Consider the following 51,822-nt stretch of genomic DNA (forward strand, 5'->3'; position numbering starts at 1 on the left):
CCGCCTCTCGGCGGGTTTTTCACAGGGCAGACTGAAGGTCGATTACTCGGCCTGAGCTGCCTGGATACCGGTCAGGGCGATGGTGTAGACGATGTCGTCAACCAGGGCACCACGGGACAGGTCGTTGACCGGCTTGCGCATGCCTTGCAGCATGGGGCCGATGGAGACCAGATCAGCGGAGCGCTGTACCGCCTTGTAGGTGGTATTGCCGGTGTTCAGGTCCGGGAAGACGAACACTGTGGCTTTACCGGCAACCGGTGAGTTCGGTGCCTTGGACTTGGCCACATTCTCCATGATGGCCGCGTCGTACTGCAGCGGGCCGTCGATGATGAGGTCGGGGCGCTTGGCCTTGGCCAGCTCGGTCGCTTCACGCACTTTCTCTACATCGGCACCGGCGCCAGAGGTACCGGTAGAGTAGGAGATCATGGCGACGCGCGGCTCGATGCCGAAGGCGGCAGCGGAGTCGGCGGACTGGATGGCGATCTCGGCCAGCTGCTCGGCAGTGGGATCCGGGTTGATCGCACAGTCGCCGTACACCAGCACCTGATCAGGCAGCAGCATGAAGAAGATGGAGGAGATCAGGGAAGAGCCCGGGGCCGTTTTGATGATCTGCATCGGCGGACGGATGGTGTTGGCGGTGGTGTGTACCGCGCCGGATACCAGGCCGTCTACTTCGCCACGTTCCAGCATCATGGTGCCCAGCACCACGTTGTCTTCCAGCTGTTCGCGGGCAACCACTTCGGTCATGCCCTTGTTCTTGCGCAGTTCGACCAGACGCGGCACATAGCGCTCACGCACTTCCAGCGGGTCGATGATCTCGACACGGTCGGTCAGCACCACGCCCTGCTGCTCGGCAACGCGACGGATCTCTTCCGGGTTGCCCAGCAGCACCGGACGGGCGATGCCACGCTCGGCACAGATGGCGGCAGCCTTGATGGTACGCGGCTCTTCGCCTTCCGGCAGCACGACGCGCTTGTTGGCCTGACGGGCCAGCTCGGTCAGCTGATAACGGAATGCCGGCGGGCTCAGACGACGGGAACGGGTGGACTTGGCGGAGAGAGACTCGATCCAGTGCTTGTCGATGTGACCAGCCACATAGTCCTGCACCAGTTCGATACGCTCGCGGTCATCTTCCGGAATGTCGACGTTGAAGTTCTGCAGGCTGACAGCGGTCTGCCAGGTGTTGGTGCCGGTGATCATGATCGGCAGGCCGGTGGCCATGGCCTGTTGGCACAGGGCCAGCACTTGCGGTTCAGGATGATAGTTGCCGGTCAGCAGCAGGGCGCCCAGCTTGACGCCGTTCATGGCGGAGAGGCAGGCGGAGACGATGACGTCGGAACGATCGCCGGAGGTCACCAGCAGGCTGCCCGGACGGAAGTGCTCAACCATGTTGTGAATGGAACGGGCACAGAAGGTCACGGTTTGCAGGCGACGGCTGTCCAGTTCACCCTTGTGCAGGATCTTGGCGGCCAGGTGCTTGGCGAGATCCTTGGCACGCGGGGCGATCAGCTGGGTATTCCAGGGGATGCAACCCAGGATGCGCAGCGGGCTCTTGCCGAACACCTGCAGCACTTCCAGATTGTGAGCCGCTTCAGACGTATGGTGGTGCGCCTCGAACATCTCGGTCAGGTCGGGGCGGGTCACACCGTGCTCGTCAACCGGGGCACCAACCTTGTTGATCACGCAACCCACGATACGGGGGTTGGTGACGCCACCGAAGTTGGAGCAGGCCAGCTCGATGCGCTCTTTCAGCTTCTGGCTGGAGTCGTTGCCCGGATGGGTCACGAACACCATATCTGCATCCAGCGCCTTGGCGACGTCGTAGTTCAGCTTGTTGGCAAACGGCTGCTTGTCGGTCGGAACCATGCCTTCGATGACCAGCACCTCGGCACCGCTCGCTTTCACGTGCTCTTCAAAGCGGGCCACAATCTCTTCCAGCAGGATATCTGTGTTGCTGGAGGTGATCATGTTCTCGGCGTAGGAGAGGGCGAACGGCTCGGGCGGGTTGATGTTGGCAGCGGCGCGGATCACGGCGGTGGAGCGCTCGGTACCGGTTTCACCCGGACGCGGCTGGGCGACCGGTTTGAAGAAGCTGACATTGACACCGTGACGTTCCATGGCGCGGACAACGCCAAGACTCACGGAAGTTACGCCGACACCAGTGCCGACCGGGATAAGCATAATAGTGCGTGCCACTTAATACCCCTTGTTCATTTTTTGGGATCAGGAAAAGGCCGCCCTGGGGCGGCCTTGCTCTACAGCGAAATTATGCGCCGACCAGTTCCAGCGCGTCGTGGGCAATGACCCACTCCTCGTTGGTCGGGATAACCAGGGCCTTGGTGGAACCAGCCTTGGTGATCTCGCCACCCTTGCCGAAGCGAGCCTTCAGGTTGGCGTCGTGATCGACGTCAAAGCCCAGCAGACCCAGCTTGTTCAGGGTGATTTCACGGATCGGGGCGGAGTTTTCACCGATACCACCGGTGAAGACCACGGCATCCAGACGACCGTCCATGGCGGCGGCGTAGGCGCCGATATACTTGGCCAGGCGATAGCAGTAAACGTCCATGGCACGCTTGGCTTCTTCTTTGCTGTCGTAGTTGTCTTCAACGAAACGGCAGTCGGAAGTGACTTCGGTCAGACCCTGCAGGCCGGACTCTTTGGTCAGCATGGTGTTGATATCCGCCACGCTCATACCCAGTTTGTCGTGCAGGAAGAAGATGATGGCCGGGTCCAGATCGCCGGAGCGGGTACCCATGACCAGGCCTTCCAGCGGGGTCAGACCCATGGAGGTATCAACGGATTTGCCGTTCTTGATGGCACAGACGGAACCGCCGTTGCCTAGGTGGCAGTTGATGATGTTCAGCTCTTCCACCGGCTTGTTCAGCTGCTTGGCAGCTTCCAGGCTGATGTAGTAGTGGCTGGTACCGTGGGCGCCGTAACGACGGATGCCGTTCTCTTTGTAGAGCTTGTACGGCAGGGCGTACAGGAATGCTTCTTCCGGCATGGTCTGGTGGAAGGCGGTGTCGAACACGGCCACGTTCTTGTCGGCCAGGGCCGGGAAGATACGACGGGCTTCACGGATACCGATCAGGTGAGCCGGGTTGTGCAGCGGTGCGTACGGTACGGCGGCTTCGATGCCGGCGATCACGTCATCACAGATCACGACGGAGGAGGTGAAGCGCTCACCACCGTGAACAACACGGTGACCGATGGCGATCAGATTCTGGGACAGTTCCGGATTGAGCGGCAGGATCTTGTTGACGATGTAGTCCAGCGCTTCCTGGTGAGCGGCACCTGCGCCCAGATCGGCACTGCCTTTCTCGCCATTCAGTTTCCACTTGATGCGGGCGTCGTCGAGGTTGAAACACTCGGCCAGGCCGGACAACAGATCATCACCGGTGGTTGCGTCAATGACAGCAAACTTCAGGGACGAGCTGCCACAGTTAAGTACAAGAACCAGCTTACTCATGAATAAATCCTATCGCAGATTGGGTTGTGTAGGAGGATGCGTTGGACGCGTTGCGTCCAAAAACTTTCAACTTATCCTTATGAGGGTTGGCAATCTGTTGCTTGCCCCTTGTATAGTGATACAAGACCCGAAATCCAGACGTCCCTGACAGCGCAACGGCAGGCCGTTGGCGCAAAAATTGGGCGTACAAAGGATAACCCGATTGTTGAAAAATAACAAAGTCATCCTCAACCTTTGTTATTGCACATCAAATATAGTCGAGGTTTTGCCGTTAATACGTTCAAAAAAAGCTCGGAGGTAGCATGAGCATGAACATTTTTGGAACTAAATTACAGCAAGGCCGTCATTATATGACCCTTTGGCCCCGCCGTCCCGAGCTTAATTCCATGTTTCCCGAGAACCGGGTGATCAAGGCCACCGAATTCGCCCTCAAGATCATTCCGGCGCTGGCGGTGCTCAGCGTCATGCTGCAGTTCCAGCTTGGTGAACTGCACTACTGGCCTTCGGTCATGGCTTCTGTGCTGTTTCTGCTCAGCCTGCCGCTGCAAGGCTACTACTGGCTCGGCCAGCGCGCCGATACCCGGCTGCCTCCTTCCCTTGCCAGCTGGTATCGCGAGATCAACGGCAAGATGAACGAGCAGGGCGGACATCGCCAACTGGTGGCCCAGCCCCGTTACGAAGAGCTGGCCGATACCCTCAATGCTGCCTTCAAGCAGCTGGACAAATCCTTTCTCTACGAATAGGCGAACAAGGTTTTCCAATCAGACAAAGGCGCCCACAGGCGCCTTTTCCATCCATGGCGATCAGGCCGCCAATACTTTGCGGATCTCCTGGATGGAGAGCTTGTATTGACGGGGACACTGGCGCCATACGGTCAGCATGCGCTGGTACTTGTCACGCATGGCGATGTCGCTGGATAGCTCGTCGCACGGGCACTTGAGTTCGGGGAAGCGCTTGTCCACTTCCAGCAGGAAGCAGACGTAGTCGGCCAGCTCCCGCTCCTGACTGCGGCTGTAGCCGTTGAACTCCAGCCGGCTGGCGTTGATCTCGCCCTGATCGGCTGTATCCAGATTGCCCCAGGAGATGGCCAGTGCATGGTGCAGCTCCAGGGTGTCGATCACCTCCTGACAGGTGGCCAGATCCAGATGACCGAAGCTCTTCTCCAGTTCGAGGATCTGCAGACAGTAGCCGCGCGCTATGATGGTGCTGGCCCGCTGGTAGGACGCCGCCTTTTCCGGATTGAGTTTGGCCAGGATCTCGTACTGGTTGCTCAGGATCAGGCGTTCGGTGTGGCTCATGTTCATGGGCTTTTCTCACTGGAAAATGAAACTGGGGTTACGTTAACCCATATCTCAGATGAATTTTTTGATCTGGCAGGGGAGGTTGGCGAGAAAGCCGGGTCGGGAAATCAAAACGGGTCTGCGACTGGTTAATTAAATGTGACGGCTGCGCACCTGTATTTCGGCCTGCGCTGGCAACAATAATGTAGGTGTCATTTGGCTTGTGCCAACTGACCCACCAAGGCACCCGATACTGGTGCATGGACGACCATCACAACTATGACTTCGTCGCTGTGACCGCTGGTTCTGGCCGACGGGGCAAGGGAAGGGGGGGGCAGAGATGGCGCCCCCGCCGGGATGCACTGGTTGATGCCATCATCACACAGTGAGACTGGCGAGCAAGACAAGCGAAGGGCCTGCAGTTGCAGGCCCTTTTGTATTGGGTGTTTTTCATGCCGGGCGGGCTCAACCCTTGATGAGGTCGAGTACCACTTGATGGTGGTCGCTGGTCTTGAACTTGTCGAAGCGGTGGACGACCTTGCCCTCTTCATCGATGAGGAAGCTCAGACGGTGAATGCCGTCATATTCCTTGCCCATGAACTTCTTCGGGCCCCAGACGCCAAAGGCATCGGCCACTGCGTGATCTTCATCGGCCAGCAGGCGGAAGTTGAGGCTGTCGCGCTCCTCGAACTTCTTCAGGCGCTTGGCCGGATCCGGGCTGATGCCGAGCACCACCACGTTGAGGGCCGTCAGCTCGCTATTGACGTCACGCAGACCGCAGGCCTGGGTGGTGCAGCCCGGGGTCATCGCCTTGGGATAGAAATAGATGAGCACCTTCTTGCCGCGCAGGTCGGCAAGACGAACCGGGTTGCCGTCCTGATCGGGCAGGGAAAAGTCGGGGGCCTGGGTACCAGCCTGTAGTGGTTGCATGTGGTCTCCGAACGCCGTCAGGCGTGTTTGTTGTTGACGATGAATTCGAACGATTCTGCGCCCAGTTCGCGACAGAATCCGGCGAAGGCCGTTTCCGAGCCGGCAGTCTCTCCCTGCTTGGCTAGATTGAGCTGAAAGCTCGCCTTGAGCAGATTGAAGGGTTGCTGTTCAAGGGTAATGGTCTGCATGGCCTGGATGTCCCAGCCGTGGTCGCTGAAGAACTGGGTGCACTGGCTTACGATGCCGGGCTGGTCACGGATCAGGATCTCGGCGTTGGCGCTGATGTCGTACTGCAGCGAGTGGTGGCGCTCGGTACGTTTCATCATGGTGATGAGATCCCATTCCTGACTGCGCAGGGGCAGGCTTATCTCGAGTTGCATCAGGCTGTTCCAGTCCCCGGACAGCAGCATGATGAAGGTGAATTCATTACCGAAGATACCAAGACGGCTGTCGACAATGTTGCAACCGCAGCCACTGACGTGGCGGGTGACCTCATTGACTATGCCAGGCCTGTCCGTGCCTATGGCCGTTACGACCAGGTAGTGAGTCATAAATCTTCTCTCGTCCATTAGCTTGTTGCGAATGTGAGCGCAGTGGGCGCCGCCCTGACTGGGCGGCCGGCCTTGGGCCATTCCCTGCGCTTGTACATGGCAACCTTGTAAGAATGCCGTGGCCGCGAGCCTTGTCTCGAGTCGAGAAGACCCGAGATTGGCGCAGGCCGTCGCGCTCGCGCACCGCTTTTTGTGCAGAATGGTATCACGGCTTGCCCCCTGCCTCCCTTGTTTTTCCAAGGGGGCAGCTTTACCATAACGCCCCTGAAAATCGGGAGAAATATCCATGTTACGCGGTAGTATCGTTGCCCTCGTTACCCCCATGCTGGCTTCAGGCGAAGTCGACTGGACCAGTCTGGCCGCCTTGGTCGATTATCATGTCAGCGCAGGCACCACCGCCATAGTCGCGGTTGGCACCACGGGGGAATCGGTGACCCTGAGCGAGCAGGAGCACATTGCCGTCGTGGAAAAAACCGTGGAACTGGCCGCCGGACGCATTCCCGTCATCGCCGGTTGCGGTTCCAACAATACCGCCCATGCCATCGCCCTGGCCAAACGATTCGCCGAAACGGGCGTGGTGGCGGGTCTCTCGGTTACCCCTTATTACAACAAACCCACCCAAGAAGGCCTCTATCGTCACTATTGTGCGATCGCCGAGGCTAGTGGTCTGCCCCAAATTCTTTATAATGTGCCCGGTCGCACCTGTTGCGACCTCAAACCGGAGACGGTAGCCCGACTGGCCAGGGTGCCCGGCATCATAGGTCTGAAAGAGGCCACCGGGGATCTGAGCCGTACTCCGCTGCTGCGTGAGCTGTGCGGAGCGGAATTCGCGCTTTATAGTGGCGATGATGCCAGTGGATGTGATTTTATGCTGCAAGGTGGCGACGGAGTCATTTCGGTCACCACCAATATTGCAGCGGCCCAGATGGCCGACATGTGTCGTGCAGCGCTGGCCGGTGATGCCGGTCTGGCCCATGACATCAACAATCGATTGATGCCGTTGCATCAGACTCTGTTCTGCGAACCGAGTCCCATCCCGGTGAAGTGGGCCTGTGCCCGACTGGGATTGATGGCGACGGCGACCTTGCGTCTGCCGCTCACCGACCTCACCCCCGAGGGCGAACAAGCGATGACGCGAGCACTGACCACTGCGGAGTTGATGGCGAGTGTTTAAAGCAAATGGAAAGGGAAATGCAGTGCGCCTGGTGCTGAGTGTGGCGACCGTTGCCGTGCTGGCAGCCTGTAGCTCACCCCAGGATCGCAAGATGGCCAACCGTGGTTTCGAGTACGAGGATGCCCGCCTTGAAGGCCGCGCGTTCCTGGTGCCGGCCGGGTTGAGTACCCCCGCCTTTAACAGCAGCTTCGACATCCCGGCGCTGCCCGAGAGCAGCCGCGAAGGTGCCCTCGGCGCCAAGATTGACGTGCGCCCGCCTGCCCAGCTGCTGACCGTGGTACCGGGCAGCCAGGTGGTGCCCAATGCCAGCGAGCCCACCGTGGCCTTCTATGCCCTGAGCACCTCCCAGAGCGTGGAGCGCGATACCTGGGCCTTCCTGATGAACTTCCTGGCCCAGTACAAGGTGACCACCGAGAAGCTGGATCAGCAGGCAGGCGTGTTGCAGACCGGCTGGTTTGACAACACCAAGGCCCTCGATGGCTGGAGCGAAGAGGATGACGACTTCAACATCCGTCAGCGTTACCAGTTCACCCTGCGCAACGATGTCCAGCGTCACGCCGTCAACATGTCGGTGCGGGTGCTGGATCACGAAGAGACCATAGACGGCGAGACCAGCACTGTGCTGACGCCGGCCGATGCCCAGCGCTACGCCACCCGTGCCCTGAACCAGTTCTCCCTCTATTACGACAAGCAGCTCAAGTCCCGCGAACAGCACAAGGCCAACGATGGCATGGGGCTGGAGCTGGGGCTGGACAACAACGAGCTGAGTGCCTGGATTGCCGACGGTTCCTTTGATCAGGTGTGGCGTCGCCTCAACCAGGTGCTGCCTGGCTATGGCTTCACCATCAAGGATACCCAGCAGTCTCTGGGCTGGATCGACGTCGAGTACGACGAGCCGGGCAGCGAGTTCTGGAAGGCCAAGGGCAGCGAGCCGTTCAAACTGGAAGAGGACAAGTATCGCTTCCAGCTTGGCGAGATGGCAGGGGGCAAGACCTCCATCACCCTGTTCGACAAGGACAAGAAGCCAGTGTCGTCCGGTGTCATCTCCCAGATGTACATCAGCCTGTCCGAGGCATTCGCCAAGGGCTTGGCTGACCAGGCAGCAAAAACAGAATAGAAACAGGGGCCTAGTGCCCCTGTTTTGTTAGGTTAATCCCCCTGTAAATACAGGGTCTGATGCGCTTGATATGTTAACCCCCAGAAACAGGGGCCCTGTGCTCCTGTTTTATTCCTCCCACAAACAGGAAGTGTTATTAGCCATGAGTCTTGCAGATCAAGTATTGGCGGTGAATGACGATTTGCCGATCCGTACCGATAAACCTGTCCATTCCGGCAAAGTGCGCAGCGTCTACTGGTTGACCCCCGCAGACAGTGCCCGGCTCATCAAGGAGAAAGGCTATGATGTGCCAGCCGATGCACCGCTTGCCCTCATGGTGATCAGTGACCGCATCTCGGCCTTCGACTGTATCTGGCAAGGTGTGGACGGGCTGAACGGCGTACCTGGCAAGGGGGCGGCACTCAACGCCATCTCCAGCCACTGGTTCAAGCTGTTCAAGGAGAAGGGACTGGCCGACAGCCACATCCTGGATATTCCGCACCCCTTCGTCTGGATAGTGCAAAAAGCCCGTCCGGTGATGATCGAGGCCATTGCCCGCCAGTACATCACCGGCTCCATGTGGCGTGCCTACAAGGATGGCGAGCGGGAGTTCTGCGGCATCACCCTGCCAGAAGGGCTCAAAAAAGATCAGAAGCTGCCGGAAATCCTCATCACCCCCTCCACCAAGGGTGTGCTGACAGGGCTGGATGGTGTGCCTGAGGCCGATGACGTCAACGTCTCCCGCGCCGATATCGAGCGCCACTACCAGGGCTTCAACTTCAGCAAGCTGGCCGACATCGACCGCTACGAAGTGCTGCTCAAAGAGGGCTTCAACGTCATCAGCGACGCGCTGGCCGCGCTGGATCAGATCTTCGTCGATACCAAGTTCGAGTTTGGCTATGTCCATGATGCGGCGGGCAATGAGAAGCTGATCTATATGGATGAAGTGGGCACCCCCGACAGCTCCCGCATCTGGGATGGCGCCGCCCTGCGCGACGGCCAGATCGTCGAGAAGTCCAAAGAGGGTTTCCGTCAGTGGCTGCTCAACCACTTCCCGGATCCGGATATCCTGCTCAACAAGCACCGCATGCCGGAACGCTTCGCCCTGGCCCGTGACAACAAGTTGCCGACCGAGGTGATGATGGATATCTCCAACACCTATGTGGGGATCGCCGAGAAGATCATCGGCCACAAGTTGGTGCGCTCCGCCAATCCCAAGCAGGAGATCATCGAGGTGCTGCGGGATCAGTACGGTCTGATCGACTAAGGGTTGCCGCCTTTTTTTGTCATCGAAAAACAAACGTTTGCTGGTTGCAAAAGGCACAAGCCGACAAACAGACGGGCCCCAGTGCGGGGCCCGTTTTTATTGCTGGTCTGGCGGCAAGAGGGCGGCGGCTATCAGCCATTGACCCTGAACACCTGCCCGGTCTGCACGCCGAGCACGGATTTCTGGTAGGCCTGGGCCACCCGGGCGGCCGGCACCGGCACGAAGCCCGGGAAGAAGGCGGCGTATTTGTCCATCGACTCGGTCAGCACGGTCGGGCTCACCACGTTGATGCGCAACCCCTTGGGCAGTTCGCAGGCTGCCGCCTTGACGAAGTGCTCTATGGCGCCGTTGATGGTGGTCGCACTGGCCCCCCAGTTGATGGGCTCCTCGCTCAAAATACCGCTGATCAGGGTGATGGAGCCCTTGTCATTCAGATGGGGGATGGCGGCACGGGTCAGATTGATCTGGCCCATCAGCTTGCTCTCGATCCCCACTTGCCACTGCTCGTCGGTCATCTCGGTCAGGCCGTTGAAGGCCACGCTGCCGCTGGCGACTACCAGTGCATCGAACGCACCCAGCTTGGCAAACAGCGCTTTGATGGAGGCGGGGTCACGCATATCAACAGTGGCATCGCCGCGACTGTGACCGACCCGGATCACCTGGTGGTCTTTGGCAAGCAACTCACTGACGGCCGAGCCGACGGTGCCGGAGGCACCCACAATCACAATTTTCATCTGCATCACTCCTGGTTGGGATGTGTTGATTCTAGCGCAACAGAAAATGCGAAAAAGCGCGTAAAATAAACCAATTGTTTCCATATTGGAGCTAATGATGGATATCGCCCATCTGGCCAGCTTTTACGAGGTGGTGCTGCGAGGCAGCTTTTCTGCCGCCGCCGATGCCCTGGGAGTCAGCAAGGGGATGCTGAGCCGCCATGTCAGTGCGCTGGAGTCCTCCCTCAATGCCCAGTTGCTGCAGCGCACCACCCGCCGCCTCAGCCTGACCGAGGCAGGCAAAACCCTCTATCAGCAGGCGGGGGAGATCTTCGTGCTGGCACGACAGGCGGAGCAGGATATTCAGGCACTGACCGAAGAGGATAGCGGCCGCCTGCGCTTCACCTGCCCGGTCAGCACCGGCGATCGCATGGTGAGCGAGCTGCTGGCCAGCTTTGCCGTGCTCTGCCCCGGGGTTGAGGTGGAACTCAACTTCACCAACCAGATGGTCGACATGAGTCAGGGGGAGAACGACATCGCCCTGCGCGCCATGAACGAGGTGCCGGACAATCTGGTGGCCCTGCCGCTCGGTCGGCTCAAGGATGTGGTGGTGGCCAGTCCCGCCCTGCTGGCGCGGGAAGGGCGTCCGGCCACGCCTTACGAACTGAGCGGGCGCAGCTGCCTGTTGCAGGGGCACAATCCGGCTTGGGAGCAGTGGCACTTCATCCGTGAGGGGGAGGAGGCCCACATTCTGGTGCAGGGCAAGGTGCGGGCCAATCACTACAGTACCGTACTGCAACTGGCCCGCGCGGGCATGGGATACGCCAAATGCCCGCTGATGCTGGTGGAGCCCTGGCTGGCGAGTGGCGAGCTGGTGGCCGTGCTGGATCAGTGGCAGACAGGTCTGCACCCGCTGCACGTGCTGCATGCCCAGCAGCGGCGGGTACCGCGCAAGATCCGGCTGTTCAAGCAGGTGCTAGCCCAGTGGTTTGCCGAGCGGCCCCACTACCTGTTATGAGGGCTCTGCGCCGTTATTTTTCTGTCATCTTCGGCTGTTACCCTGCGCCCATCACACCGATCAGGAAGATGAGCGAGCATGAAGGGTTATCAGAGTTGGGTTGGATTGACGCTGCTGTGCGCGGCGACGGGTATGAGTACGGCGCAGGCCGAGGTCGAGGTGGCGGTGCCAACGGATTTCCAGATCCTGGCGGTGAGCAGTGGCAAGTTGCAGGATGAGCAGCACGCCGCCCTGGCGGACGGGGAGCAGCAGTTGCTGGTGCGCTATGAGGGGGTGATCCCGAGCCGCAATAGCAGTGAGAACGATCGGCTGGTGCGATCCGAGCCGCAGGTGCTGCGCTATCAGGCCAGCCAACAGCGCCTGCAACTGGTGGCCAGCGTACCGGCCACTGAAAAGGGGATGCAGCTTTATGCCAAGGCCCCCGTGGTGGCGTTGCAGGCGGATGGCCGGGCGCTCTCCATCCAGCAGGATGCACTGGTGACCAGCGGCATGCTGCTCGGTATGGACTGGCGTGCCCGGCTCGATGAGTACAATCGCGGTGCTGGCAAGGCGGCGCTGACGACAGCCGCCGTTGCCACCACTGCAACCGCAGGCGCCACGGCTCCCACCCTGGCTACCCGCGAGCTGGAAGGGCAGTTGCAGCAGCTGTTCCTCAAAGCGGATCCCGAGCTTCGCAAGCGTTTCATCGGCTGGGCCGTGCCGCGACTTTAAGTTTGCAGCCCGTTGCAGTAACGTGGGGGCTCTCTTCGTGCATTGCGCCCACCTTATCCAACGAGGTCTTCATGTTTGAATTGCACACTCGCCTGCAGGCGGATACCCAGCTGCTCGGGGATCTGCCGCTTTGTCGTGTCCTGCTTGCCAAAGACTGCCAGTATCCCTGGCTCATCCTGGTGCCACGGGTCGCCAACTTGCGGGAGATTCACCATCTGGCGCCCGCGCAGCAGCAACAGCTGATGCAGGAGTCCTGCGCCCTAGCCACCCTGATGGAGCAGGCGCTGCGGCCGGACAAGATCAACGTGGCGGCGCTCGGCAATCTGGTGCCGCAGCTGCATTTGCATCATGTCGCCCGTTTTACCACGGATCGGGCATGGCCAGGTCCCATCTGGGGAGCGCATCCCTCCTTGCCTCATGACGAGGCCAGCTTGCAGCAGGAGGCCGCCAGCTGGCGCCTCAAGCTCACCCATCTGGCCGGTTTCATTCCGCTTGCCGCTGATAATTGAGTCAAGTGAGAGGCGGCTCGCTATTTCGAAGCCCAAGCCGCGCTATCTGTTAGAGTTATGGTATAGATAAGCCCATTTTCGATGTTCAGGAAGGTCCCATGATAGTGACAAGAGCCGACAACGATGCCGTATTGACCACAGAGGATGTGCTGCTGAGTCTGTGTCATTCGGTTACGGATGTATTGAGTGCGGCGACCCAGAGTCAGGTGCGTTTCTCCGGTATGGTGCAGCGCATCAGCAAGACCTGCCTCAAGCCGGATATCGGCTGTTTCGTGCTGTTTGATGGCGGCTTCTCCGGTCTGGTGGTGATCAACTTCTCCGCCTCTGCGGCCATGGAGCTCTATGAGAGCTACATGCTCAGCATGGGTCTATCCAAGGAAGATCTCGCTATCTCCCACACCTCGGACGAGGTGAGCAACGTCATGGGCGAGCTGATGAACCAGATAGTCGGCAGCTTCACCGTCAAGGTGGGCCGGGATCTGCAGACTCACATCACCCAGAACCAGCCCAAGATGCTGGCCCTGAACAAGCAGGTGATGTTGAGTGTCGACACCAACCTCGACAACCCGGAAGCACGCCGGGTTACCTTCTTCACCGCCCGCAACAACATCTTCTATCTGGAGCTGGCGATGGACAGGACAGAGTTCATCCGCATTCACAACGATGGCATGGATGAGGAGGAGCTGGATCCGGATGCCCTGATCGCCCAGACCAAGCTGGCGGCCGCCAAGCCGGCTCCGGTGGCCGCACCGGTCGCCAACGAGCATGACGACTTGCTCGACTCGCTCGGTATCTGACGTCAGCCAACGCTACATATGCCAAGGCCACCCATGGGGTGGCCTTGTTGTTTGTTGCTGGGCGAGGGCTTAGAAGTTGTAGAGCAGGCCGGTGCTGACGCGGCTGGACTGGGTGTCGTAGAAGCTGATGTCGGAGTTGGCCTTGGAGTAGGCCGCAGTGAAGGTGGCTGCGAGGGCATCGATGCCGAACAGCTTGTGCCAGAAGAAGGTGCCGTTGATGGCAAACTCGTCCGCATCGGCACGCTGGCCGAAGATGGGGTTCGCCTCGTCATACTTGCGCTTGCCGGCATAGAGGTTGCTGACGATGGACCACTGGGGGCCGCGTTGGGCGTAAGTCAGCTGCAAGCCCGTGTTCTTGAAGCTCTCGGCGCTGCCATCGAGTTTGGCCTGCTTGTAGAGGATCGCGGGTTCCAGCAGCTGGTTGCCGCCAAAATGCCACTGGTAGGAGAGCGCCATGTCGTGCACCTTGCCATTGCGATCCAGCATGGAGGCGTAGTGGGTGCCGTGGGTCAGGTCATACTGCTGGCCGCTGCGCTCCTCATCCAGATCCACTTCCCGGCTGGTGAGGCTGCCGTAGACGTTGCTGCCCCAGATCTTGTCCCAGGCGAAGCGAACCCCTTTTGACTTCACGTCGGTGGAGCTGCGATCCACCCCGTTGGCGAAGGGATCGCTCCACAGCTCGACCGGCATGGCGTTGAACACCAGGGAGGTGGCGACTATCCCCTTGTCACCCATCTCCTGGCGCAGACCCAGCTGCTGGGTGAAGTCGAAGCGGATCGCATCCTGGATCAGGTTGCCAAGGAACACCTGGGTGCGGGTATCGGCGAAGGTGTAGCGGATGTCGGCGTTGAGCAGCGGCGTCAGGCCGCTCTCGCTGTCGGCGGTGCCGAGATCATTGATGCGACTATTGTTGTCCTCTCCTGCATAGAAGTTGGACTTGTAGCTGACGGCGTTGACCCCGCCCAGCAGGAAACCGGACCAGCCGGACTGCTTGGGGATTTCGCCAAGATCGGCGTGGGCGGCATTGGCTGCCAGCAGGCCAAGACTCAGCAGGGTGAGAGTGCGCATCGATAAGACTCCTGAAAGATCAAACTGTTGAATTAAACGGCTGGCATGATGGCGCCACGGGCTGGACCCTGGCCGACCGAGTTTATCCCGGCATGCTACTCCAGCCGGGGGGCATAGGTTAATCGATAATTAATCGTGCAACGGCACAAGAGTTCGGCGCGCCGTGCTGGTATTCTGTTCGGCGAATATGGGGGAGAAAACAATAAGATGAAACAAATAAAATCCTGGGCGCAATATTACGTCGACCTGATGACCAAGTTGGGACTGGTGCGCTTCAGCATGTTCCTGGCGACGGGCATCATAGTGCTGGCCGTCTCCATCCAGATGGGGGTGACCCTGTTTCTGCGCGGCACGGTGGACATAGTCGACCTGGTGCGCTCTGTCTTCTTCGGCCTGCTGGTGACCCCCTGGGCCGTCTATTTTCTCTCCATCGTGGTGGATCAGCTGGAAGATTCCCGCCAGCGACTGACCCGCATGGTGCGCAAGCTGCAAGACATGCGCGAACGGGATCTGGAACTCAACAGCCAGCTGCAGGAGAACATCAGCCGCCTCAACGCCCAGATTGCCGAAACCAACCGGGCCGAGACCCTGCGCCAGCAGGCGATCGAGGATCTGGAGAACGAGGTGTTCCAGCGCGAGAAGGCCCAGCTGCATCTGGGTGAGCGCACCGCCCTGCTGCGCTCCTTCATCGACTGTTCCCCCGATCTGGTCTACTACCGCAACGAAGACGAGCAGTTCTCCGGCTGCAACCGCGCCATGGAGGAACTCACCGGCAAGGTGGAGGCCGAGCTCATCGGGCTGACCCCGTTCGACGTCTACAAGCAGGAGATAGCCAACAAGGTGGTGGAGACCGACAAGCAGGTCTTCGCCAGCAACGAGCCGCTCACCTATGAGCAATGGCTGGAGTATCCGGATGGTCGCAAGGCCTACTTCGAGCTGCGCAAGGTGCCCTTCTTCGATCGCTTCGGCAAGCGGCTCGGCCTGCTCGGCTTTGGCCGCGACATCACCGAGCGCAAGCAGTATCAGGACAAGCTGGAGAAGGCGAGCCGCGACAAGACCACCTTCATCTCCACCATCAGCCACGAGCTGCGCACCCCGCTCAACGGCATAGTGGGGCTGAGCCGCATGCTGATGGATACTCCCCTCGATCCCAAGCAGCATCAGCAGCTCAAGACCATCCACCTGAGTGCGGTGACGCTCGGCAACATCTTCAACGACATTATCGACTTGGACAAACTCGACCGGCGCCGGCTGGAAATTGCACCGACCCCCATCGACCTGCCCGCCTTCCTCGACGAGCTGGAGACGCTGTCGCGCATCCAGGCGGAGCAGAAGGGGCTCTATCTGCATTTCGACCGGGACGGCGACATGCCGCAATTCGTGATGGCCGATGGCACCCGGCTGCGTCAGGTGTTGTGGAACCTGGTGGGCAATGCGGTCAAGTTTACCGATGAGGGCGGGGTGACGGTACGCTGCCTTTTCCACGCGGCCGATGAGCTGGGCAAGCTGGCCCTGCACTTCGAGGTGGAGGACACCGGTGTCGGCATTCCTCGCGCCCAGCAGGAGAAGATCTTCGCCATGTACTATCAGGTGCAGGGCAAGAAACACGCCACCGGCACGGGCATAGGGCTGGCGGTCTCCCGTCAGCTGGTGCAGGCCATGGGCGGCCAGCTCTACGTGGACAGCGATCCGGGTGAGGGCTCCTGCTTCACCGCCGAGCTGGAGGTGGACTGCGTCGAGCCTCAAGCCGCCGAAGCCGAGCCCGAGATGCCCTCCCTGGATATTCTGCTGGTGGAAGACGTGGAGCTGAACGTGACGGTCGCTTGCGCTCTGCTCAACAAGCTTGGTCATCAAGTGCAGGTGGCGCGGGACGGTGCCCAGGCGCTGGCCATGGCCAATCCCGATGACTTTGATCTGATCCTGCTGGATATCCAGCTGCCGGATATGACCGGCTTCGACGTGGCAGCCCAGCTGCTTGAGCGCTACGGCGACAGTTTGCCGCCCATGGTGGCGCTCACCGCCAACGCCACCGGCGATCGCCAGTATTATCGGGATCACGGCATGCAGGATGTGATCAACAAGCCGCTGGGCTCCAGGGCGGTGCGGGAGGTGATTGGTCACCTGTTTGCCGACCTGGCCGACGATGAGGCGGACGAGCAGGCCGATGCGGGCAGCCAGGATGAGCTGCTGGACTTGCCCTTCCTCACCGACTACGCCGATACGGTGGGCAAGCCGGTACTGCTCTCCAGCGTCGATCTGTTCGAGAAGATGATGCCGGACTACATGGCGGTGCTCGACTCCAACATGATTGCCCGCGATCAGGCTGGCGTGGTGGAGGAGGCGCACAAGATCAAGGGGGCGGCCGGTTCCATCGGTCTGCGCCGGCTGCAGCAGCTGGCCCAGCTGATCCAGAGCCCGGATCACCCCGCCTGGTGGGAGAACGTGGAGGACTGGATAGAGTCGCTGCGCCGCGAGTGTCCGGGCGATATCGCCAGGTTGAAGCGCTGGCTGCTCTCCTGAGGCGCGTTGCCGCCTCTTTACGCACCAAAGGAGATGAACAATATGTATCAGCGTCTGATCCCGTCACTGCGCAGCCACCCCTGGGGTGAGGAAGATCTGCTGGAGGCGACCGAGCTGGATCGCGCCCGCATAGTGCAGGCCGCGCCGGTGCGCCGGCTGCAGCAGAAGACCCAGGTCTTCCCGCTGGATGTGAAGGCCTCGGTGCGCAGCCGTCTCACCCATTCGCTGGAGGTGCAGGAGACGGGTCGCCAGATCAGCCGCCGCATTCTGGCGGCGCTGCCGGCGGGCTCGGTGTGCGAGGGGGCCTTTATCAATCTGGTGGAGATGTCCTGTCTGCTGCACGATGTCGGCAACCCGCCGTTCGGCCACTTTGGCGAGCAGGTGATGAGCCAGTGGCTGGCACAGGAGCTGGATACGCTGTTCGCTGCTGCCCTTGGCCAGGTACCCAGCCCGCAGTGGGCAGAACTGCGTCGGGATCTGCTGGTGTTCGATGGTAACGCCCAGAGTCTGAGGCTGGTGCACAGCCTGCACGAGCTGAACCTGACCCTGGGGCAGCTGGCCGCCCTGTGCAAGTATCCGCAGCAGCCCCTGCACGACGGTCAGCATCATGGCTGGGCCAGCAAGCGCGGCATTTTCTTCAGTGAACAACCCCTCTACCGTTCCCTGAGCCAGAGCCTGGGACTGGCGCCCGGTTGCCGTCACCCGCTGGTCTACATCATGGAGGCGGCAGACGACATCTCCTACTGCATCGCCGATCTCGAAGATGCGGTGGACAGGAGCATTCTCAGCCTGAGCGAGCTGCAACAGGCGCTGCGTCTGGCCGATGAGGGCGCCTACATGGCGGGCTTGCTGGCGGATGCCACCGCCTCTGACAGAGGCTTCTTCCCCCATTTTCGCCAGCATCTGACTCACGACTTGATCGCGCTGGCCGCCCACACCTATGCGAGCGAGCACGAGATCATACTGAGCGGTGCCTATCCCCAGGCGCTGCTGCACGGTCAGGCGCCGGCGGCGCAGGTGCTCGATACCCTCAAGCAGGTGGCTCGCGAGCAGGTGTTCATGCGGCCCGAGGTCGAGGCGTTGGAGCTGGAAGGCTATGCCGCCCTGCGTGGTGTGCTCTCCACCTATGCCTGTCTGCTGACATTGCCCGCCAGCCAGTTCGAACGCCTGCTGGCCGGGCAGGGGGGCAGCGAGCTGTTCTTCGCCCGCCGCCTGTTTCACCGCCTGTCGGCCCGCCATCTCAAGGCATACCGGCTGGCGGTGGCCAGCCGGGATCCTCGTTTCGACAAGGGTGCCGAACAGGAGTGGTACTACCGGGTGCGGCTGCTGCTCGACTATGTGAGCGGCATGACGGATACCTATGCGCTGGAAGAGTTCCGCCTCTTGTCCGGGATCTGACACGCGCCAGGCAAATCCTGTGCGTGCCGTCCGGGAACGGATGTATGCGGCTGACGGGCGATAGAACTGTGTCTCGTCTGGATATTGATAGATGGCTCACTCCCCATATGGGGGGTGAGGTTATTGTATAAAATTCGGTCTTTTTTTAGACTGTGGCAACTTGTTCAACTTTCACTCGGTAAGGAGACGGATATGCAACATTCAATGCTAAACGTTGCGTTCGACCGCTGCATCAGCAGCGCGAAGACTCGTGCTCTTTTTCTGCCGCGTGGAGGAAACAGGTAACACCTGCTTTTTCATCACCCGCGGTTGTCCCGCAGGGTGATGTCCCCTCTCCGGGAGAACCGCACGTTCAACTGGAGAATATTATGTCTATCGAGCTGACCCTGCTGCGCACCGTCGAATCCCTGGTTCAGAAACGGATCACCCGGCTGGAACGCCGCATCAGTTACCTGCACCTCTCGCCCGCCTTGCTGAAAGACATAGGGCTGGAAGGGCAGAATGTGCAGATCGCCCATGTCCGTGAGCAGGAGTATCAAACCGGCTTCCGGCTTGGGAATCGAATAACCTGACAGTAAGGGGCCTGGCCCCCTTTTTGCAGGAAAATGGCAGGCTTAGGCCTGCCATTTTTCGTATCCGGTTGAGTTTGATTACGAATTTTCATTCGCACATTTTGCCAAAATCTCTATCATCGCTCTCCGATCTGTTCAGGAGTTGTCCATGTTGCGTCTTTGCTATCGCGCCTTCCTGTTGTGCTGGCTTGCCTGCTGGAGCCTTGCTACCGCGGCGGAAACCAGTCTGGACAAGGATCGACTGGGGCTGTCCGAGCGCCTGTGGCTCGCCTCGCGCAGCGACCTGATAGTCGGCATGCCCTCGGTGGCCTGGCCCCCCTATGTCTATGCCAATAGCCGGGGTGGATTCAGCGGCCCGCTGGATGATTTTGCCACCCTGATTGCCGGTCGGCTGGGACTGACGCTGCGCTACAAGACCTATCCCTACTATGCCGGTGCCCAGCAGGCCTTGCTCGACGGCGAGGTGGACATGTTGATCGGCGTGACCCCCAGCCACTCCCGGCAGCAACAGATGCGTTTTACCTCGGATCTCATGGGATTGCCCCGTGGCATTCTGCTGGCGAAGGGGGATGACCAGTTGACCCTGCCGGCGGCCCGTCAACTGCGCTGGGTGTGTGAACATGGCTTCAGCTCCTGTGAGGAACTGGTGCAGCTTGGCATGGCGCATCTGGTAGAGGCCGACAGCAGCGACGAGGCCGTCTTCATGGTGAAGAAGGGCCTGGCGGATGCCTATCTGGCGGATTTGCCCGCCCTGGTTCGCTTGCAGCGCCTGCAACAGCAGGCGAGTCTGAAGGTGAGCACCCCGGACTGGGTGACGGATACCTCGCTGGCCATGGCAGTGGGCCCCAACAATCAGGGCCTGTTGGGACTGCTGGAGCTGGCACTCAACGACATTCCCCTCGATGAACGACGCCGCATTCTGGAGACTGGCGGCATAGTCGACTACGAACTGGCCAATGGCCCCCGTCAGATAGTGTTCAACCAGAACGAGCTGGAGTGGCTGGCGCAGCACCCGACCCTGAGGTTCGGCGTCGCCCCTGACTGGCCGGCGGTGAGCGAGATCGACGGCAGCGGCCAGCTCAAGGGATTCCTCGCCGATCTGCTCAAGCTGTTCAGCATGCGTTCCGGTCTCAAGTTCACCCTGGTGCCGACCAGCAGCTGGGCCGAGACTCAGGCGCTGTTCAAGGTGCGCAAGCTGGATCTCATTCCGGCCATTACCCCCACAGCCGAGCGGCGCCAGTACAGCCTGTTTACCCCGGAATATGCCTTTATCCACAGGGTGATCGCCGCCAGGCAGGGGGGCAAGGAGCTGGAAAACCTCAACGCACTCAAGGGCCACAAGGTAGGCATAGTCGGTGGATCGGTCGAGGAGCTGATACTTGAGGAGGTGGGTGCCTATCCGGTAACGGTCAGCAGCGACACCAAGCTGTTGCCCCTGCTCGATCAGCATGAGGTCGACTATGTGCTGATGAGCATGACGACCCTGGAGCAGGCGTTGCAGAAAGGATTCAACAATCGCTATCAGGTGGTCTTCTCAGGCAACGAGCTGCGGGTGCCGATCGCCATGGCGGTGAGCCAGCAAGATCCCATGTTGCAACAGATCCTGACCAAGGTGCTGATCTCCATTCGGCCTGAAGAATTGGCCAAGCTTGAACGCAAGTGGCTCTCCTTGAGCATACAGACCGGCATCAACCCGACCACGGTGGCGCTTTGGTCCTCTTTCGGGATCGGCGCCTTCCTGCTCAGCGTCTTGCTGTTCATCGGCTGGAACCGCACGCTGCGCCGCCAGATCGTCCAGCGCCAGCTGGCCGAGCACAAGTTGAACGAGCAGCTGACCTTCGTGCAGACCCTGCTCAACTCCCTGCCCAACATGGTGGCGCTGCGGGATCGCGAGCAGCGTATCACCCTCTGCAACCAGGCCTACCGGGATGCCTTCATCGGGGCCAAGGTTGGCGATGATTGCGACGATCTCGACGGCATGCCGCCCCAGGAGCGGGAGCGGGTGCTCAGGGAGGAGCTGGAGGTGTGGCAGCGCGGTGAGCAGCTGGAAGGGGCGGGTTACAGCCGCCGCCAGGATGGTGCCATGTTCCACGTCATCTATGCCAAACGCCCCTATCGTTCCCCGAACGGCGACATGCTGGGCGTACTGACTGTACTCACCGACGTGACCCGCATCAAGGAGGCCGAGGCGCGGGCCCGCCAGGCGGAGACCCGGCTCACCCAGATCACCGACAGCATGCCGGGCATCGTCTATCAATACCTGTGGCAAGGGCCAGGTAAGGGCCGCTTCCTCTATGCTTCCCAGGGGGCGAGCGAGATCCTGGGCGCCAGTCAGCAGGAGATGCTGTCGGCCGAGTCGGGCGGCGAGGTGTTCGGCTTTACCGAAGAGGCATTGCAGGACTTTGTCAGCAAGGTGGCCAATCATGCCGAGACCCTGGCGCCGCTCGATCTGGAGGTCAGGGTCGAGCGCCCCGAAGGGGATCGCTATTTGCAGGTACGCGGCAGTTTCGTGCCGCAGGAAGAGGGGAATCTGATCCTCAACGGGGTGATCCAGGACATCACGGCACTCAAGCGCCAGGAGAACGAGCTGCGAGAGGCGCGCGCCTATGCGGAACAGGCGATGCAGGTGCGCAGCCGCTTCCTTGCCACCATGAGCCACGAGCTCAGGACCCCCATCTCCGGCATGCACGGCATGCTGGAATTGCTGCAGATGAGCGAGCTGAATGAAGATCAGCGCTACATGCTGCGCAACGTCATCACCTCCACCAACAACCTGCTCTATCTGGTCAACGATGTGCTCGACTTCTCCAAGATAGAGGCGGGCCAGCTGCAACTGCACTATCAGGATGGCCGTCTCGCCTCCGTGATCTGCGACGTGATCCGTGGTCATGCCACCCTGGCCCATGGCAAGGGGTTGAAGGTGACGCTGGAGTGGGCGCCCGAGGTGCCGGATCAGGCCCGCATCGACGTCGTGCGGGTGGGGCAGGTGCTCTCCAATCTGCTCAACAATGCGGTCAAGTTCACCGAGCGGGGAGAGATCCGCATCCAGGTCAGCTATCGCGCCGAGCAACTGTTCATCGCCGTCAGTGATACCGGCATCGGCATCGCCGAAGAGAAGCAAGATCGCCTGTTTACCCCGTTCGAGCAGGTGGAGTCCGACATAACCCGACGCTTCGGCGGTACCGGGCTGGGGCTGGCCATCTGTCATCAGCTGGCTCAGAAAATGGGGGGCAGCCTGGCTCTTGAGAGCAAACCGGGTCAGGGAACCCGGCTGACGTTCGGTTTCCCGCTGACGGAGTGCCAATGGGATGCGCCGCCGCTGGCAGGCCAGCAATGGTGGCTGTTTGGCGAGGATGCGGCCCTGCAGTCTGCCATGCTGCGGCTGGGGGCTAGATTGAATCGTCTGGACCCGCAGCAGTGGTTGCAGCCGGTGAGTGGTTTGTTATTAGCGGAAGAGGGCTGGCTCGAGCAGGCGCTGGGCAGCGAGTGGTCGACGCGTTTGCAGCAATCCGACCTCAAGGGCATAGTGCTCTCCCCGCTGGAAGCGCTGCGCGGCCGCATGGGTTCGGATGCCTGGTGGCGCCTGGGTCAATCCCCGCTTTACCCCGATCTGTTGCTGGAGACCTGTCACCAGTTGCTGGGGGAAAAAGCGATCCATCCGGTGCAGGCCTATGCCGCTCAGTTGCAGGGGCGCGTGCTGGTGGCCGACGATCATCCCATCAATCGCGCCCTGCTGGCGCGCCAGCTTGCCATTCTCGGGGTGGATGCCGAGGTGGTGGACGATGGCGAGAAGGCGCTGCGTACCTGGCAGGGGCAGGATTTTTCCCTGCTGCTGACCGACTGTCACATGCCGGTGATGGATGGCTACACCTTGACCCGGACCCTGCGGGCGCAGGGGGAGCAGGCTCCCATCATAGGGGTTACGGCCGATACGTCGGAAGGGGCTGGCCTGCAGATGCAGCAGGCCGGCATGAATGACATGCTGTTCAAGCCCTACACCCTGGATACCCTGCGCCAGATGCTGGCCCGCTGGCTGCCGGTGGTCGTGCTGGTGGACGAGGCGGCACGACCACCGGCTGAACCGCCCAGAAAGCAGGGGGAGTGCTGGATCTCGCTGTTCGGGGATGAGGAGGTGGCCCGCAGCATGGCGCAGGAGTACCTGGATTCCAACCGTCAGGATGGCGATGACATGATGCAGGCGGTGGCCCGCCAGGATACCCATGCCCTGGTGGAGACGGCGCACCGCATCAAGGGAGCTGCCCGCATGGTGGGGCAGTTGGCATTGGCAGAGGAAGCGGCTCGACTCGAAGCGGCTGCCCGTCTGAAGCAGCTGGAAGAACTCACCGAGTTGAGCCAGACAGTACAGGTGCTGATGAACTCTATTACACGCGAAATTGGACTATGGCTCGATGAACAAGACACAGCATGAGTTGGTGATCATGGTGGTGGAAGACCACGCGTTCCAGCGCAAGGCACTGATGCACCAGATCCGTGGGCTCGGTTATCCCTCCCTGCTGGAGGCTCAGGACGGGCTGGAGGCGCTGGCCATGTGTCAGCGTCATCAGGTCGACATCCTGTTTTGCGATCTGCGCATGCCCGGCATGGATGGCATGGCATTGCTGCGCCGCCTCTCCCTCGGCGGCTTTCGTGGCGGCATCATCCTTTCCAGCGCGCTGGAAGATGACGTGGTCGAAGCCGTGCTACGGATGAGTGCCGCCTATGGCCTGCAGGTGCTGGGGCGCATCGAGAAGCCCTCCAGCCAGCAGCAGATCAGCCAGCTGATCGGCGCCTGGCGGCCACAACAGGAGCTGGCCCAGGAGGAGGATGGCCACAGCCTGACCCTGGATGAACTGAGTCAGGCGCTGGAGCAGGATCAGCTGCTGCCCTGGTATCAGCCCAAGGTGAGCTTTGGCTCGGGGCAGTGGGTCGGCATGGAGGCGCTGGCCCGCTGGCAGCACCCGGACTACGGCCTCATCTCGCCGGCTCGCTTCATTCCGCTGGCGGAGCACAATGGTCTCATCGACCAGCTGACCGAGGTGATCATCAGCAAGTCTCTGCGCGATGGCCACCTGTGGGAGCAGACCGGGCTATCCCTCAACCTGTCGATGAACCTCTCCACCACCTCCCTCATCGAGGGGGATCTCTGCAACACCCTGATCAACCAGTGCCAGCGCTGGAGCATCAACCCCGAGCTGATTACCCTGGAGGTGACGGAGAGCTCGTTCGTGAAGGATCTGGGCAAGTCGCTGGAGGTGCTGACTCGTTTGCGCATGCACGGCTTCGGGCTATCCATCGATGACTTCGGGACCGGCTACTCCTCCATGCAGCAGCTGGCCCTGCTGCCCTTCACCGAGCTCAAGCTGGACAGATCCTTCGTCGATCGCTGCTATGAGGATCCCTCACGTTTGGCCATAATAGAGTCAAGTATCGAGCTGGCCCGCAAACTGGGGCTCAAGTCGGTCGCCGAGGGGGTTGAGGATGAACTGACCTGGCGACTGCTGGCCAGATTGGGGTGTGACGTGTGTCAGGGCTTCTTCTCCGCCCGGCCCATGCCGCGTGATGAATTGATGGGATGGCATGACTCCTGGCGCGAACGGTTACCGGGTCTGATCGGAGACTGAGTGCCGGGTTGTATGCCCGCAGTTGAACAAGGACGTTCATGAAAATTTCAAGCAAGTTGTTGCTCAGCTTCTGTTTTATCAACCTGTTGGTGATCCTCTCCTCCGCCCTGGTCTATCACCAGCTCGGCCGGATCGGGCAGGCCGAAACCAATCTGCTGGAGCAGGCGCTGCCCGCCCTGCAGCGGGATGAGGCGAGCCAGAAGGCGCTGGTGGCGACTGTCTCCTCTCTGCGCGGTTACCTCATCCTCGGCAAGGATCCGGCCCAGGCCGCCCGCCTCAAGCAGGAATGGGAAGGGGCCTGGCAGGCCATCGAAGGGCAGCCGTTCACACCGGCCCTCGCCCAGTCTCTCAAGGCGTTCAAGGGAAATCAGGAGAAGGTGTGGGCCATCGCCCATACCGAGGAGAACCTGCCCGCCCACACACTCATGCTGCTGGAAGCTGGCCCGCTGGCGGAATCCGCCCTCGATCAGCTGCAATCCTTTGCCAATGAAGAGGTGGCCACTCCGCAGGATCAGCTGCCGGGGGATCGCCGACTGCTGCTCAAGCAGGTGGGGGATGCCTACAACGGCCTCTCCAATGCGCTCTCCGCCCTGCGCGACTTCCTCATCTCGGGTGATCCCGAATATCGCACCAAGTATCAGGACTACTACCAGTTCCACCAGCAGCGTGTCGCCGAGGTGAAACAGCAGCAGGCCAACTTTACCGAGGCCGAGAAGGGCCTCTGGTCGCTGTTTGAAGAGATGTCAGCCCCCTTCGCCGAGCTGGTCGGTCAGGTGATCAGCAAACGTCAGGCTCTAGACTGGGATCAGGCCAACTACCTGATGGCAACCGATATCGAGCCTGCGCTGACCCAGCTGGCTGGCCAGCTGGCGGCCCAGGTCACCCAGACCCGCGCCGATGTGGACAGCATGGGCCACAAGATGGCCAGTGCTGGACAAACCATCAACCGTACCTTGCTGCTGGCCACTCTGACCGTCATAGTGCTGGGCACTCTGGTGGCCCTGTTGTTCAGCCGCCGGTTGACCCGGGACATCGCCAGCCTGGTGGTGCGGGCCGATCTGGTGGCCAACGGCCGTCTGCCGTCCCGCCCTCTGCCGGTGCAGAGCCAGGATGAACTGGGCGGGCTGACGGGTTCCATCAACCAGATGTCCCAGCAGCTGCGCCAGCTGGTCGGCGAGATCCAGGGGGCCGTGGGGCAGGTGGAGGGGGCATGCGTCGAGGTCGGCGACACCACCCGGGCCATAGTCACCGATCTGGCGAGCCAGAATCAGAGGGTCGACACGGTAGCGGCGGCGATCGAACAGATGTCGGTCAGCACCCGGGATGTGGCGGGCAACATAGCCGATGCGGCCCGTGCCGCCCAGCAGGCCGAGGTGCAGACGCGGCAAGGGGGCAATGCCCTCGGCCGCATGACCGCCACCATGCAGGAGATAGCGACCATGATTGCCCAGGCCAATCAGGCCATGGGTCTGCTCAGCACCCAGAGCGAGCAGGTGGGACGCGTTACCGAGGTGATCGCCACCATAGCCGAGCAGACCAATCTGCTGGCGCTCAACGCCGCCATCGAGGCGGCGCGGGCCGGGGAGCAGGGGCGCGGTTTTGCCGTGGTGGCCGATGAGGTGCGTCTGCTCGCCAGCCGTACCAGCCAGTCGACGGCCGAAATCAGTCAGACCATCGCCAGTATTCAACAACAGACTCGCCAGACGGTGAGCACGGTCGGCAGCGGGACCCAGCTGGTGGAACAGGGCCGGGATGCGGTCGCGTCGGTGACAGCTACGCTCAGTGCCATGCTGCAACTGGTGCAGGATCTGTCCGGCCAGCTGGGGGCGATCGCCACCGCCACCGAGCAGCAGTCCCGGGTTGCCCAGGAGGTGGCGGGCACGGTGGAGGAGATCGCCGGGCTGAGCCGGCAGTCGAGTCAGCGCAGCCGGCAGGGGGAGGAAATAGTGGCCAGACTGGCGCAGGATACGGGGCGGCTGACGTCCGTCATCAGCCGCTTCGAGCTGGATGCCTGATGACCGGATAGTTCGGAGGAAACAGATAAAGTGAGGCGGGCCTGTTGGCCCGCCTTCGTATCAGTCCAGACGGTGGAAGGCTTGGTTGTCGACACTGCTGGAGGTCTCCTGATTGAGCAGACTGACCAGCAGGAGTGAGGCGTTGCCCGCCATGGACGCCAGATTAGGGTTAGTCCAGACGGCGGAAGGCCTGGTTGTCGAAACTGCTGCTGGTTTCCTGGTTCAGCAGACTGACCAGCAGGATGGCTCGTTTCTCCCCATCCGGTTCCAGATAGATGGCCTCGAATCCGGCCAACGGGCCCGATTCGATCAACACCTTGTCACCCTGGGTAGGCAGGTTGGCGTAGCTGGCTCTCGCCTCGTCGCTATCATCGCGGCTCATCAACTGATAGACCAGCTGGCTGCTGATGGCGGTCCACTCCTGGCCGAAGTGGATGATGCGGCTGATGCCACGGGTCGACTTCAGGGTGACAGGGGTGACCTCTTCCAGATCCACATAGATGAACAGATAGTTGGGAAACATGGGTTCCCGTACCGGGACACGCTTGCCTCGCCGCAGTTTCTCGATTTCGACCATGGGGTAATAGGATTCAATCCCCTGGGCTTCGAGATGGGCGCGGGCGCGGGCCTCTTCCTTTGGCTTGCAGTAGGCCAGATACCATTTTTTCATGTTCTGTTATGTTCGTGTTGCCGTGCTCCCGGTTATGATAACCGCGGCAATAAAAAAGGCCACGCTTGGCGTGGCCTTTTTTGCAGAGTGAGTGATTACCAACCTTTGACGATGCCGCCTTTGAACAGTTCGTCAGCAGTTTTGTACACTTCGTCGCTCTGGAAGGCCTGGACGAACTCCTTCACCTTGGCGTCATCCTTGTTGTTGCCACGGGAGACGATCAGGTTGACGTAGGGGGAGTCCTTGTCTTCCACGAACAGGCCGTCACGGCTTGGCAGCAGGTCGATCTGGGAGGCGTAGACAGTGTTGATGATGGCCAGATCCACGTCTTCCAGGGAACGGGGCAGCTGGGCTGCTTCCAGTTCAACAATCTTCAGCTTCTTCGGGTTGTTGGCGATGTCGAGCACGGTCGCTTCCAGGCCGGTACCCTCTTTCAGGGTCAGCAGGCCCTGTTTTTGCAACAGGATCAGGGAACGACCCAGGTTGGTCGGATCGTTCGGCACTGCGATCTGCGCGCCCTCTTTCAGATCTGCCAAAGCCTTGATCTTCTTGGAGTAGCCAGCGATGGGGTAGACGAAGGTGTTGCCGACCGGCACCAAATCGAAGCCGCGATCCTTGACCTGGCTATCCAGATACGGTTTGTGCTGGAAGGCGTTCAGATCGATGCTGCCATCGTTCAGAGCCACGTTCGGGGTGGCGAAGTCGGAGAAGGTAACAACTTCGACGTTCAGACCGTACTTGTCCTTGGCAACCTTGGCTGCGGCTTCCACCAGCTGGGATTCCGCCCCGGCGATGGCACCCACTTTCAGGGGCTTGTTCTCTTCTTTCTGACCACAACCGGCCAGAACCAGGCCAGCCAGCAGGGCAGCCGCAACGGATTTAATGCCAAATTTCATAAAAACCTCCTGTCAGAAATCGACGATTAACGATGATCACATGTGTTGACCAGGCGCTCACCTGCGCTCTGGATGAGTTGAACCAGTAAAACCAGAATGACGACGGTTGCCAGCATGACGGTGGGGTCAAAGCGCTGATAGCCGTAGCGAATACCCACATCACCCAGACCACCGCCTCCGATGGCACCGGCCATGGCGGAGTAGTTCACCAGCGTGACCAGGGTAATGGTGACGCTGTTGACGATGCCGGGCAGGGCCTCGGGCAGCAGCACCTTGGTAATGATTTGCAAGGGTTTGGCACCCATGGCTTTGGCCGCTTCCAGCAAGCCGTCCGGCACCTCCATCAGGGCTCCTTCCACCAGACGGGCGATGAAGGGCACCGCACCTATGGTCAGCGGCACTATGGCGGCTATGGTGCCTATGCTGGTGCCGACGATAAGCCGGGTCAGCGGAATGATGGCAACCAGCAGAATGATGAAGGGCACTGAGCGGCCAATGTTGACCAGAATGCCGAGCAACTTGTTCAGGGCCGGGTTGGCCAGGATCTGGCCCGCCTTGGTCACGTGCAGCGCCACACCCAGCGGCAGGCCGAGCAGGCAGCCAAACAGGGCGGAGGCAAACACCATCAGCAGGGTATCGCCGAGCGCTGTGACCAGCAGATTAATCATTGCTTCGGACATAGCCCATCACCTCTAGCTGAATATGGTTGTCGCTCAGGAACTGCTGGGTGGCCTCGCACTGGGCCTCATCCCCGAACAGTTCTGCCAGCAGGAAGCCGAACTTGACGCCCCCTGCGTACTCGATATCGGCGCTCAGAATGCTGATGTCGATGTTGAAGCGACGGCTCGCCTCGGAAATCAGTGGCGTATCGACTGTGCTGCCGGTAAAGCCGAGCTTCACCAGCGGATAACTGTTGGCCACCCGCTCTGCACTCATCCTGTCCTGATACTCCTGCGGCACTTCCAGATGTATGGTGGAGTGGATGAAGTCCCGTGCCAACTGGGTCTTGGCGTTGCTGAAGAACCAGGCGACCTCGCCCTGCTCGATCAGACTGCCGTCGCTGATGATGGCAACGTCATCACAGATCCCCTTCACCACGTCCATCTCGTGGGTGATGAGCAAGATGGTGAGCCCCAGTTTGACGTTGATCTCCTTGAGCAGGCTCAGGATCGAACGGGTGGTCTGCGGATCCAGGGCCGAAGTGGCTTCGTCACACAGCAGTACCTTGGGGGCCGGCGCCAGGGCGCGGGCGATGGCGACGCGCTGCTTCTGACCGCCAGACAGTTCGGACGGATAGGCGTGGGCGCGGGCTTCCAGCCCGACCAGGGCCAGCAATTCATCGACCCGGGCCTGGATTTGGGTCTTGCTCCAGCCTGCCAGTTCCAGCGGGAACGCGATATTGGCGAACACGGTACGGGAGGACAGCAGGTTGAAGTGCTGAAAAATCATGCCGATCTGGCGGCGGGCCTGGGTCAGCTCTCGTTCCGGCAGGGCGACCAGATCCTGGCCATCGACGATGACCTGGCCCTCTGTCGGGCGCTCCAGCAGGTTGACACAACGAATAAGGGTACTCTTGCCGGCCCCCGAGGCGCCGATCACCCCGAAAATCTTGCCTTGTGGCACATGCAGGCTCACGTCACGCAGGGCGTGCACGGCATCACTGCCTTTACCGTAGACTTTGTTGAGACCGTTCAACTTAATCATGGATTCTTCCGTGCTAACAGCCTTAAAGCACAGGGCGCTACAGGCGGGTGAATTGGGCAGAGGTTCCACTGGGTTGCTCTGTCATCATGGAGGATGATGCTAAGATGTCTGGATGGCTGTGTCAACGCGCGTTTATACTTCTAGACGTCTAAAAAAGTGATAAGGATTCCCGTTTGCCGACTAACGCGGACGGTGATCTGGCTCACATCAATATTGTATTTGGCAGTGTAGCCATATTGCCGAATATCACATGGTAAATGTGGTCTTATCTCCTTCTTTATTAGTCGCTATTCGGGTTTGCCTGGTCATGCTGCTATCGCGACCGGATCGGCACAAATCATTCCACTTTGTTCTGATCGCTGCTTTCTTGGCCTGCGTCTTGATGCAGCGCAACAAGCGCCACGCTTGAGCTTGGATTGCAATTGCCTGTTTTTTATACTGAAAGAGCATGATATGCAGGAGGGCAGAGCGATGCGATTTCAACAGATCAAGGACTTGCTGCTGTATCTGGAACTGGTTCATCACCAGCTCGGGCTCTGTTATGGGCGACTGATGGCCGAGGTGGATGGCGAACGCAGCCGTATGCTGCTGGCCTATCTGCAAGAGCGGGAAGAGGCGGCCAGGACCCATCTGCACGACTACCTGGGCCTGCTGGGGGGCGGGATCAGGGAGACCTGGCTTGAGCGAGGGTTCAGCGAGGATCTGCTGCCTGACATCCAGCGGCTGTCACTGCCTGCCATGGCCCAGACCCAGGACATAGTGCAACAGGTGTGCCGTCAGGAGGAGAAACTCATCGGCGAGCTGGGCCATCTGGCCCGCGAGTGCCCGACGGAAGAGACTGCCGCATTGTTGAGTGCGCTGTCATCGCTGGAGCAGACCCGCCTGACCCGGCTGGTGCACGGGGTACATAGGCTCGACGATATCTAGCACAGGGGGCAATGAGAGAGGCCCGGCAGATGTCGGGCCTCTCTTCATCATCTGCCAGGCGTCCAGTTCAGCGGGGGGCCTGTTCCAGGCTGAGCTCGGCGGCATGGAGGGCGGCACCTATGATACCGGCCTGATTGAGGTTGGCTGCCGCCACCAGGGGGGCCCGGGTCTCAATCTTGTCGATGAACTTGTCGAGCTTGGAGGAGCTGCCACCCCCCAGGATGAAAAGGTCAGGGGAGAACAGAAATTCCAGCCTGGCCAGATATTTGTTGAAGCGTTTGCCCCAACGGCCCCAGGAGAGATCCTCGCGCTTGCGCACCGCATCCGAGCAGTAGTGCTCGGCAACCATGCCTTCCAGCATCAGGTGGCCCAGCTCGGTGTTGGGCAGCAGCTGGCCATTGACGAACACGGCTGTGCCTATTCCGGTGCCGACCGTGACGAGTATGATGACACCCTTGCTGCGATCCTTGCCGGTCCCGAAGCGCATCTCGGCCAGGCCAGCCGCATCGGCATCGTTGAGCACATGGCAGGGCAGGCCGGTCACATCGGCAAACAGGTGGGCGGCATCGGTCTCAATCCAGCTCTTGTCGATGTTGGCCGCGCTCTTGGCGATACCGTTGTGGATGGTGGCAGGAAAGCCGCAGCCCACCGGGCCCTTCCATTGGAAATGTTCCACCAGTGCCTTGAGGGTATGTGCAACGGCGGCCGGGGTGGCCGGTTGCGGCGTCACCAGACGATGGCGCTCGCCAATCAGCTCGCCCGTTTCGGTATCGACCAGGCATCCCTTGATCCCTGAGCCACCGATATCCACTCCCAACATCTGCATCAGATTGTTCCTTTTATAGTGCCGACGGTTAACCGTCGGCAGAGCATGAAAAAATGACGTGTATCCGGCAAGGGGCAGATCGCTTATGCGTGATCCGGCAGACCTTTTTCGATGCAACGGATCAACAAGCGGGTTTTTTTGCTGTCATCCTGCTGGCGCCGGGCCAGGGTCGCCAGCGCCCACGCTATGTGCTCGGCCACCATAGGCTCTGCCTCGTCCTGCGCCAGCTGCAACGCGGCTATGACGTCCGGGGTGGCAGGGCCGTTGCCGAGTGCCACCGCCAGGTTGCGGCGCCAGCGCTGATAGCCGATACGCCGGATCGGGCTCCCCTCAGTGTGCTTGAGAAACTCGCTCTCGCTCCAGCGCCACAACGCGAGCAGCGGCGGGCGGTGCAGGTTGGGGCGGGGGCTGAAGTCGGGCTCAGGGCTCACATCCGCATAGCGATTCCAGGGGCAGATGAGCTGGCAGTCGTCACAACCATAGATGCGATTGCCCATCAGCGGCCTGAACTCTTCCGGGATGGGGCCGTCATTCTCTATGGTGAGGTAGGAGATGCAGCGGCGCCCATCCACCACATAGGGCGCGACTATGGCGCCGGTCGGGCAGATATTGATGCAGGCCACGCACTTGCCGCACTGCTCTTTTTCCACCGGGGCATCCAGTGGCAGCGGCAGGCTGATCAGCAACTCTCCCAGAAAGAAGAAGGAACCCGCCGATTCGTTGAGTAGCAGCGAGTGTTTGCCGATCCAGCCCAGCCCCGCCTTGGCGGCCAGTGGCCGCTCCAGTATGGGGGCCGAGTCGACGAAGGGGCGCCACTCTCCCGTGACCTGACAGAGTTCCCGGCAGCGTTGTTCTATGCGATCGCCCAACTGCTTGAGGCGGTTGCGCAGCACCTTGTGGTAGTCGCGGCCGAGGGCATAGCGGCTGATGTAGCCGAGGGTCGGGTCGCGCAGGGTGGCGGCGAAACCGGCCTCGAAGGGGAGGTAGTTCATCCGCACCGACAACACCCGCAGAGTGCCCGGCAGCAGCTCGTGAGGCCTGGCCCGCATCATGCCGTGGCGGGCCATATAGTCCATGCTGCCGTGATGGCCGGCATCCAGCCATGCCTGCAACCTGGGCTCTTCGAGGCTGAGATCCGTGTCGGTGATGCCGACCTGGTCAAATCCTAGCTCGCTCGCCCATAGCTTGATATCGTGGGCCAACTGCTGCAAATCAGGCGTGCTCATGCTGCATCCGGTCCCACAGGCTGGATGTCCTGGGTCAACCTGCGGTGAAAATCAGGTATGGTCATGCTGCATCTGGTCCGAAAGGCTTGATGTCCTGGGTCAACCGGCAGTGAAAATCGGCTGTGGTCATGTCGCATCGGGTGCCCGGCGCGAGTCAGCCAGGGCCAATGGATGCAAGTCAGGAGCCGTCATGGTACAGGTCATCGGGGATGCTATCAGCGGGAAAGAGGTGCGCAGTTTACCACAATCACTGTGGCGGACTGAACAGATCCGCGCGCTGGAGCAGCGCTGGGCCGAGCGCGAAGGGCAGGAACTCTACGCCCTGATGGAGCGGGCCGGTGCGGCGCTGCGCACCTATGCCACCCACCATTGGCCGCAGAGCCGCAACTGGTGGATCTTCGTCGGCCCAGGCAACAACGGTGGGGACGGCTATGTGCTGGCTCGCCTCGCCAGTCAGATCGGTCTCGAGCCCCAGGTGATCGCCGCGAGGGACCCCGCCGAGCTGAAGGGGGATGCCAGGCGGGCCGCCGATGAGTGGCTGGCGCTGGGGGGGACTGTGCTGATGGCCGGCGCGAGCGAGCTTGATTCTCTGCCGCCGCCGGATCTGGTGATAGACGCCCTGCTCGGCACGGGTGTCCATACCCCCCTATCGCCGCCTCTGACAAAGATCGTCGCAACAATCAATAGCTTGGGAGCGCCGGTGTTGGCAGTGGATCTGCCCTCCGGCCTCAATGCCGATACCGGCTGCGCCATGGGGGCGCTGGTGCGTGCCAGCCGCACCCTCACCTTCATCGGCATCAAGCAGGGCATGCTTACCGGCGAAGGGGTGGATGGTGTCGGCCGGCTCGATTGCGATCCCCTCGGTGTCACGCCGGAGGCTGGCCTGCAAGCGGCGGCGGAGCGGATCGATTACCCCGGCCTCAAACACCTGCTGACGCCGCGCCAGCGCTCGGCCCACAAGGGTTCCCACGGCAAGGTGCTGCTGGTGGGGGGCAATGTGGGCATGCAGGGCGCCATAGTGCTGGCGGGTCTTGCCTGCCTGCGGGCAGGGGCCGGGCTGGTACGGGTATGTCAGCACCCGAGTCATGGTTCCGTCAGCCTTTATCAAGCCGAGTTGATGAATACGCAGGTCGATGCGGATGAGTGCTGGGCCTCGGTGCGACTGGTGGGGCCGGGACTCGGTCAGGACGAATGGGGTCGCCGCCATTTTGAGTCCTTGGTCAATGAGGGAACACAGCTGGTATTGGACGCCGATGGATTGAATTGGCTGGCGCAATGTCACCGTCATCAGGATAATTGGGTGCTTACGCCTCACCCGGGTGAGGCGGCCCGCCTGCTGGGCTGCTCCATTGCCGAGATTGCAGCAGATCGTTTTGCCGCCGTGCGGCGCTTGCAGCACGTTTTTGGCGGTGTCGTGCTGCTCAAGGGGGCGGGAACGCTCATCTGTGACGGCAAGGGGATAGCGCTCTGTGACGAGGGCAATCCCGGCATGGCAAGTGGCGGCATGGGCGATCTGTTATCTGGTATAATCGCCGCCCTTTTGGCCCAGGGCTGGTCTGCCGTCGAGGCAACCCGGCTGGGTACAGTGATCCACGGGGAAGCGGCCGATCTGGCCGCCGCAGACGGAGAGCGGGGCATGCTGGCATCAGACCTGCTGCCTTTTATCCGTCGACTGGTTAATCCCGACACCATAACAAGTTAAAGAAGAACATGGCAAAACAGTTGATGATGACACTGCCGGACGAGGCAGCAACAGTGGCACTGGGTGGCCGTCTGGCACACGCCTGCCAGCAGGCGACCACGGTGTTCTTGCACGGTTCCCTCGGAGCCGGAAAAACCACCCTGACCCGTGGTTGGGTGCAGGGGCTGGGCCATCAGGGCAAGGTCAAGAGCCCGACCTACACCCTGGTCGAGCCCTATGAACTGGCCGAGTGGCAGGTTTACCACTTCGATCTCTACCGCCTGGCCGATCCGGAAGAGCTGGAGTTCATGGGCATTCGGGACTACTTTGCCGCCAATACCCTCTGTCTGGTGGAGTGGCCTGAAAAGGGTGAAGGCTGGCTGCCGGCGCCCGATCTGGACATCACCCTGACTTATGTAAACGAGCAGCGTGAGGCTCTGATAGAGGCTCGCACTGCGATTGGCGAAGCCATTCTGGAACGGTTGTCATCTACGTGCGCTTGATCCTTGTTATTGCCCTCTCTCTGATGGCCTTACCCTCCTGGGCGAATCAGCTCAAGAGTGTGCGGGTGTGGCCATCGCCGGATAACACCCGGGTGGTGCTCGACATGAGCAGCGCCCCCAATTACAACTACTTTACCCTGACCGGCCCGGATCGGCTGGTGATCGACCTCAAAGGGGCGAACAACGTCACCAATCTGGCCCGCATCGAGAACAACAGCGAGCTGGTGCGCAAGATCCGCGAGAGCTCGCCGTTGGAAAAGGGCGGCCTGCGGCTGGTGATGGACTTGAGCTCCACCATCAAGCCTGTGGTCTTCCCGCTGGCCCCGGCTGGCCCCTATGGTCACCGGCTGGTGATCGACCTGCCTTATGAAGAGAAAGCCTCCGCCGCCGTGCAGGCTGCTCCTGTGGGCGGCAAAGGTAGAGGGGTGGTGATCGCCATAGACCCGGGCCATGGCGGGGAAGATCCGGGCTCCATAGGTCCGCGCCGTACTTATGAGAAGCGGGTCACCCTGGCTGTCTCCCAGAAGCTGGCGGCACTCATCGACAGGGAACCCGGGATGCGCGCTGTGCTGACCCGTCGTGGCGACTATTTCGTCGATTTGAACAAGCGCTCCGAGATAGCCCGCAAGGCCAAGGCCGACCTGCTGGTGTCGGTACACGCGGACAGTTTCCATAATTCCACCCCGCGCGGTGCCTCTGTCTGGGTGCTGTCGACCAACCGTGCCAATCGCGAGATGGGCAGCTGGCTGGAGAAGCAGGAGAAACAGGGCGAACTGCTGGGTGGGGTGGGCAAGGTATTGGCTGAGTCCGATCCCAATCCCTATCTGGCGCAGACCTTCCTCGATCTCTCCATGGACAAGTCCCGCGCCGAGGGATACGACGTCAGCCGCCAGATCCTGCGCTCCATGGGCAAGGTGGCCAGGTTGCACAAGAAGGCGCCGGAGCATGCCAGTCTGGCGGTGCTGAAAGCGCCTGATATTCCCTCCGTGCTGGTGGAGACAGGCTTCATCTCCAACCATGCGGAGGAGAAGCTGCTGGCTACCCCTGCCTATCAGGATAAGCTGGCTCGCGCCATCTTCGAAGGCATCCGTAACTACTACCGTGCCCACCCGACCAAGGGCGCCATGCTGACCGGCAAGGGGCAGACCAGCAAGCCAGCTGCGGTCAGCAGACCCGTAGCGGTGAGCAAGCCTGCCGCCGTCAGCAAACCGGCGCAGGTGCAGTCGCAGCCCGTGGTGACCAACCGGATGTCGGCCACGGAGCCAAACCGCAGCAGCGATGGCGGCGCCCCTGTCAGCAGCGTCAGCAGCTCGTCCGGCGCCGGTGTGATCAAACCCTATGTGGTGGCTGCCAAGGAGCCGAGCGTGCCTGTCTCCAGCGTGCAAAGCAACGACAAGGCCAGGATGATCCGCCACGTGGTCACCCGCGGGCAGAGTCTATCTCGCCTCGCCGAGAAGTTCGGGGTGAGTCAGGCGCGGTTGGTGGAGATCAACAAACTCAAATCACGGGATATCCAGATAGGGCAGGTGCTCTATATCCCCCAGGAATAGCGACCGTGAGCGGCCGTTCCGCTCCCTGTTTTATCGCCTTTCCTGGCCAACCAGATTGTCGTAGGAGAGGGGAGGGCGCGGCCCTGCTGTCTGGATTCCGCAAGACTAAAGATCAGGAGCAAGCCATGCCGATCCGTATTTTACCGCCCATTCTGGCCAACCAGATTGCCGCAGGAGAGGTGGTGGAGCGGCCCTCTTCGGTCGTCAAGGAGCTGGTGGAAAACAGTCTGGACGCGGGGGCCGACCGGGTCGAGATCGACATCGACAAGGGGGGGGCGAAGCTGATCCGCATCCGTGACAACGGCTGCGGCGTCGCCAAAGACGAGCTGGTGCTGGCGTTGTCGCGCCACGCCACCTCCAAGGTGGCGACCCTGGATGATCTGGAAGGGATTTGCAGCCTGGGGTTTCGCGGCGAGGCGCTCGCCTCCATCAGCTCTGTCTCCCGTCTCACTTTTACCTCCCGCACCCTGGAGCAGTCCGAGGCCTGGCAAGCCCAGGCGGAAGGGCGCGAGATGCAGGTCACCGTCAAACCGGCGGCCCACCCGGTGGGCACCACAGTGGAAGTGGTGGATCTCTTCTTCAATACGCCCGCGCGGCGCAAGTTCATGCGCAGTGAAAAGACCGAATTTGCCCACATCGACGAGCTGGTGCGCCGCATCGCGCTCTCCCGTTTCGATGTCACCCTGATCCTGCGCCACAACGGCAAGGTGATGCGCCAGTACAAGGCCGCCAATACGGTGCCTGAGCAGGAGCGCCGCCTGGCCGCCGTCTGTGGCACCCCCTTCATGCACCATGCGCTGGCGGTGGAAAGCGAGCACAGCGACGTGCGGCTGTGGGGCTGGCTGGCGACCCCGGAGGGGGCCAGACCGCAGAACGATCTGCAATACACCTATGTGAACGGTCGCATGATGCGCGACAAGCTCATCAATCACGCCATTCGCCAGGCCTATGACGAGCTGCTGCCCGCCGACCGCTTCGCCGCCTATGTGCTCTATATCGAGCTGGATCCCCACCAGGTGGATGTGAATGTCCATCCGGCCAAGCATGAGGTGCGCTTCCATCAGGCGCGGCTGATCCACGACTTTATCTTTCAGGCACTCTTTACCGCCCTGCACCGGGAGGCTGCCGCCAGAGCCGAACAGGGCGAGCCGCTGGCCGAGACCCTGGTCGAGCTGCCGGTCAGCGGGCAGATTGAATACCCGGGACAGGCGCCCCGTCCCGAGTGGTATGGCGCCGAGCACAACTATCGGGCGCCGGCCTCACCGGGTGAAGTGCGAGAAGGGGGGGCGGTTCGCGCCGGCAACTATCAGCCGCCCGAGCCCCCCAGCCGGGATGCGATGCGTGGCATGGGCGCGCTGCTCACCACCTTGCCCGGTGCTGTGCCCGCGTCTGGCGTACCCGCTACCTCGGCGGTGACCGCCAACGCAGCCGTTCAGGCTGCGCCCGGCGTCTGGCGGGCGCTCACCCTGGTGGAGCAGGCCTACCTGCTGCTGGCGCGAGACGGCCAGCTGGCACTGCTCTCGCTGGTGCGGGCCGAGCGCCTGCTGCTGCGCAACTGGCTGCTGGAGGCCTGGGGGCAGGGACTGGCGGCGCAACCCTTGCTGCTGCCGGTCTCCTTCAAGTTGCCCAAGAACCTGATAGCGCTGGTTGAAGAGCAGGAACGTTTGCTCAAACGCATGGGGCTGGAGTTGAAAAACGGGGGGCGCGACACCATGATCCTGACTCGGGTGCCAGCCTTGCTGCGCCAGACCGATCTGGTGCGGTTATTACCCGAATTGTTGCAAATTATCGAGAGCGGATCTGACAGTGATGCGAGCCAGCTGGCTGAAGTATTATGCCAATGGCTGGTGGAGCAGGGGATAAGCCGCGAAAAAGTATATGATTTTTCAACTGCCAGTCGTTTGCTGACGGAACTTGTGACCGATTTCAGTGACCAACTGGCAGACACGCGCATGGTGCGCCCTGTGTCGTTGACGAGCGTGCTGGCCGAGTTTGCCGATGGCAACTGAGGGGCGGGATGACCGCCTCTTCGACCAATAGACAAGTTTTTGCAGGTGCGCCCGCTCTGGTGGCGACCATGCAAGGGGAGTTTTTCACGTGGCTGACTTGCCGACTGCAATTTTTCTGATGGGGCCGACGGCCTCCGGCAAGACGGATCTCGCCATCAATCTGTGTCAGGCCCTGCCCTGCGACATCATCAGCGTGGACTCTGCGCTCATCTATCGCGGCATGGACATAGGCACCGCCAAGCCGACTGCCGACGAGCTGGCCCTGGCTCCCCACAAGCTGATCGACATGCTCGATCCTGCCTTGAGCTATTCGGCGGCGGATTTTTGCCGCGATGCCTTGCGGGAGATGGACGACATAGTCGCCCGTGGCCGCATTCCACTGCTGGTGGGCGGCACCATGCTCTATTTCAAGGCGCTGCTGGAGGGGCTCTCGCCGCTGCCCTCCGCCGACCCCGCCATTCGGGCCGGCATTGAGGAAGAGGCGGCCCGCCTCGGCTGGCAGGCGCTGCACGAAGAGCTGGTGCGCATCGACCCGGTGGCCGGTGCGCGCATCCATCCCAATGACCCGCAGCGCCTGAGTCGGGCACTCGAGGTCTATCGCATCAGTGGCAAGACGCTCACCGAGCTGACCCAGGTGCAGGGGGCGGGACTGCCGTATCGGGTGCATCAATTTGCCATAGCCCCAAGCGATCGCGCCCTGTTGCACCAGCGTATCGAACAGCGCTTTGACAAGATGTTGCAAAGCGGGTTCGAACAAGAGGTCAGGGCGCTCTATGAGCGGGGCGATCTCACCCCCGACCTGCCCGCTATTCGCTGCGTTGGCTACCGCCAAATGTGGGACTACCTGGCAGGGGAAGTGGAGTATGATGAGATGCGCTATCGTGGAATTGTTGCCACCCGCCAGTTGGCCAAGCGTCAAATGACCTGGTTGCGCGGTTGGCCTGAAGTCACCTGGTTGGAATCTGGTGAGTCTGGCAATCTGGCAAGGGTCGTTGCCCGCGCCGGAGTGGCTTGACACTCCTGTATAATCAGGTTGTTATATTGATATCCGGTGTTTAAAAACAACAAACTATAAGGAAAAGAAGATGGCTAAGGGGCAATCTCTCCAAGACCCGTTTTTGAATGCGCTGCGCCGTGAGCGGATTCCTGTTTCTATCTATTTGGTGAACGGCATCAAACTGCAGGGTCAGATCGAATCGTTTGACCAGTTTGTCATTTTGCTGAAGAACACCGTGAGCCAGATGGTCTACAAGCACGCCATTTCCACCGTGGTGCCGGCCCGTGCCGTCAACCATCACCAGCACGTCCCTGGCGCAGCTGGCGAAGAACAGGGTGAAGCCGAGGCGTGATATCCCGAGGCGAGACGACTCGCCAACCCAGATTCATCATGATTCCTGTCAAGGAGCAAGCGCTTGTTTGACCGTTATGAAGCCGGCGAACAGGCCGTTCTGGTACATGTCAACTTCAGCGATGAGGGGGAGCGGGAGGATCTGGAAGAGCTCAAGATGTTGGTGAGCTCGGCCGGGGTCAATGCGTTGGGGGTGGTTACCACCAACCGCAGCGCACCCAGCGCCAAGTTTTTTGTCGGCAGCGGCAAGGCTGAAGAGATTGCGTCCCAGGTGCAGATGCTGGGCGCAGACGTGGTGATCTTCAACCATGCCCTGACTCCTGCCCAGGAGCGTAACCTGGAACGCCTGTTCCAGTGTCGGGTCGTGGACAGAACCGGCCTGATCCTGGATATCTTTGCCCAGCGCGCCCGTACCCACGAAGGCAAGTTGCAGGTCGAACTGGCCCAGTTACGCCATCTTTCTACTCGCCTGGTGCGAGGCTGGACCCACCTTGAGCGTCAGAAGGGCGGGATCGGTCTGCGCGGCCCGGGCGAAACCCAGCTGGAAACCGACCGCCGCCTGTTGCGTGAACGCATCAAGGCGATTTTGCGTCGGCTCGACAAAGTGGCCAAACAGCGGGAGCAGGGCCGTCGCGCCCGCAACCGCAATGAGGTGCCGACCGTTTCACTGGTGGGTTACACCAACGCCGGAAAGTCCACTTTGTTCAACCAACTTACAGCTGCCAGCGTGTATGCTGCCGACCAATTGTTCGCAACACTGGATCCCACCCTGCGTAAATTGGTGATCCGGGATGTGGGTGATGTGATCTTGGCGGATACAGTTGGATTTATTCGACACTTGCCCCATGATCTGGTCGCGGCCTTCAAGGCGACGTTGCAAGAGACCCGTGAAGCGGACTTGCTGCTGCACCTGGTGGACTGTGCCGATGAGCAGATGCAGGAAAATATCGATTCGGTGCAGCAGGTATTGGCCGAGATTGAGGCCGACGACCGACCCCAGCTGATGATCTGCAACAAGATAGACAAGCTGGCCGATCGTCCGGCGGGTCTGGAGCGGGATGATGAGGGGCGCCCGGTGCGGCTCTGGTTGTCTGCCCAGACAGGTGAAGGCTGTGAATACCTGTTTACGGCCCTGACCGAGTTGCTGGCCGGCTCCATGGTGCATCACACCCTGCAGTTGCCCCCTTCGGCCGCCAGATTGCGCAGTGCACTCTATCGTCTGAAAGGCATTGAGCAGGAAGGTTTCAGCGAGGAGGGGGATTTTGTGCTGCAAGTTCGCCTGCAACTGGCCGATTGGAACCGCCTCGTGAAACAGGAAGGCGAGAATTTACAACGCTTTATCAGGCATTGATTCGTCGATGAAGATGAATGCTTACAGGCTTCATCAATGATTGATGGCCAGATAGAGTTGATATCCATCCGCTTGTATTAATGGAGATGCTGATGGCTTGGAATGAGCCTGGAAACAACGGCAAAGACCGTGACCCTTGGGGGAACAACGGCAAGAATCAGGGACCCCCTGATCTGGACGAGATGTTGCGCAAGGTAAGCCGCCGTTTTGGTGGTTTGCTGGGTGGTGGCAAGTCAGGTGGCGAGATAGGCCGTTTTGGTCTCTCTATCGCACTGGTCGTGGCCGTGGTGGTGTGGGTCGTCAGCGGCTTCTACACCATTCGCGAAGCCGAACGGGGCGTGGTGCTGCGTTTTGGGGAGTATTCCCATAACGTGGATCCGGGCCTGCGCTGGAAACCGACCTTCATCGACCGGGTGATCCCGGTGGACGTCGAGTCTGTACGCTCCCTGCCGGCCTCCGGCTTCATGTTGACCCAGGACGAGAACGTGGTGCGGGTCGAGATGGACGTGCAGTATCGCGTGGTCGATCCCGAGCAGTACCTGTTCAGCGTCACCAATGCTGACGAGAGTCTGGGTCAGGCCACCGACAGCGCCCTGCGCTATGTGGTGGGTCACACCCGGATGGACGATGTGCTGACCACGGGTCGGGAAAAGGTCCGTCAGGAAACCTGGCAGGTGATCGACAGTATCGTGGAGCCGTATCACATGGGTCTGCAGATCGTCGACGTCAACTTCCTGCCGGCACGTCCGCCGGAAGAGGTGAAAGACGCCTTCGATGATGCCATCTCCGCCCAGGAAGATGAGCAGCGCTTCATTCGTGAAGCGGAAGCCTATGCCCGTGAAGTGGAGCCAAAGGCTCGCGGTTCGGTCAAGCGTCTGGAACAGGAAGCTGAAGGTTACAAGTCCCAGATAGTGCTGAAGGCCAAAGGTGAAGTGGCTCGCTTCAACGAGTTGCTGCCCCAGTATCAGGCCGCGCCCGAGTTGACTCGCGAGCGTATCTACCTGGAAACCATGGAAGAGCTTTATCAACAGGCCAACAAGGTGTTGGTGGACATGCCTGCTGGCAACAACAGCATGATCTATCTGCCGCTCGACAAGCTGTCTGGCAAGGCGAATGCGGTACAACCGGCTCGTCCGGCTGGCACGCCGGTAGTTGAATCGACCACGCCGTCCAACGAAGGGGCCAACTCCACACCGACCCCGCTGCGCAGCGGTGACCGTTTCAGCTCAGGGAGAAACTAATAGATGAAAAAAATAGCTATTGGTGTCATCGCTGTGGCCGCCATGGTCTGCTTCTCCTCCGTCTTCATCATTGATGAAGGCCAGAAGGGCATAGTGGTGCAGTTTGGCAAGGTGAAGCGGGTTGAATCCGGCGAGCCACGGCTCTATGAGCCTGGTTTGCACTTCAAGGTGCCGCTCATCGATCAGGTTCGCAAGATGGATGCCCGTATCCAGACCCTGGAAGGCCAGGCGGATCGCTTCGTCACCTCGGAGAAGAAAGACCTCATCATCGACTCCTACGTGAAGTGGAAGATCGAGGACTTCTCCAAGTACTACCTGGCAACGGGTGGTGGCAACAAGATCCAGGCCGAAGACCTGCTCAAGCGCAAGATCAACAACGGTCTGCGTTCCGAGATCGGTAACCGCACCATCAAGGACATAGTCTCTGGTGAGCGCAGTACCGTGATGGAAGATGCCCTGATGAAGATGGCGCGCTCCTCCGAGCTCGGCATCAAGGTGGTCGATGTGCGGATCAAGCAGATCAACCTGCCGGTGGAAGTTTCCAGCTCCATCTATCAGCGGATGCGTGCCGAGCGGACTGCAGTAGCTCGTGAGCATCGCTCCCAGGGCCGCGAGCAGGCCGAAATCCTGCGCGCCGACATTGACCGCAAGGTGACCGTCATGATCGCCGACGCCGAGAGTAATGCGCGTCAGTTGCGTGGTGAAGGGGATGCCGAAGCCGCCAAGATCTATGCCGACAGCTACAAGAAAGACCCCGAGTTTTTCAGCTTCGTGCGTAGCATGGAGGCCTATCGCAAGAGTTTTGCCGGTGGCAACGACCTGATGGTGCTCAAACCAGACAGCGAGTTCTTCCGCTACCTCAAGTCTCCTCACGGCACCAAGCAGTAAGAGACAAGCAATAAGACCAAAGGGCCTGATGATTCAGGCCCTTTTGCTTTATGGTGCCAGACCCCGCCGATACGGGCGGTTTTTTTGTGCAAGGAGCTGGAATGCTGACATCCATCTTGATGGGATTGGGGCTGCTATTGCTGTTTGAAGGGCTTGGCCCCCTGCTGATGCCGAAGGCCTGGCAGCAAATGCTGCGGCTGCTCAGTGATCAACCACCCGAGCAGCTGCGCCGCATCGGTGGCTCGCTGGTGGTGGCGGGCGTCGTGATCCTCTGGATGCTGAGCCATTGAGCCATTGAGCCATCTGGCTCAGGCTATCAGCAAAGTGCAGACAATAAAAAAGAGGCCCCAGGGCCTCTTTTTTCATCCAGCAAGCAGGAGTTGTTGACTCAGGCGCTGCGCTGTACCGCCATCTGGGCCAGGGTTTCCAGCGCCTGCTTGTGCTGGGAGTCCGGCAGGACGGCGAGCGCTGCGATGGCCTTGTCGGCCTCTTGCCGGGCCCGCATGCGGGAGTACTCCAGTGCACCAGTGCGATCCAGAATGGCCAGGATCTGGTCGAGATGCTCCATGCCGTTGCGGTGCTCTATGGCATCGCGTACCAGCTGGCGCTCCTCTGGCGAGCCCACTTCCATGGCTCGCAGCAGCGGCAGGGTGGGCTTGCCTTCGGCCAGATCGTCACCGACGTTCTTGCCCATATCGTCGCTTTGGGAGCAGTAGTCCATCACGTCGTCGATGATCTGGAAGGCGGTACCCAGATACTTGCCGTAGTCGGTCATGGCCTGCTCGACGGGCTCGGGTTGATGGGTCAGCACGGCGGCAAGGCGGGTAGCGGCCTCGAACAGCTTGGCGGTCTTGCAGTAGATGACCGTCATGTAGCTCTGTTCCGTGGTGTCCGGATCGTTGCAGTTCATCAGCTGCAACACTTCCCCCTCGGCGATGGTGTTGGTGGCATCCGACAGTATCTCCATCACCTTGAGGTTGGAGAGTTCGCTCATCATCTGGAAGGAGCGGCTGTAGAGATAGTCGCCCACCAGCACGCTGGCAGCATTGCCAAACAGGGCGTTGGCGGTTTCCCGGCCGCGGCGCAGGTCGGATTCGTCGACCACGTCGTCGTGCAGCAGGGTAGAGGTGTGAATGAATTCTATGATTGCGGCGAGTTTGAGATGATCCTGACCTTCGTATCCCAGTGCGCGGGCGGCCATCACTGTCAACATGGGGCGCATCCGTTTCCCGCCTGCACTGACAATATAGAAACCCAGCTGGTTGATCAGGCTGACATCGGATTGAAGTCTCGCCAGGATCAGTTCATTGACCGCCGTCATGTCGGCGGCACAGAGCGCACGGATAGTCTGTTGGTCCATAAGTCTCGTAACGTGACGGCAGCAATAACTGCGGTTTTAGCAATGGCGGGGATTCTACACGATTTCACAATGGGTTACAGTTAAGCGTTTATTCACGGCGGCAGATATGCGCACAAAATAAACTTTTTGCTAAATTGGCCTTGCCTGAGCAAATCGATTTGCGTAGAATGCCGGCCCATTGTTATAGGTTTTTGCGCGTGTCTGGCCTTGAGCAAAAGACACGCCTTTACGGAGTTAATCAAATGTACGCGGTATTCCAAAGCGGCGGAAAACAACACCGTGTGGCCGAAGGTCAAATCGTTCGTCTGGAAAAGCTGAACGTTGAGACTGGCGCTACCATCGACTTCAACGAAGTTCTGATGGTTGCTGCAGGCGACACTTTTAAAGTAGGTGCTCCTTTCGTTGAAGGTGGCAAGGTTGTAGCTGAAGTTGTGGCTCACGGCCGTGGCGAGAAAGTGACTATCGTCAAGTTCCGTCGTCGTAAGCACCATCGTAAGCAAGCGGGCCACCGTCAGTGGTTCACTGAAGTCAAAATCACTGGCATCAGCGCTTAATTTAGAGGAGTCCGATAGATGGCACACAAAAAAGCTGGCGGTTCATCCCGCAACGGTCGCGATTCTGAAGCTAAACGCCTTGGCGTTAAGCGTTTCGGCGGCGAAACAGTTCTGGCAGGCAGCATCATCGTTCGTCAACGTGGTACCAAGTTCCACGCTGGCACCAACGTTGGTCTGGGCACCGATCACACCCTGTACGCGAAAGCGACTGGCAAGATCCTGTTCGAAGTTAAAGGTCCGCTGAATCGTAAGTACGTTAGCATAGTTGCTGAGTAATTACGGACCGCAAGGATCCGAAGCCCCGCCAACAGGCGGGGCTTTTGTTTTTCTGACGCAGTTTACGAAAAAACGGAACGCAGATGTGCCTGGTGTTGCGCGAGGCATTCATCGCTAAGATGCGTATCGCCCGCAGGGGCCTGTACCACTATAATTGCGTATCGGTTTTTCGAATTAAGGTGACGGTTACCTATGAAGTTTGTTGATGAAGTCCAGATTCGAGTCGATGCCGGTGACGGTGGTAACGGTTGTGTCAGTTTTCGCCGGGAGTTGTATATTCCCAACGGTGGTCCGGATGGCGGAGACGGTGGCGATGGCGGCGATGTCTATCTGATTGCCGACGAAAACCTGAACACCCTGATCGATTACCGTTTCGAACGTTTCCATGCGGCCGAGCGCGGTGAAAATGGTCGCAGTGCCAACTGTACTGGTCATCGTGGCAAAGACAAGGTGCTACGTGTTCCTGTCGGAACCCGCGCCAGTGATGAAGATACCGGTGAGCGACTGGGCGACTTGACCACTCATGGTCAGAAGTTGATGGTTGCCAAGGGTGGTTTCCACGGTCTGGGCAACACCCGCTTCAAGAGCTCCGTCAACCGGGCGCCGCGCCAGAAGAGCAGCGGTACGCCGGGTGAAGTACGTACCCTGAAGCTGGAACTGCTGCTGCTGGCCGACGTCGGCATGCTGGGTCTGCCCAACGCGGGCAAGTCCACCTTTATCCGCGCAGTGTCTGCTGCCAGACCCAAGGTGGCTGATTACCCCTTCACCACCCTGGTGCCCAACCTGGGCGTGGTGCGTGGCGAGAACTCCCGCTCCTTCGTGATCGCCGACATTCCGGGTCTGATCGAGGGTGCCGCTGAAGGTGCCGGTCTGGGGATCCGCTTCCTCAAGCACCTGGAACGTTGCCGCGTGCTGCTCCACCTGGTGGATATCTGCCCGGTAGATGGCTCCGATCCGGCCGTGAATGCCGTGACTATCGTCAAGGAGCTGGAAAAATACAGCCCCGAGCTGGCGGGCAAGCCGCGCTGGCTGGTCTTCAACAAGATGGATCTGATCCTGGAAGAGGAAGCGGTCGAGGTGATGGAGCGCGTCAAGGCTGCGCTGGCATACGAAGGCCCTGTCTACCAGATCACTGCCATCAGCAAGGAAGGCACCAAGAAGGTGTGCTACGACATCCTGGATCTGCTGGATACCATGCCGCGCACACTGGTCGAAGATGCCAAGGATGCCATCGAGAAGGTGGAGTTCAAGTGGGACGATTACCACAAGAACCAGCTGGCCCAGGCCGAAGCAGAGGCCGCAGCGGCTTCCCTGGCCTTCGATGCGACCCTCGACGATGACGACGACTGGGATGATGACGAAGAGGATGGCGTTGAAGTCATCTATGTTCGTGACTGATCACTCGGTCCTGGCTGATCGGGGTGGCATCTTTGCCCATCGATGAGAAAAACCGGAGTCTGGCAACAGACTCCGGTTTTTTTATGGCGCCCATCCGGGCTGGCGTGGTCACCATATAGAGATATTTCTTATGTCATCAGGAAGAAGAATGCCCATGCCGATGGCACTCCCCTGTGCCGCCAGCAGGAGTCCGTATCTCATCGACACAGCGTGCTGAGCAGGGCGCCGAGAGCATGACGGATATGGGCGTGGTGGCGCGAGAAGGTGTGAAGAACGCACTCGACATTATGCTTGGCGTGTTCCGGTGGTTGCCCTGCTGACGGGCATCGCCGGTGTGGCGCAGCTGTTGTTCCAGGGCGTTGCCTTTAATGCAAAACGGTCAACCTGGGTTGGCCGTTTTTTGTGGTCGGTATTAGACCAAAGTGAGTCTTTGTAATGGCCTGCTTTTACATTAATGTAACAAGCTGAAAAAAGCGTGCCAGCCGAGCAGTAGGCAATTCAAATCGAACGTGGCCAGGAGTCACCCCATGACCTCACTGCTCAGCTACCGGGCCGGTCCCTGCGATCAGCCTCTGCTCCATCAGACCATAGGCGAATACCTGCAAGAGATAGCCGAACGCTTTCCCGATCGGCCCGCCGTTGTGGTGCGTCACCAGCAGATCCGCTGGAACTACCGTGAATACCTGACCCAGATAGACAGGTTGGCGCTGGGCTTGCTGGCGCTCGGCATCCAGCCGGGGGACAGGGTCGGCATCTGGTCGCCAAACAACATAGAGTGGTGCCTGGTGCAGTTCGCCACGGCCCGCATCGGCGCCATCATGGTCTGCATCAATCCCGCCTACCGCAGCTACGAGCTGGAGTTTGCCATCAACAACGTGGGCTGTCGTGCCCTCATCTGTGCCAGTGCCTTCAAGGGCAGCGACTACCTCGCCATGCTCAATGAGCTGGCCCCGGAACTGGCCAGTTCGCCGCCCGGGCAACTGATCAGCGCCCGCTTGCCGAGCCTGGCGATGGTGATCCGGCTCGGGAAGGAGGCCAGCGCCGGCATGCTCAACTTCGGTGCCGTGCTGGCGCTGGGGGACCAGCAGGATCCGGCCTGGCTGGCCCAGGTGGCAGCCGGCCTCAAGCCGGACGATGCCATCAACATCCAGTTCACCTCGGGCACCACGGGCAACCCCAAGGGCGCGACCTTGAGCCACGGCAACATACTCAACAACGGCCGCCAGGTGGCGCGGGGCATGGCGTTCAGCGAGCAGGACAGGCTCTGCATACCCGTGCCGCTCTATCATTGTTTTGGCATGGTGCTTGGCAATCTGGTGTGCATCAGCGTGGGGGCCTGCGCCCTGTTTCCATCGGAAGCGTTCGATCCTGTGGCGACCCTGCAGACGGTGAGCGAGGAGCGTTGCACCGCCTTGCATGGCGTGCCAACCATGTTTATCGCCGAGCTGGATCTACCCGGTTTTGGCGAGTTTGATCTCTCCTCTTTGCGCACCGGCATCATGGCAGGAGCTATCTGTCCGGAGCCCTTGATGCGCAAGGTGCAGACTCTGATGCACATGACAGAGGTGACCATCGCCTATGGTCAGACCGAGTGCAGCCCCATCAATCACATGACCGCCATTGATGCGCCGCTGGACAAGCGGGTCACCACGGTCGGCCGCGCCCTCGATCACACCGAGATCAAACTGGTTGACCCGAGTGGCGAAATGGTGGCCATCGGCGAGCGGGGCGAGATCTGCTGTCGCAGCAACGGGGTGATGCAGGGTTACTGGCAGGATCCTGCCAAGACGGCGGAGACCATAGACGAGGAAGGTTGGCTGCACTCGGGGGACATCGGTGTCATGGATGAAGAGGGCTATGTGCAGATCGTCGGGCGCAGCAAGGAGCTGATCATCCGTGGTGGCGAGAACATCTATCCGCGCGAGATAGAGGAGCGGCTCTACGACCATCCGGCGGTACAGGATGCGGCCGTGTTCGGGGTCGACAGCGAGCGCTATGGCGAGGAGGTGTGCGCCTGGGTCAAGCTGAGGCCGGATCAGATGGTCAGCGAGGAGGAGATCAAGCACTTCCTGTCGGCCCGCATCGCCTACTTCAAGGTACCAAGATACATACGTTTCGTGGAGGAGTACCCCATGACGGTGACCGGCAAGCTGCAGAAGTTCAAGATGCGAGAAGCCATGAGCCGCGAGCTGGCCCGCCAGCATGCCGAGGCGACGCGCTGAGGCGGTTCTGGCGCGATGAAAAAAGGGCCCTGCGGGCCCTTTTTCGTTGTCGGCGGCTTGCTAGCGCGGCGTGATGCTCACATCCGTGGGGCACTGAATGGTCAGCGAATGGACTGTACTGGCCATGCGATAAGGCTTGCCCGCCTTGTAGAGCTTCTTCTCTTCGTCATAGCTGCCCGTCGTGTACTGGGTGGAGTAGAGCGTCTGCTGACGGCGATCCGTCTCCTTGTAACCCTGTGGACAGGTCTGGTTGGCCTGATTGAAACAGGCCGCCATGCTGCTGCACTCGATATAGAAGCCGTGCTGGCTGGCATCGGCCAGGTGCACCGGGGTGACGGTGGGCGTGGGAGGCGACAACAGGGAGCAGCCGGACAGCGCCAGTGCGCCCAGCATGATGAGATGTTTTGACATGGATAACCTGAACAGTGTGGTGTGACAAAGAGTGAGGGGGAGTCTTTTGCTCCCCCTTCGCTATAGGGGCACAGTTATAACCAAGCCGGCGCGCTCAGACCAGCGCACAAATGTAAGAAAATATGATCCCGCCCTACGTCAGCGCGGCCAGCAGGGCATCGCTATCCACCTGGTCCAGCTGCTCCGGCGCCAGGAAACGCTCGGCATAGTCGCGCCAGATGCCGCTGCCGACAAACAGGGCAAACAGCGCCGGGTCTATGTGCTGCTCGCGCACCATGCTCTGCATGATGGCCAGCGACTGGGCCACCGTCTTGCCCGACTTGTAGGGGCGATCGCTGGCGGTCAGCGCCTCGAAGATGTCAGCGATGGCCATGATGCGGGCCGGAATACTCATCTGCTGCCCCAGCAGTTGGCGGGGGTAACCCTTGCCGTCCATGCGCTCATGGTGACCACCGGCGATCTCGGGCACGCTGCGCAGGTGGCGCGGGAAGGGGAGCCGCTCCAGCATGCGGATGGTCTGGATGATGTGCTCGTTGATCTTGTAGCGCTCCTCCTCGGTGAGGGTGCCGCGGCCTATGGCCAGGTTGTAGCGCTCTCCCCGGTTGTAGAGATGGGTGGGCACCTTGACCTTGAAACCCCAGGGGTTGTGCTCATCCAGGCGGTCGTGGACGGGGCGGGGAATGAGGTGGGCCGCCTTGTCGGCCAGCAGCGGCTCGGTGCAGGGCAGCGGCGCGGCGGGCTCGCTCTGGCGCAGCTTGAGCTCCTCCCGGCTGATGCCGAGTCTGTCATCCAGGGTGCGCAACCAGGTGCGGCTGGCGATGGCATCCAGCCGTGTCAGCTTCTCCGGCGCCATCCATTCGCCCCCCTTGTTGCACTCGGCGACGAAGGCAAACTCTTCGTCCAGGGTGCTCCAGAGCGGCGCCACCTCTGCTCTGGCCGCTTCTCGTTCTGATGCCGGCAGGCGGGCCGCCAGCGCCTCGATGTAACCGTCGCGCTTGAGCACCTCGAAGCGGGTGCGGATCTCGTGGATCCGATCGTAGAGGGTCTCCAGCTTGGTGGCCTTGTCGACCACGAACTCCGGCGTGGTGACCTTGCCGCAGTCGTGCAGCCAGCTCGCGATATGAATGGCCTCCCACTCCTCCTCATTGAGCCGAAAGTCGGCGAACGGGCCCTGCTGCTGGGCACAGGCCGCCTCGGTCAGCATCCGGGTCAGTTCGGGCACGCGCTGGCAGTGACCCCCTGTGTAGGGGCTCTTGGCATCGATCGCGCCGGCCATCAGCTCGATGAAGGACTCCAGCAGCTGTTTCTGCTCCTCCAGCAGCCGCTGGTTCTCGATGGCGGAAGCAGACGTGCCCGCCAGCGCCTCGATCAGGCTGATGCGCGAGGCCAGCTCGCGGGCGGAGCAGTCGGGCAGGATCAGCAGCAGGCAGCCGATCAGCTCCTGTCTATGGTTGCGCAGGGGTTCGGCCACCAGTTGGCAGGGGCCGGGGAAGGGGCCCCAGCTCGCCAGATGCTGCCGCCAGCCGCGTTCGTCGACGGCCAGGGTGAGCCGCTCTGTCTGGGCCAGCTTGCCGAGCAGCGCCTCCTGCCAGGGGACTTGCCCGGCAGGCAGGGTTTGCTGTCGCCAGCTCGCCTGTACCGCCACCATGCTCTGCTCCTGCGCCAGGTATAGGCAGCCCCCTTGGGCCTGTACCGCGGCTATGGTCTCGTGCAGTATGCGGCTGAGAAGGGAGTCGAAGCGGTGTTCGGCCGCCAGCGCCCGGCCCATGTTCATGAAGTTGCCCAGGGTCAGCCGCATGCCGGACATGGTTCGGGCCAGATCGTCGATCTCGCGGATCGCCGACTCAGGCACCCGGCTCTCGCCGAAGTCGAAGTGCTGGATCCGCTCCGCCTCCTGGGTCAGGGCCAGCAGCGGGGTGGCGGTACGGCGGGAGACCAGCCAGATCACCGGCAACAACAACAACAAGCCCGCCAGTGCCCAGCCGAGATTGACCAGTGCCTCGTCGCGGGCCTGCTGGTTGAGCAGATCGGCCGATACCAGCAGGGCGATGTGGAAGGGGGAGCCCTCGCCG

The 51,822-nt window shown here is 60.7% G+C and carries 45 protein-coding genes; 29 read left to right on the plus strand and 16 right to left on the minus strand.

Annotated features, from left to right (window positions below):
* Positions 1-42: 42 nt before the first annotated feature.
* Positions 43-2,196: a phosphate acetyltransferase gene (gene pta / locus BN1128_RS00735; protein WP_042865672.1), complete on the minus strand. Its 2,154-nt coding sequence runs from the start codon at positions 2,194-2,196 to the stop codon at positions 43-45.
* A gap of 70 nt (positions 2,197-2,266) precedes the next feature.
* On the minus strand, positions 2,267-3,469 hold the full coding sequence (locus tag BN1128_RS00740) for an acetate kinase (protein WP_042865673.1): 1,203 nt from the start codon (positions 3,467-3,469) through the stop codon (positions 2,267-2,269).
* Between the two features lie 302 nt (positions 3,470-3,771).
* Here BN1128_RS00740 and yfbV point away from each other — a divergent pair, with 302 nt between their 5' ends.
* Positions 3,772-4,212: a terminus macrodomain insulation protein YfbV gene (gene yfbV, locus BN1128_RS00745; RefSeq protein ID WP_042865674.1), complete on the plus strand. Its 441-nt coding sequence runs from the start codon at positions 3,772-3,774 to the stop codon at positions 4,210-4,212.
* A 60-nt stretch (positions 4,213-4,272) separates the two neighbouring features.
* Here yfbV and BN1128_RS00750 read toward each other — a convergent pair whose 3' ends face one another.
* The 3 genes from BN1128_RS00750 to BN1128_RS00760 all read right to left on the minus strand — a co-directional run bounded on the left by BN1128_RS00750 (position 4,273) and on the right by BN1128_RS00760 (position 6,230).
* The gene (locus BN1128_RS00750; protein WP_042865675.1) at positions 4,273-4,773 is read right to left on the minus strand and encodes a YfbU family protein; all 501 of its coding nucleotides are present in this window, start codon (positions 4,771-4,773) and stop codon (positions 4,273-4,275) included.
* A gap of 441 nt (positions 4,774-5,214) precedes the next feature.
* The gene (gene bcp / locus BN1128_RS00755; protein WP_042865676.1) at positions 5,215-5,679 is read right to left on the minus strand and encodes a thioredoxin-dependent thiol peroxidase; all 465 of its coding nucleotides are present in this window, start codon (positions 5,677-5,679) and stop codon (positions 5,215-5,217) included.
* Between the two features lie 17 nt (positions 5,680-5,696).
* Positions 5,697-6,230, minus strand: a complete 534-nt coding sequence (locus BN1128_RS00760; RefSeq protein ID WP_042865677.1) for a glycine cleavage system transcriptional repressor — start codon at positions 6,228-6,230, stop codon at positions 5,697-5,699.
* Positions 6,231-6,516: 286 nt separating this feature from the next.
* Here BN1128_RS00760 and dapA point away from each other — a divergent pair, with 286 nt between their 5' ends.
* From dapA to BN1128_RS00775, 3 genes are all read left to right on the plus strand, one after another.
* Positions 6,517-7,404 carry a 4-hydroxy-tetrahydrodipicolinate synthase gene (gene dapA / locus BN1128_RS00765; RefSeq protein WP_042865678.1) on the plus strand — a complete coding sequence of 296 codons (888 nt, stop codon included), beginning with the start codon at positions 6,517-6,519 and terminating at the stop codon, positions 7,402-7,404.
* A complete protein-coding gene (gene bamC, locus BN1128_RS00770; protein WP_156140050.1) occupies positions 7,397-8,521 on the plus strand; it encodes an outer membrane protein assembly factor BamC in 1,125 nt (374 codons plus the stop codon). The genes dapA and bamC overlap by 8 nt, the downstream gene beginning before the upstream one ends.
* Positions 8,522-8,663: 142 nt before the next feature.
* Positions 8,664-9,767 carry a phosphoribosylaminoimidazolesuccinocarboxamide synthase gene (locus BN1128_RS00775; protein ID WP_042865680.1) on the plus strand — a complete coding sequence of 368 codons (1,104 nt, stop codon included), beginning with the start codon at positions 8,664-8,666 and terminating at the stop codon, positions 9,765-9,767.
* Positions 9,768-9,898: 131 nt separating this feature from the next.
* On the opposite strand, the gene BN1128_RS00780 is transcribed toward BN1128_RS00775, so the two are convergent.
* Positions 9,899-10,501, minus strand: coding sequence for a short chain dehydrogenase (locus tag BN1128_RS00780; RefSeq protein ID WP_042865682.1), 603 nt, complete (start codon positions 10,499-10,501; stop codon positions 9,899-9,901).
* 97 nt (positions 10,502-10,598) lie between these two features.
* Between BN1128_RS00780 and BN1128_RS00785 the strand changes: the two genes are divergently transcribed.
* The 4 genes from BN1128_RS00785 to BN1128_RS00800 all read left to right on the plus strand — a co-directional run bounded on the left by BN1128_RS00785 (position 10,599) and on the right by BN1128_RS00800 (position 13,515).
* Positions 10,599-11,498 (plus strand): LysR family transcriptional regulator, encoded by a 900-nt coding sequence (locus BN1128_RS00785; protein WP_042865683.1) that lies wholly within the window; start codon positions 10,599-10,601, stop codon positions 11,496-11,498.
* Between the two features lie 78 nt (positions 11,499-11,576).
* Positions 11,577-12,209, plus strand: a complete 633-nt coding sequence (locus BN1128_RS00790) for a DUF2057 domain-containing protein (protein ID WP_042865684.1) — start codon at positions 11,577-11,579, stop codon at positions 12,207-12,209.
* A gap of 71 nt (positions 12,210-12,280) precedes the next feature.
* A complete protein-coding gene (locus BN1128_RS00795) occupies positions 12,281-12,718 on the plus strand; it encodes an HIT domain-containing protein (RefSeq protein WP_042865685.1) in 438 nt (145 codons plus the stop codon).
* 98 nt (positions 12,719-12,816) lie between these two features.
* A complete protein-coding gene (locus BN1128_RS00800) occupies positions 12,817-13,515 on the plus strand; it encodes a DUF3334 family protein (RefSeq protein WP_042865686.1) in 699 nt (232 codons plus the stop codon).
* Positions 13,516-13,584: 69 nt separating this feature from the next.
* Here BN1128_RS00800 and BN1128_RS00805 read toward each other — a convergent pair whose 3' ends face one another.
* Positions 13,585-14,583, minus strand: a complete 999-nt coding sequence (locus BN1128_RS00805; RefSeq protein WP_042865687.1) for a DUF2860 family protein — start codon at positions 14,581-14,583, stop codon at positions 13,585-13,587.
* Positions 14,584-14,790: 207 nt separating this feature from the next.
* On the opposite strand from BN1128_RS00805, the gene arcB reads away from it, so the two are divergent.
* The 6 genes from arcB to BN1128_RS00835 all read left to right on the plus strand — a co-directional run bounded on the left by arcB (position 14,791) and on the right by BN1128_RS00835 (position 26,709).
* Complete coding sequence (gene arcB, locus BN1128_RS00810) at positions 14,791-17,103, plus strand: aerobic respiration two-component sensor histidine kinase ArcB (RefSeq protein WP_042865688.1); 2,313 nt, start codon at positions 14,791-14,793, stop codon at positions 17,101-17,103.
* A 42-nt stretch (positions 17,104-17,145) separates the two neighbouring features.
* Entirely contained in the window at positions 17,146-18,501 is a 1,356-nt protein-coding gene (gene dgt / locus BN1128_RS00815) for a dGTPase (RefSeq protein WP_042865689.1), read from the plus strand.
* Between the two features lie 368 nt (positions 18,502-18,869).
* Positions 18,870-19,073: a hypothetical protein gene (locus tag BN1128_RS00820; protein WP_042865690.1), complete on the plus strand. Its 204-nt coding sequence runs from the start codon at positions 18,870-18,872 to the stop codon at positions 19,071-19,073.
* Between the two features lie 148 nt (positions 19,074-19,221).
* Entirely contained in the window at positions 19,222-23,502 is a 4,281-nt protein-coding gene (locus BN1128_RS00825) for an ATP-binding protein (RefSeq protein ID WP_042865691.1), read from the plus strand.
* Positions 23,483-24,694, plus strand: coding sequence for an EAL domain-containing response regulator (locus tag BN1128_RS00830; RefSeq protein WP_042865692.1), 1,212 nt, complete (start codon positions 23,483-23,485; stop codon positions 24,692-24,694). The genes BN1128_RS00825 and BN1128_RS00830 overlap by 20 nt, the downstream gene beginning before the upstream one ends.
* A gap of 38 nt (positions 24,695-24,732) precedes the next feature.
* Positions 24,733-26,709: a methyl-accepting chemotaxis protein gene (locus BN1128_RS00835; protein ID WP_042865693.1), complete on the plus strand. Its 1,977-nt coding sequence runs from the start codon at positions 24,733-24,735 to the stop codon at positions 26,707-26,709.
* A 169-nt stretch (positions 26,710-26,878) separates the two neighbouring features.
* Here the strand turns inward: BN1128_RS00835 and rfaH are convergent, their stop codons facing one another.
* From rfaH to metN, 4 genes are all read right to left on the minus strand, one after another.
* On the minus strand, positions 26,879-27,379 hold the full coding sequence (rfaH, locus tag BN1128_RS00840; protein WP_042865694.1) for a transcription/translation regulatory transformer protein RfaH: 501 nt from the start codon (positions 27,377-27,379) through the stop codon (positions 26,879-26,881).
* 95 nt (positions 27,380-27,474) lie between these two features.
* A complete protein-coding gene (gene metQ / locus BN1128_RS00845) occupies positions 27,475-28,275 on the minus strand; it encodes a methionine ABC transporter substrate-binding lipoprotein MetQ (protein WP_042865696.1) in 801 nt (266 codons plus the stop codon).
* Between the two features lie 26 nt (positions 28,276-28,301).
* The gene (locus BN1128_RS00850) at positions 28,302-28,955 is read right to left on the minus strand and encodes a methionine ABC transporter permease (RefSeq protein WP_042865698.1); all 654 of its coding nucleotides are present in this window, start codon (positions 28,953-28,955) and stop codon (positions 28,302-28,304) included.
* A complete protein-coding gene (metN, locus tag BN1128_RS00855; protein WP_042865699.1) occupies positions 28,936-29,979 on the minus strand; it encodes a methionine ABC transporter ATP-binding protein MetN in 1,044 nt (347 codons plus the stop codon). Before metN ends, BN1128_RS00850 begins: the two co-directional genes overlap by 20 nt.
* Before the next feature lie 471 nt (positions 29,980-30,450).
* Here metN and BN1128_RS00860 point away from each other — a divergent pair, with 471 nt between their 5' ends.
* On the plus strand, positions 30,451-30,906 hold the full coding sequence (locus BN1128_RS00860) for a hypothetical protein (RefSeq protein WP_042865716.1): 456 nt from the start codon (positions 30,451-30,453) through the stop codon (positions 30,904-30,906).
* 67 nt (positions 30,907-30,973) lie between these two features.
* Here the strand turns inward: BN1128_RS00860 and ppgK are convergent, their stop codons facing one another.
* Together ppgK and queG are read right to left on the minus strand one after the other, a co-directional pair.
* The gene (gene ppgK / locus BN1128_RS00865) at positions 30,974-31,732 is read right to left on the minus strand and encodes a polyphosphate--glucose phosphotransferase (RefSeq protein WP_042865700.1); all 759 of its coding nucleotides are present in this window, start codon (positions 31,730-31,732) and stop codon (positions 30,974-30,976) included.
* A gap of 83 nt (positions 31,733-31,815) precedes the next feature.
* Positions 31,816-32,958: a tRNA epoxyqueuosine(34) reductase QueG gene (gene queG / locus BN1128_RS00870; RefSeq protein WP_042865701.1), complete on the minus strand. Its 1,143-nt coding sequence runs from the start codon at positions 32,956-32,958 to the stop codon at positions 31,816-31,818.
* Between the two features lie 190 nt (positions 32,959-33,148).
* Between queG and BN1128_RS00875 the strand changes: the two genes are divergently transcribed.
* The 10 genes from BN1128_RS00875 to BN1128_RS00920 all read left to right on the plus strand — a co-directional run bounded on the left by BN1128_RS00875 (position 33,149) and on the right by BN1128_RS00920 (position 43,819).
* Positions 33,149-34,660, plus strand: a complete 1,512-nt coding sequence (locus BN1128_RS00875) for an NAD(P)H-hydrate dehydratase (protein WP_042865702.1) — start codon at positions 33,149-33,151, stop codon at positions 34,658-34,660.
* A gap of 8 nt (positions 34,661-34,668) precedes the next feature.
* Positions 34,669-35,142, plus strand: a complete 474-nt coding sequence (tsaE, locus tag BN1128_RS00880) for a tRNA (adenosine(37)-N6)-threonylcarbamoyltransferase complex ATPase subunit type 1 TsaE (protein WP_042865703.1) — start codon at positions 34,669-34,671, stop codon at positions 35,140-35,142.
* Entirely contained in the window at positions 35,133-36,692 is a 1,560-nt protein-coding gene (locus BN1128_RS00885; protein ID WP_042865704.1) for an N-acetylmuramoyl-L-alanine amidase, read from the plus strand. Before tsaE ends, BN1128_RS00885 begins: the two co-directional genes overlap by 10 nt.
* Positions 36,693-36,817: 125 nt before the next feature.
* Entirely contained in the window at positions 36,818-38,701 is a 1,884-nt protein-coding gene (gene mutL, locus BN1128_RS00890; protein ID WP_042865705.1) for a DNA mismatch repair endonuclease MutL, read from the plus strand.
* A gap of 97 nt (positions 38,702-38,798) precedes the next feature.
* Positions 38,799-39,716, plus strand: a complete 918-nt coding sequence (gene miaA / locus BN1128_RS00895) for a tRNA (adenosine(37)-N6)-dimethylallyltransferase MiaA (RefSeq protein ID WP_082030309.1) — start codon at positions 38,799-38,801, stop codon at positions 39,714-39,716.
* Between the two features lie 70 nt (positions 39,717-39,786).
* The gene (hfq, locus tag BN1128_RS00900; RefSeq protein ID WP_005311664.1) at positions 39,787-40,050 is read left to right on the plus strand and encodes an RNA chaperone Hfq; all 264 of its coding nucleotides are present in this window, start codon (positions 39,787-39,789) and stop codon (positions 40,048-40,050) included.
* Between the two features lie 63 nt (positions 40,051-40,113).
* Entirely contained in the window at positions 40,114-41,400 is a 1,287-nt protein-coding gene (hflX, locus tag BN1128_RS00905) for a ribosome rescue GTPase HflX (protein ID WP_042865707.1), read from the plus strand.
* 92 nt (positions 41,401-41,492) lie between these two features.
* Positions 41,493-42,641 carry an FtsH protease activity modulator HflK gene (gene hflK, locus BN1128_RS00910; RefSeq protein WP_042865717.1) on the plus strand — a complete coding sequence of 383 codons (1,149 nt, stop codon included), beginning with the start codon at positions 41,493-41,495 and terminating at the stop codon, positions 42,639-42,641.
* Positions 42,642-42,644: 3 nt separating this feature from the next.
* Positions 42,645-43,529, plus strand: a complete 885-nt coding sequence (hflC, locus tag BN1128_RS00915) for a protease modulator HflC (RefSeq protein WP_042865708.1) — start codon at positions 42,645-42,647, stop codon at positions 43,527-43,529.
* 101 nt (positions 43,530-43,630) lie between these two features.
* A complete protein-coding gene (locus tag BN1128_RS00920; protein WP_042865709.1) occupies positions 43,631-43,819 on the plus strand; it encodes a DUF2065 domain-containing protein in 189 nt (62 codons plus the stop codon).
* Between the two features lie 98 nt (positions 43,820-43,917).
* Here BN1128_RS00920 and ispB read toward each other — a convergent pair whose 3' ends face one another.
* On the minus strand, positions 43,918-44,889 hold the full coding sequence (gene ispB, locus BN1128_RS00925) for an octaprenyl diphosphate synthase (protein ID WP_042865710.1): 972 nt from the start codon (positions 44,887-44,889) through the stop codon (positions 43,918-43,920).
* Positions 44,890-45,131: 242 nt separating this feature from the next.
* Between ispB and rplU the strand changes: the two genes are divergently transcribed.
* The 4 genes from rplU to BN1128_RS00945 all read left to right on the plus strand — a co-directional run bounded on the left by rplU (position 45,132) and on the right by BN1128_RS00945 (position 49,339).
* A complete protein-coding gene (gene rplU / locus BN1128_RS24235; protein WP_005304210.1) occupies positions 45,132-45,443 on the plus strand; it encodes a 50S ribosomal protein L21 in 312 nt (103 codons plus the stop codon).
* Positions 45,444-45,461: 18 nt separating this feature from the next.
* Positions 45,462-45,719 carry a 50S ribosomal protein L27 gene (rpmA, locus tag BN1128_RS00935; protein WP_005311678.1) on the plus strand — a complete coding sequence of 86 codons (258 nt, stop codon included), beginning with the start codon at positions 45,462-45,464 and terminating at the stop codon, positions 45,717-45,719.
* A 192-nt stretch (positions 45,720-45,911) separates the two neighbouring features.
* Positions 45,912-47,117: an Obg family GTPase CgtA gene (gene cgtA, locus BN1128_RS00940; protein ID WP_042865711.1), complete on the plus strand. Its 1,206-nt coding sequence runs from the start codon at positions 45,912-45,914 to the stop codon at positions 47,115-47,117.
* A gap of 527 nt (positions 47,118-47,644) precedes the next feature.
* Positions 47,645-49,339, plus strand: coding sequence for an AMP-binding protein (locus BN1128_RS00945; protein WP_042865712.1), 1,695 nt, complete (start codon positions 47,645-47,647; stop codon positions 49,337-49,339).
* 60 nt (positions 49,340-49,399) lie between these two features.
* On the opposite strand, the gene BN1128_RS00950 is transcribed toward BN1128_RS00945, so the two are convergent.
* Both BN1128_RS00950 and BN1128_RS00955 read right to left on the minus strand, forming a co-directional pair.
* Entirely contained in the window at positions 49,400-49,750 is a 351-nt protein-coding gene (locus BN1128_RS00950) for a hypothetical protein (RefSeq protein WP_042865713.1), read from the minus strand.
* 133 nt (positions 49,751-49,883) lie between these two features.
* On the minus strand, positions 49,884-51,822 hold a 1,939-nt coding region (locus tag BN1128_RS00955; RefSeq protein ID WP_042865714.1), incomplete at its 5' end, for an HD domain-containing phosphohydrolase.

The sequence above is a fragment of the Aeromonas piscicola genome, from assembly GCF_000820005.1.
GTDB classification, from domain to species: Bacteria; Pseudomonadota; Gammaproteobacteria; order Enterobacterales; family Aeromonadaceae; genus Aeromonas; species Aeromonas piscicola.

Bases quoted from the DNA above. Each gene is read 5' to 3' on its own strand.
- rplU (WP_005304210.1), top strand. From the start codon at position 45,132: ATGTACGCGGTATTCCAAAGCGGCGGAAAACAACACCGTGTGGCCGAA.
- arcB (WP_042865688.1), top strand. From the start codon at position 14,791: ATGAAACAAATAAAATCCTGGGCGCAATATTACGTCGACCTGATGACC.
- ppgK (WP_042865700.1), bottom strand. From the start codon at position 31,732: ATGCAGATGTTGGGAGTGGATATCGGTGGCTCAGGGATCAAGGGATGC.
- BN1128_RS00920 (WP_042865709.1), top strand. From the start codon at position 43,631: ATGCTGACATCCATCTTGATGGGATTGGGGCTGCTATTGCTGTTTGAA.
- cgtA (WP_042865711.1), top strand. From the start codon at position 45,912: ATGAAGTTTGTTGATGAAGTCCAGATTCGAGTCGATGCCGGTGACGGT.
- hfq (WP_005311664.1), top strand. From the start codon at position 39,787: ATGGCTAAGGGGCAATCTCTCCAAGACCCGTTTTTGAATGCGCTGCGC.
- rpmA (WP_005311678.1), top strand. From the start codon at position 45,462: ATGGCACACAAAAAAGCTGGCGGTTCATCCCGCAACGGTCGCGATTCT.
- BN1128_RS00795 (WP_042865685.1), top strand. From the start codon at position 12,281: ATGTTTGAATTGCACACTCGCCTGCAGGCGGATACCCAGCTGCTCGGG.
- BN1128_RS00875 (WP_042865702.1), top strand. From the start codon at position 33,149: ATGGTACAGGTCATCGGGGATGCTATCAGCGGGAAAGAGGTGCGCAGT.
- mutL (WP_042865705.1), top strand. From the start codon at position 36,818: ATGCCGATCCGTATTTTACCGCCCATTCTGGCCAACCAGATTGCCGCA.
- ispB (WP_042865710.1), bottom strand. From the start codon at position 44,889: ATGGACCAACAGACTATCCGTGCGCTCTGTGCCGCCGACATGACGGCG.
- yfbV (WP_042865674.1), top strand. From the start codon at position 3,772: ATGAGCATGAACATTTTTGGAACTAAATTACAGCAAGGCCGTCATTAT.
- BN1128_RS00760 (WP_042865677.1), bottom strand. From the start codon at position 6,230: ATGACTCACTACCTGGTCGTAACGGCCATAGGCACGGACAGGCCTGGC.
- dapA (WP_042865678.1), top strand. From the start codon at position 6,517: ATGTTACGCGGTAGTATCGTTGCCCTCGTTACCCCCATGCTGGCTTCA.
- rfaH (WP_042865694.1), bottom strand. From the start codon at position 27,379: ATGAAAAAATGGTATCTGGCCTACTGCAAGCCAAAGGAAGAGGCCCGC.
- BN1128_RS00835 (WP_042865693.1), top strand. From the start codon at position 24,733: ATGAAAATTTCAAGCAAGTTGTTGCTCAGCTTCTGTTTTATCAACCTG.
- BN1128_RS00805 (WP_042865687.1), bottom strand. From the start codon at position 14,583: ATGCGCACTCTCACCCTGCTGAGTCTTGGCCTGCTGGCAGCCAATGCC.
- BN1128_RS00780 (WP_042865682.1), bottom strand. From the start codon at position 10,501: ATGAAAATTGTGATTGTGGGTGCCTCCGGCACCGTCGGCTCGGCCGTC.
- BN1128_RS00820 (WP_042865690.1), top strand. From the start codon at position 18,870: ATGTCTATCGAGCTGACCCTGCTGCGCACCGTCGAATCCCTGGTTCAG.
- BN1128_RS00790 (WP_042865684.1), top strand. From the start codon at position 11,577: ATGAAGGGTTATCAGAGTTGGGTTGGATTGACGCTGCTGTGCGCGGCG.
- metN (WP_042865699.1), bottom strand. From the start codon at position 29,979: ATGATTAAGTTGAACGGTCTCAACAAAGTCTACGGTAAAGGCAGTGAT.
- hflK (WP_042865717.1), top strand. From the start codon at position 41,493: ATGGCTTGGAATGAGCCTGGAAACAACGGCAAAGACCGTGACCCTTGG.
- BN1128_RS00740 (WP_042865673.1), bottom strand. From the start codon at position 3,469: ATGAGTAAGCTGGTTCTTGTACTTAACTGTGGCAGCTCGTCCCTGAAG.
- dgt (WP_042865689.1), top strand. From the start codon at position 17,146: ATGTATCAGCGTCTGATCCCGTCACTGCGCAGCCACCCCTGGGGTGAG.
- BN1128_RS00785 (WP_042865683.1), top strand. From the start codon at position 10,599: ATGGATATCGCCCATCTGGCCAGCTTTTACGAGGTGGTGCTGCGAGGC.
- queG (WP_042865701.1), bottom strand. From the start codon at position 32,958: ATGAGCACGCCTGATTTGCAGCAGTTGGCCCACGATATCAAGCTATGG.
- hflC (WP_042865708.1), top strand. From the start codon at position 42,645: ATGAAAAAAATAGCTATTGGTGTCATCGCTGTGGCCGCCATGGTCTGC.
- BN1128_RS00800 (WP_042865686.1), top strand. From the start codon at position 12,817: ATGATAGTGACAAGAGCCGACAACGATGCCGTATTGACCACAGAGGAT.
- BN1128_RS00830 (WP_042865692.1), top strand. From the start codon at position 23,483: ATGAACAAGACACAGCATGAGTTGGTGATCATGGTGGTGGAAGACCAC.
- metQ (WP_042865696.1), bottom strand. From the start codon at position 28,275: ATGAAATTTGGCATTAAATCCGTTGCGGCTGCCCTGCTGGCTGGCCTG.
- tsaE (WP_042865703.1), top strand. From the start codon at position 34,669: ATGGCAAAACAGTTGATGATGACACTGCCGGACGAGGCAGCAACAGTG.
- BN1128_RS00950 (WP_042865713.1), bottom strand. From the start codon at position 49,750: ATGTCAAAACATCTCATCATGCTGGGCGCACTGGCGCTGTCCGGCTGC.
- BN1128_RS00775 (WP_042865680.1), top strand. From the start codon at position 8,664: ATGAGTCTTGCAGATCAAGTATTGGCGGTGAATGACGATTTGCCGATC.
- BN1128_RS00750 (WP_042865675.1), bottom strand. From the start codon at position 4,773: ATGAACATGAGCCACACCGAACGCCTGATCCTGAGCAACCAGTACGAG.
- BN1128_RS00825 (WP_042865691.1), top strand. From the start codon at position 19,222: ATGTTGCGTCTTTGCTATCGCGCCTTCCTGTTGTGCTGGCTTGCCTGC.
- BN1128_RS00945 (WP_042865712.1), top strand. From the start codon at position 47,645: ATGACCTCACTGCTCAGCTACCGGGCCGGTCCCTGCGATCAGCCTCTG.
- BN1128_RS00860 (WP_042865716.1), top strand. From the start codon at position 30,451: ATGCGATTTCAACAGATCAAGGACTTGCTGCTGTATCTGGAACTGGTT.
- bcp (WP_042865676.1), bottom strand. From the start codon at position 5,679: ATGCAACCACTACAGGCTGGTACCCAGGCCCCCGACTTTTCCCTGCCC.
- BN1128_RS00850 (WP_042865698.1), bottom strand. From the start codon at position 28,955: ATGTCCGAAGCAATGATTAATCTGCTGGTCACAGCGCTCGGCGATACC.